This window comes from Catenulispora rubra, assembly GCF_015356825.1.
Classification (GTDB): domain Bacteria; phylum Actinomycetota; class Actinomycetes; order Streptomycetales; family Catenulisporaceae; genus Catenulispora; species Catenulispora rubra.
In genome coordinates this window covers 1-48,895 of sequence record NZ_JAACYW010000059.1, presented here as the reverse complement: position 1 = coordinate 48,895, position 48,895 = coordinate 1, and the positions used below count along the sequence as shown (strand labels likewise).

The window sequence follows — 48,895 nt, the reverse complement described above, 5'->3', positions numbered from 1 at the left end:
GGTGGGTCGTAGGCGAACAGGCGGATGATGTTGGTGTCGGCGGCGGTGAGGACGTGTTGGACGTGTGTCTTGGCGAGTCCTCGGTAGCGGCAGTGCCGCAGGCCGTGGGCGTGGACGGTTTCTGAGACGGTGGCCTCGCAGCCAGCTCGGATCGCGAAGCGGTCCATCCTCCCCGGGGGTTTCCTGCTCGGCGCGGGTGCGGGTCTGGATCTGCTGGAGAGGGTGGGACAGCAGGGTCAGATGACGGCCCTTGCCGTCGGCGTTGCCGTGGCAGGCCAGCCGGTCGGCGCAGGCGCGGCAGTCCGCTCGCGGGAACGGTACGGATATGGCTGGGTGTCCGTCGCTGCTGGTGGACTTCCACGGTGGGCTGACGACACCGTTGGGGCAGGTCACGGTCTGGGTGTCCCAGCCGATGGTGAAGTCGGCTTTGGTGAAGCCTGGGTGCTTGGCCGTCTGTGGATCGACTCGGACTGGCCCGACTAGTGCGATGGCGTAGTGCTCGGCGGCGTCGCGGATCGCAGTCGGGGTTGTGTGGCTGGCGTCGACGAAGTGCTCCGTTGGACGCAGCCCGGACAGAGTCAAGCCGTCGTGGATCCGGTCTAGGGCATCGATGTCCTGGACCGGCGCGGGGGTGGTCACCACTCGCACGATGACGTTCGCGCCGATGCCGTCGCACGTCTCGCCTCTGGTGGTCGCGGTAGTCGATCCACGACTTCTGGCCGGATGCGGTGAGCTTTTGGCAGTAGCGGGCTTCCTGATCGTGCGGCGTGACGATCTCCGCGCTGGCCCAGGGAACCCGCGCGGTTGCCGGATCCGGCCGGCCTTGGGCATCTGCCCGGCCGGCATCCCGGCGCGGCATGGTTCGCCGCGACAGCCTCTCCTTGGTGTCCTTCGGACCCCGCCAGGCCAAGGTCCCCTGATCATCGATCCAGTACTGCTGCATCCATACTCTGCGCAGCACCTGCACGGCTGGGAGGTTACGAAGCTGCGGTGGGGCATCGTCGCCGTGAACCGCATCCAGGACCGCCATACCGTCAGCGCCGACCTGCAGCACGAACGCGGCCAACTCGGTTTTGTCCTTCGGTAGCCGGTCGTAGCGGACCGGGCGCCCATAGCGCCGCCCCCAATCGGCGTCGATCACACCGCGCAGGAACGCCTCCGCGGCCACAGCCAGCTCCTCCAGCGCCGCGCGCGCAGGGTCTCGGCCACCGGCTCAGGGCGGTTCAGCGTCCGTACTGCGGCCAGCACGTGCGTAGAGTCTGTCCGTACCCGACCACGGGTCTTCAACAACCCGGCTTCGACCAGCCGCTCCACCATAAAGGCCAGCAACTGATCGGCACGATCGCCTTCGGCCAACCGATCCCGGAACTCCGACAGGACCGAGTAGTCGAATCCCTGAGCACCTAGCGACATACCCAGGCAGTATTTCCAGTCGATACGGCACGACACGGCAAAGGCCGCCTGCCGGTCGGTGAGGTTCTCCGCGAACTTCAGCACCGACACCAAAGCCAACACCGCAGGTGATAGCCCAGGACGACCATCGACCGGGAACCAGTCCACGAAGTCTTCGTCGGTGAACAGCCCGTCCAGCCGATCCCGGATCCACATCGCCGGCGTGCCCTTCGGGTTACTCGCCCGCGCAGCCCGTACCGTCTCCGCCGGAATCCGCCGCCCCAACCCACGCCCAGCAGATATAGTCATGGCCCTTCGCACCGGCCCCAGCACTACCAGCCAAGCACCAAACCCGGGATCAGACACGTCACCGCCACAAAACGCCAGACCTCGTAGATCACCAACAGCATCCGGAATATGAGCCAGATCCAGCGGGAGCCGTCCGAGCCACGAGGTCGAGGGGCTGCTGTCGGTAGGTGCTGAGCGGCACGTGGGGATCGTCGGGGCTCATTGTTCGGGTACCTTCTTCAGCGCGGCCCGGACCGCGCTGCGCACCTGGTTGTTCGGGTCGTTGGCCAGGGCACGGCGCAGGTTTCCGACCAACGATGGCCCGGGCGCAAACGGCGCGATCCGTCCTGCAACACGCTGATCGCGCCGGTGATCGAGCCCATCAGCGCAAAACGGCGTGCCGCTGTTGAACAGCAGGTCGCCTGTGATCAGCACACGGCGGTCGGGTATCTGGACGCACGAGTCGTTGGTGGTGCGCGGGTAGCTCGGTCAGTTGGCGGGCGTGAGTAGTTGTGCCTGCGGGGGCCAGTCGACGATGGATCCGGCGGCTTCCTTGAACGCGTGCATGTGCGCGGTCTTGTGGTGGGCGGCCATGGCGGCCGGGCTGGCCCACTGCTCGTAGACCACGAGCGTGTTCGGCTCGTCCTTCGCCTGGTGGATCAGGTAGGTGAGGCAGCCGTCCTCTTGGCGGGTGGCTTGTGCCACCGACTGCATCAGGTCTCGTACTTCGTCTGCGTGGCCGGGGAGGGCCTTGAGCGTGGCGACGGCGCAGACGGTGGTGTCCTGCTGGGCGGTCGCCTCCGGTGTGATGGGGCCGGTGCCGAGCCAGGGGGAGTCGAATTCGACGGCTGATTCGCCGAGGCCGTGGGGCTGCTTGGTGTAGAACCGCAGGCGCAGGCCGTCGGGGTCGGGGACCACCAGCAGCCAGCCCACCAACGCCACGATCGGCGGTGAGTGGGTGGTGCCGCGGGCGTCCAGGTGAGCGATCCAGGCGTCCAGTGCGGGTCGGTCTTCGACGGTCAAGGTGAGGAGGTCGTAGCCCCGCAGCGCGGCTGCGGTCGCCGGGTCCAGACGCAGTTCGACGCGTCCGGCGATTCCGGGGATGTCGAGGATCACTGCGAACAGGGTGCCGTCGGGCCGGCGGTGGTCCAGGTCGGTGAGTCGGCGGGCGCCGAGGACGTCGCGGTACCACTGGGTGCTGCGTTCCAGGTCGGTGACCGGCAGCTTGATGTGGTGGATGCCCGCGTGGGCGGGGGTGCCGGAGGCGTTCATGATCAGACCAACTCCTGTGTGGGTATCCGGGCGGACCGGTCGACGGGGACGCCGCCGCGCCAGATCGTGGTGATGCCGCGCAGCGCGGTGATGTCGTTGACGGGATCGCCGTCGACGAGCAGCAGGTCGGCGCGCAGTCCCGGGGCGATGCGGCCCCGGTCGTGCAGGCCGAACGCGTCCGCGGGGGCTGCTGTCGCCGCGGTCAGGGCCTCGGCCGGGGTGAGGCCGGCTTCGACCAGCAGGCCCAGTTCGCCGTGGTAGCTGATGCCGTGCGTGGTCGGGTGGTCCCCGCCGGTGCCGTCCGTTCCGGCCAGGATCGGGACCCCGAGCCGGAACATCCGCACGGACGCGTCGGCGGCGTGGGAGGTGTGGACCGCCAGTGGCCCCATCCGGCGGCCGGGTTCGATCGCGCGGATCCGGTCCAGGCTCGCCAGCCATTCCGGATCGGCGTAGGGCCGAAGCCTGGGGTCCTGGGCCAGCTCGAACTCCGGGGCATGCGGGCTCATCCCGGCCAGGGGGGTCAGCGTGGCCACCACGATGCTGCCCGCGGCGGCCGCGGCCTCGATCAGGTCCTGGTCGCAGGGGACGTCCGACGGCGGGTGGGCCAGGATGTCGACGCCGCAGGCGATGGCCTGCCGCGTCGCGTTCCGGGTCCAGGTGTGAGCCGCGGTGCGCAAGCCGCGGGCGTGTGCCGCGGCCACCAGCGCGACCACCGTTTCCTCGGACATGGTGGGCATGGGCCGGCTGGCCACGGTGCCGTCCTCGATGAAGATCTTGAGGTGGTCGGCGCCGTCGGCGATCCGGTCCGCCACGAAAGCGTCGGCGTGGTCCGGGCCCTCGACAAGACCAGTTAGCGCCGACAGCGCGGCTGCGGGCTGACCTACGCCGCGATCACACAGACAGGGCCTCTAGGCATCCAGGCTTCGGCGGAACTTCCGCAACGTGATCTGATACCCGCGCACCGTGGAGAACGCCTTCGGCGTGACCCCCGACCGCAACGAAGCCGTGAACGCCTCAACTTCCCCAGGCGTCCACTGCAACGGGTACTGCCCGGTGAACTCGAAGAGCCTTCGGATCAGACCCAGCCACGGCCCGATCGTCGTCTCTCGCAGAAACCGCGACAGTTGCTGCCGTTCCCACCCGGACAGCATCGCTTCGAAGACCGCGGAGCCGGATCCAGATGAGCCGCCCCAGCCAAGTCAGCCTGCCGCTTGTCGGTCACCTCCGTTGCATTCGATGCAATAGAGGCCATTAAATCTCACGGCGGATCGAGACGAGATTGTCCTTCCAATAACCCTGCAATGAGCTCAACTGGACTGTCAGCCCGCTGTGCGGTGCCTCCACCAAGATCCCTTGGCCCAGGTACATACCGACGTGTCCTGGCGCCGTGACGGTTCCGTCCGATCCCGGGACGAACAGCAGGTCGCCGGGCCGCAGTTGGTTGGTGTCGTAGACCGGTGAGCCGACGGTGGACTGTGCGATGCTGCCGCGCGGGATCGCGATGCCTGCGGAGCGGTAGGCCATCATCATCAGGCCAGAGCAGTCCCAGCCGTCGGGGCCGGTTCCACCCCAGATGTACGGCTTGCCGACTTGCGCCAGGGCGAAGCTGATGGCTGCGACTATGGGCGCGGGGACGCCAGCCGGGATGTGGTAGCCGGCGGCGTTGGCGGCCGCCGTGGCGACGGCGATGTCGCTCGAATCCTCCGGCGTGCAGTTTCGGCCGCCGGTGAAGGCGGCGGCGAGGGCCTGGGCCTCGTCCTCCCATTTCGCGTAGGCGTCGGGGAAGCTGCTGCGCTGGACGGCTTGGGCGGCGTCGGTGGTGGACATTGAGCGCCAGCCTGGGACTTGGAGCAGTCTGCTGTAGAACTGCTGGGCGGCATATGTCGGGGTGAGGATCTGTGCGGGGCTGCCCCAGCCTTGGGACGGGCGTTGCTGGAACAGCCCCAGGCTGTCTCGGTCTCCGTAGTTGAGGTTCTGGAGGCTAGATTCTTGGAGTGCGGTGGCTATGGCGATCGCCTCGCCGGGGGTCGGGACGCCCATGTTGAGGCCTACCTGGGCGATGATCTGGGCGTTCGCCAGTTGTGCACCGCTCAGGTTTCCGGTGCGGGCCGAGTCCTCGCGGAAGCCGGCTGTGCATATGGAGTTCGTAGTCGAGTCGGGTGTGGTGATGATGGCCCCTGCTACGGCGGCGACTGCGGCGACGGCGAGCAGGGGCGCGGATATCGCGGCGATTATGGAGGGCTTGACGGACATTGTGCTCTCCTCATCAGGCGGGCTGTGCCGTGAAGGTGACGGGCAGCGCGGTGACGGCGTGCTGGCGGTGGTCTGGCTTCCAGGGCAGCTCGCTCTCAGGGATGGCGAGCGCGAGATTCGGCAGTCGGTGGATCGCGGTCCACAAGGCGGTGCGTACTTCCATGCGTGCGAGCGGGGCGCCGAGGCAGTAGTGCGGTCCGTGGCCGAAGCCGAGGTGTCCGTTGGCGGTCCGGTCGAGGTCGATGTCGTCGGGGTTGGTGATGTACTGCGGGTCGCGGTTGGCTGAGCCGATCGCGAGCAGGACGGTCTCGCCGGCGGGGACGATTCGCTCGCCGATCTTCAGGTCTTCGAGGGGGAAACGCCGGATGGCGGTGAGCATGGGTCCGTCGCGGCGCAGCAGTTCCTCGACGAGTGCGGCCATGTGGGGTGTGTGCGGATCGGTTTCCGCACGGACGAGATCCGCTAGCCGTGGTTCGGTGAGCACGGTCGCGATGCTGTTGGAGATCAGGTGCACCGTGGTCTCGAAGCCGGCCCACAGAATGAGGAACGCCAGCGACATCAGCTCGTTCTCGCTCAGCCGGTCGTCGCCGTCGCGTGCGGCGATCATCGCGGTGAGTAGGTCGTCGGCCGGCTCGGCGCGCTTGCGCTCGATCAGATCGACCAGGCACTTGTGCATACCGGTGACGAGTTCGCGGGTGGAGGGCCGATTCGGATCGTTCGGCGTCATCAGCGATCGGGTGTAGGCCTGGAACGCGGCGCCGTCTGACTCCGGGATCCCGAGCAGGTCGCAGATGACGACCACGGGCGTCGGGACGGCGAGCGCGTCGACGAGGTCGGCGCGGCCATTCGGGGCGATCGCGTCGATCAGCCGGGCGACGGCCGCCTGGACGTGCTCGCGCTGCGCCTCGACGCGGCGCGGGGTGAAAGCAGAGGAAACCAGGCGACGAAGCCTCGCGTGTGCCTCGTCATCGACGTTCATCAGGTGCTCGTCGAGCGCCGGCGGCAGGCCGAAGCCCTGGTAGCCGTGGCGGGAGTTGCGCGTCTCGATGGACATGCGCGGGTCGGAGAGCAGCGCCTTGACGTCGGCGTAGCGGCTGATCACCCAGACTGCCCCGCCGCTGGGCTTGACTGCCTGGTGGGCGCCGCCGGCCTCCCGCAGTTGTGCGTACGCGTCGTACGGGCAGCCGGACAGATGCGGCGCCATTTCGATCGGCTCGGTGAAGGGCAGGTCGATGCTCACGCGATACCTCCGGTGGGGGTCAGGTCGGTGTCGACGAGCTCGTCAGGCATCGCCGACCGCTTGGTGAAGTGCTTGGTGACCTTCAGAAGCCACTTCAGCTCGGCGTCGAGGTCGGCGGGGGAGTTTCCGGCAGTGGGTGACGCGGGGCGGTCGCCGTGGGTTGCGGCTTCACGGGCGTCGAGCGCGGCATGGATCTGTTCGGCGGTGACCGCGGCGTCCAAGTTGTCGCCCACGAGACCGCGGCCGGCGAAAAGTGTGTGAACGCGCTCGGCGTATGCGGGGTCCTGGTATGGCCGGAGCGTGAGGATCCCATCGCGGATCTCCACGACGCGTCGCGCAACGTGGTACTCCACATCGCCGAGCACGCGTGTTGCGGTGCGCATTCTGCCCCAGACGCTCCCGGAACCAGGGCCTCGCGGGTCATCGAAGGCGATGGAGGAGTCCAGCGCGTAGAAGCCTGCCCACAGCGGGCGCAACCGGATGTAGGCGGTCAGGCGCCGAGACCGTTGGGCGAGTGCGGAGATGCGCGGTCCCCACCAGTGCAGGGTCAGGCCGATCATGACGAGGAGCGCGCCGAGTCCGGCACCGACTTCGGCGACGTTCTCCCAGAGCGAGATGTCCACGTCGGTGAGAGCCGCAGCGATGTCTGCGAACCGCGTAATGCTGTAGAACAGCCCGATCGCCGCACCGACGCTCGCGGTGATCAAACCGGTGCGGAGCCAGCTGCGGCTCATCACCTTCGAGTACCGGCGGCACAGGCGGATGACCTCGACCTCGGCGGTCGTGTACGTCGTCAGGTAGATGAAGAGGTAGGTGTCGTACTCGATTGACCCGCCGTACCAGTCCTTGAACGACTGCTGGAGATGGTGCGTGGAGTCGCTGTGCACGAACAGCGCGATCATCGCGGTGAGCACCACAGCGACGATCGAGACCGTGACTTTGACGCGGCGCCGCGCCCGATCCGGGGTGTACGACCACAGCTGAAGCAGTGCGAGCTGGCTGGCGCTGTAACACACGACCAGGCACATCGTGATGAGCGTGTTCGACTCGGGCAGGCCGGTCCAGCCATCGGTGCGGTTCCAGATCGTCGACCAACCGGCGGTGAAGATCAGCGCGAAGGACAGATAGAGGAACCAGGCCGCGAGGCGTGCCGGCTCCTTGAGGATGGCAGGGAAGCGTTTGAGACTGGACAGCACGACCGTCCAGGCGAACAGCGCGACCAGCGGGTACAAGGTCGTGTTCATCGTTCACCTCGCGAGAGGGAGGTCGTGATGCGTGCGATGACCTCATCAGCGTTGGGATCCGTGGCGCGTGGTACTTCCCGAAGCGGTTGGCGACCGATTCGGCGCAGGATCAGGGTCGCGATGAGCTCGGCCTCGAACTCGTCGTCCTCGGCGTAGGAGTCGCGGCCGAGTACGCGGAAGACATCGCTGACCTTTGCGCCGGCCGCGATGGTCCGCGCCAGGTCGGTGCCGAGCTCCTTGCCGGGCACGTGGGCACGCAGGATGTGCCCGATCTCGTGGAAGACGATGTGCTGTTGGTGCAGCAGCGAGGTGTCCTCTTCATAGAAGACGTAGTCGGCTTTGGCCGTTCTCATCCAGGCGCCGCAGAGCCCGCCGATCACCATCGAGTGCGACATCAGAACGAGGCTTCGGCCGATGTGTCGGCCAAGGCGCAGACAGAAGTCCTCAAGGTCGAACGGGACGGGCAGGTCTAGGTCGGCGACCAGCGCGGAGCACTCGCGGCGCGACTGGTCCCGGTTCACCGCAGGTCACCCGGGGCCGGCGACAGCGCGAGTTCGCGCAGTGGAGCGGACCTGCAATTGAGCCTTACTCGTCCGTGTTCGAGGGCGATTCGGCCGGAGGCAGTCCTTCGACCTCGCGTACGCGGTCGATCATGCTCAAGACCAGCTTGACGCTCTCCGGCGGCAGGCCGACCGTGCGCATGGCCACGTCCTGGACTCCGGCGTGCTGGAGTGCGGCGACCAGCTTGAGCTGCTCGTTCGTCTCCTCGGTGTCCTCGTGCTCGTCGAAGTACGACAACGGCACCCCGAAGAACTTCGCAAGACCCTGGATCGCGTCCATCATCGGGTTCGTTCTGACCCCGTTGACCAGCTGTGACAGGTAACCGACCGAGATCGAAGCTCCGCCGGTGGCCTCGATCGCCCGGATGGCCTCCCGGTAGGAGTACTTCTTGCCGTCGGGCTTGCGCTTGTTCTCGAACAGGTACTGCAGCCGCTCGGCGATGACGCCCGGGTCGGCCGTGCTGTGCTGCGGCGGCTGCTCGTCGGGTGGAGTCGGTTTGTCGGTCGCAGCAGGCGTCGCCGGCTCCTCGCCCGCTCCCTTGGCCTGCTTGCTCATCGACTGTCCCTTCTCGGCGGGCCGGCTGCCCGAATGCTGTCCGCTCAGGTGAACACTGCTGGGTCATTTCAGCTTACCTCGTTCGCTCCGGTTGACGGGTCCGATATAGCACAGCTTATGGTGGTTTCATGCTGTTCGCAGAGATGAACAGTTGGCCCCGCATCAGAAGGCCCTTCGAGATGCGCCGGCCGGATCGCGAGGCGCTTGGCCTCGCCAACCACCTAAGGAGCAGGTGAAAGTCATGATCGGGATTTCCATTCAGCAAGCCGTCGGTCAGTTGCTCAGTCACGCCGCCGGCGTGATCCCCGACCCGCCGCCGGCGGCGCCGGTGGGATCGGGCGCGATCGGCACCTTGTTCTCGTGGCTCAAATGGGGTGCTCTGACCTGCTGTGCAGGGGCTGCTGTCACCGGCGGTTGCATGATCGCTCTCGGCAACACGTCGCGGAGGGCTGAGATGGCCGAGCGCGGGAAGGTCACGCTGTTCAGCTCCGTCATCGGCGCGGTCGTGGTCGCGCTGGCGGTCACGCTGGTCACCGCTTCGTACGGCTTGGGCTCCTAGGCCCGCACCCGATCACAGGCGTATCGCCACCACCAGGAGTCACAATGCGTAACCCTATCGGCGCAAAGCGCCATTTCCCGGGAGCCTTCGCCGTCGGTGTCCTGCTGGTCATCGGGGTCGTCACGGTTCCGCTCGTCGTCCATCGCGGACACGCCAGACCGACGCACGCGGTCCCCTCGACGAACCAGCCTTCTGTCACAGTCCCATCGGGCGCGGTTTCCGTGGTTCACGGCGCGCGTGTGGTCGACGGCGTCGAGGTCGGCTTTCCGCACACGGTCGTCGGCGCGGTCAGCGCGGCGTCGGAGTACGTCGACTCGGCGGCGTCCACGCTCGATCCGGACTACGCGGCGGCGGTGATGCGCGCCGCCGGCGACCCGGCCAACACGGACCTGCCAAGGAACCTCGCTTCGAGCATCACCAAGCTGCGGTCCGATTTGCAGCTGCCTTCTGCGGGACCGCTGGTTCCGCCGGTGACGTTCCAGACCACAGCACAGATGTACCAGCTGCGGAACGTCGCAGCGGACAACGTCCTGGTGCTCCTGCTCACCGACAGTACGTTCGTCAACCAGCGAGGCGGGACTGGCCAGACTACCGGCGTATTCCCAGTTCAGATGCGGTGGATCGCGGGGGACTGGAAGATCGGGACCATTGGCCGTACCGGCCAGGACTACTCCGCACTGGCTGCCGCTCCGGACACCCAAGCCGCTGTGAGCCACGGCTGGCTCGCCCTCGTCCCCGCCGCCGGCGGTGCGTCGTGATGGCCGCGGGAGCGGTCTTCGAACCGCCTGGGTCGGGCCCCGGATGTCTGGATGGAGACATCGGCCAGTGTCTGACCGATGTTGCTGCGCTGCCGGGCAAGGCGGCCGGCGCCGTCGCCTCCGGAGCTGAATCCGCAGTCGGTGATGTCGCCAGCTCGGCGTGGGACTCGATCTGCCACTCCTTCGCCGACGCTTTCACCTCGATGCTGAAGTGGTTCGGGGGCGTGTTCGCCTCGATGCCCGATCCAGATCTCGGCTCCATCCACGGCGTGTATGCGATCAGCCTGACGCTCGGGATGATCGTCGCGACGTGCCTGGTGATCCTGCAGGCGGGTTCTGTGGTGTGGACCCGCTCGGGCGCGCCGCTCGCCCAGGCACTGATCGGGCTGCCGAAAGCGGTGCTGGCCTCGCTGCTCACCCTCGCCGTCTCCGCTCAGATCATGGCGGCCTCCGACGACCTGGCGAAGTGGATCGTGTCGGCCACCGGCACCGACATGACGGGGGCCACTCAGCGGCTGACCAGTTTGCTTGCGCTCACTGCGCCTACGGGGCCTGCGATTCCGTCGGTGTTGCTGCTGCTGTTCGGCCTGATCGGTATCGGCGTCGTGCTGGTGTTGTGGCTCGAACTCGTGCTGCGCAATGCCGCGTTCTGTGTCCTCGTGGCAACCGCGCCGATCGGTGCGGCAGGCCAGATCGGTTCCTCGACCACGGAGTGGTGGCGCAAGCTCGTCAAGGCCGGCACCCAGCTGGCCATGGTCAAGCCGGTCATCGCACTTGTTTTCGCTATCGGCCTCGACACCTCTGGAAACGCGACCGGCATCACCGGGGTGATCTCTGGGATGGCGGTGCTCTTCATGGCTGTATTCGCCTGGCCCGCCATCGCGCGTCTGTTTACCTTCACCTCGGTCACGATGGGCGGCGCGATGGGTGCGGGCGCGGTGGTCGGGGCGGTCGCCAACCGCACAGCCGGTGGTGGGCCGGGCGTCGATCCGGCTGCGTTCGGTCAGTTCTCCGAGCGGCAGGCCATGTCGGCCAACGCCGCACGGGGCGCTGGGGCTGGCGCGGTCGGTCGCGCGGGAATCGGTGCGGCCTCCGGGCCCGCAGGAGTCGCGGTCGCTGCGGTGCAAGCGCTGCACAAGACGATCAACGCGGTGGCCTCGCGAATGGAGCAGCAGGCCGGCTACGCAGGGCTGGAGGGCGCCAATCCCTCGGCGTACCCCGCTGGATACCCGATGTACGGCTCCGTCCGCATGCCACGCGGCGCCATCTCTTCTCGTTCAAGCGGCTCCACTGGCGAAGCATCGGACTCTGCAACCGGGGCGCCGACCAGCAAGGCCACGAACAACGGAAAGGCGTGATCGATATGGACTCACGTGTTCCTGCCCGAACCTACGTCGGCTGGCAGCACGAGAAGGTGCACTTCCTACTCGGGCTCTCTGGCCGCCGCGCCGCCCTCGTCGGAGCTGCCGTCTTCTTCGGCCTGCAACCACTCGCCTCGGGCAACCTCGCCGGCGCCATCGTGTTCTGGCCGCTCGCCGTCCTGCTCGCCGGATGCGCCTACGTGCACGTGGCGGGCCGCACGCTCGACGAATGGGTGACTACCGTGGCCTCATTCAGCCTTCTGAGGCTCCGCCACAAGACCGAATTCTTGTCCGGTGCCTTCGCCCCAGAGCACGGTCTCGAGCCTGCCCGCTTGGACCTGCCAGGTGTGCTCGCGCCCCTGCGGATCCTCGCGGCTCAAGACGGCGTGGGCAAGGAGATCGCGGTTCTGCATCACCCGCACGCATGTACGTATACGGCGGTGGCCTTGGTCGACCCGGGCGGGTTGGGTCTGCTCGATACGGATCGGGCCGAGGCGATGGTCCAGGCTTGGGGCGAAGTGCTTGCCTCGCTGTGCACCGAGGAACAGCCGATCACCCGGCTCCAGTTCGTCTCGCGCACCGTCCCGGAGACCGGGGGAGCACTGCGTTCCTGGCACACCGCCCACCTCGATCCCGCCGCTCCGCTCGCTTCGGTCATGGCGAACGAGACGCTGCTCGCCGCGACTCCGGCCACGTGCCGACGCCAGATGTGGCTGGCGATCTCCCTTGACGCCAGACGCGCCTTGACTGCGATACGTGCGGCAGGCGGCGGCGACAAGGGTGCCTTCCGGGTCCTCGGGCAGCAAGCACGGGCACTGAATCCTCAGCTCGCTGGCGCGGGCATTACGATCCCGCGTTGGCTGGACACAGCGGAGCTCTCAGAAGCCATTCGCACCGGTTTCGACCCACACGCGGTGGCCCTGCTCGACCAGCGCCGCGCAGAGGCAGACGAGCAGATCGGCCACGGGGGCATGGCCGTTGTCCCGGCTGGCCTCGACCCGGCGGCCGCGGGCCCGGTGGCGGCGGAGAACTCGTGGTCGTCGTACCGACACGACGGCGCGGTCTCGGTGACCTACTCGATCCACGCCTGGCCGATTTCCCCCGTCTACGCGACCGCGCTGGCGTCGCTCCTGGCCGACGCGACCCACAGGCGCTCGTTCTCGTTCGTCATCGAGCCGCTCGGGCCGCGGGCCGCGCAGAAGGCGGTGATGGTCGAGCGCACGAAGCGCGAGGTCGGCATCAGGCTGCGCGCCCGTACCGGTCAGGCCGTCTCCGCCTCCGAGCAGGTGGCACTCGACCGGGCCGCGGCGCAGGACGCCGAGCACGCGCACGGGTCCGGCCTGTGCCGCTTCACCGGCTACCTCACGGTGACGGTCGACGACCCGAGCGAGCTGCCGGACGCTTGCGCGCAGGCAGAAGCTGGCGCCGCTCTCATCGGGATCGAGCTGCGGCGGATGTATGGCGCGCAGGACACCGGCTTCGCCATGACCCTCCCCGTCGGTCTCGGCCTGCCGGCGAAGCGGTGGTGACCGCGATGCGCACCGCAGTGACCAGGCGCCGTCAGCCCGCCGCGGCTACGAGTCTTCCCGCCGTCGCCATCACCGAGCTTCGACCGCTCGTCCCCGCCGCTCCTCCTGCTGCGGCTCCCGTCGGAGACGGGCCGGACACGCGAAGTTCTCCGGGCAGGGCTCCGCGGCGCGGGATCAACCGGCCGTACTCCGGCCGTGCTGTCCTCGCTCCTCAGCCTCGGGTCTATCGAGCCGCGACCGCGCAGCTCGCCGGGCTCTACCCGTTTCTCTACGGCGGAGGCGTTCCTGCGGTCGGACCCTACGTCGGCACGAACCTGCTCACCGGCGCGGCCTTCTCCTGCCATCCGATCGCCTGGCTCAACCACGGACTGATCACCAACCCCAACGTGCTGTTCACCGGCATACCCGGGGCAGGGAAGTCGGCATACATCAAGGCCCTGTCTCTGCGGCTGATGTCCTACGGCGTCAAGACGCTCGTCCTCGGCGACCTGAAGAACGAGTACAAGGAACTCGCGCACGGGCTCGGCGTGGAGCCTGTGCAGCTTGGTCCAGGACTCCCCGCCCGGCTCAACCCCCTCGACGCCGGCCCACTGGGTGAAGACCTGCCCAGCGATCCCGTCGAGTTGGAGGAGCGCCTGGCCGAGATTCACCGTCGACGGCTCACGCTGCTCAACGCACTGCTGTCGACGAAGCTCGGCCGCCCGCTCACCCCGACGGAGGAGGCCGCCATCTCCCTGGCCATCCACGAGGCGACAGGCCAGGCCGACGGAGCCACCACACTGATCGATCCGACCTTGCCGCTGGTCTGGGCAGTGCTCCGAGACCCCACCGACGAGATGGCGCGCGACCTACGGGTACGCGGTGGGGACGCCGAAGAACTCCGCGACATGGTCCGGCCGGTCGCTGATGCGCTCCGCGCGATGGTCCACGGCTCGCTCTCGGGCCTGTTCGACGGACCGACCACCGTCGCCCTCGACTTCACCGCACCGATCCAGACCGTCGATCTCTCCCGCCTCGACGGTCGTGGAGACGAGACGATCGCGATGACCCTCGCGTGCGTCTCGTCCTGGGGCCAGTCCGCGATCGACGATCCGGCGGGCCCGGTGCGCCTGGTCGTGCGCGACGAGCTGTGGCGCGCGATGCGGATTCCCGCGATGGTGCGCAAGCTCGACGGCGACCTGCGTCTGTCCCGCGCCACCGGCACGATCCAGGTCCTCGCCACGCACAGGCTGGCTGACTTCGAGACCGTCGGCGCCGCCGGCAGCCCGGAAGCGGCTATCGCGGCGAACCTCATCGCCAGCTGTGACGTGCGTGTGTGCCTGGCCCAGGACGTTGCTCCGCTCGCCATGACCCGCGACGCCATCGGGCTCACCGGCCCCGAATGCTCGCACATCGCCTCCTGGGGCGCGGCGCACATCGGCCACGCCCTGTGGAAGGTCGGTCGGCATCACTCGGCCGCGGTTCGTCTGGAGCTGACACCGCTTGAGCGCGAGTGGTTCTACACCAACCAGCGGATGTCCGCCTAGACGGAAGGAGGCTGGTTCGTGATGGCTACGCGTTCCGCTGGCCCTTCTCCGGCCCGGTACCTGGTGCATGACGCCAAGGACTTCGTCATCGTGCTCGCCGTCGGACTCTGCATGGTCGCTGGAGCCGGAACCTGGCTGTGGGGCGAGGCGGCCGGGTTGTTGGCGCACGGCGTCGCGCCCCGCGTCCCGCCTGCGCGGAGTCTGTCGATCGTGCTGCACCTGGCCGAGCACCTGCGTGACCCGCGTACGGCTTGGCCGGCTGACGCGGCTGCGATCCTTCCGGGACCTGTGCTCTTCTACTGCGCCGGCCTTCTCCTGTTCGCCGCCGGCGCCGGGCTGACTGTCGTCGGCGCTCGCGTGTGGGTGAGGTTCAGACGACGCGACGACGGATTCGCAACGCGCAGGGACCTCACGGTCCACCTGGCTGCATCGGCGGTCACCAAGCGCGGGCCGGTGGTACGCCCGAGCCTGAGGAAGACACCGTTCGGGCTGGCCGACGTCGGGCTGCCGCTCGGCCACTCCATCCCGGAGAAGGTGAAGCTGGCGGTCTCCACCGAGGACTCCGTCGTTGTGATCGCTGCTCCCCGGCAGGGCAAGTCCTCGCAGGTGGTGATCCCCTGGGTGCACAGCTGGCCCGGCCCCGCGCTGGTGACTTCGATGCGGATGGACGTGCTGCTGGCCACCGCGGCGTTGCGGGGCCGACGAGGACCGGTCGCGGTCATGGCTCCGACCGGGATGACGTTGTGGCCCTCCATAGTCCGGTGGTCGCCTACTTCCGGCTGTAAGAACCTGGACAAAGCTCGTCAGCGCGCCGAGGTGATGGTCACCGTCGGGCGCAGCGAGCAGCAGGACTCGTCGAACGCCGGGTACTTCGGCGCCAACGCCACCAACCTGCTCACCCTGTGGCTGCACGCTGCGGCGCTCGCCAGCCGCTCGATGCTCGACGTGCTCACGTGGTCGCTCAACGACCGGGACGACACCCCGGTCAAGCTCCTACGCGATCACCCGGGTGCGGCACCCGGCAGCGCTCAGCTGCTGGATGGCCTTTACCGGACGCCGCCGGAGACCAAGTCCGGCTTGTGGACCACGGTGCAGACCGCGCTCGCTCCGTTGCTCTCGCCGACCGCGCAGGCCACGTTCTGCCCGGAGACCGAGTCCGAGGGCTTCGACCTGGAGTCCTTCCTGCGCTCGCAGGGGACCGTCTACCTTCTGGTCGAAAGGAAGCAGGCCAGCGCTCTGGCTCCGCTGATCGCAGTGTTCGTCGACGAGCTGATCGAGACCGCGAAGCGCATCGCGGACACGATGCCCGGCGGGCGACTTGACCCGCCGCTCGGTCTGTTCCTCGACGAGATCGCCAACGTTGTCCCGCTCCCGTCGTTGCCCGACTTGATGTCGTTCGCCGGCGGCTCCGGAATCTTCATCGCCGCCATCCTCCAGTCCCGTGCCCAGGCTGAAGCCCGCTGGGGTCCAGAGCAGGCAGCGATGCTCTGGGGAGCCGCCACCGTCAAGCTCATCCTCGGCGGTCTGTCCGGCAACGAATTGCGTGACCTCTCGGAGAATCTGGTCGGCGAGTACGACCGGCACATGACCACCTACCAGCGTTCGGACGACGGCTCGATCACGACCGGGACGTCGATCCAGCAGCACAAGACCATGACGGCCGAGGACATCCGCACGCTCAGTTCCGCCGAGCGGGAGGCGCTCGTCATCCACGCCACCACTCCAGCGGTGAAGATCCGGATGACCCGCCACTACGAGGGCCCCGACGCGGCGCTGTATGCCCAGGCGGAGAAGGACGCATACGCCACACTCGCTGGCCTCTCCGTGACCGCGATGAAGGAGCGGATCCCGTGAGCGGGTTCGACGAGCGCTATGCTGCACCGCCTTCAGTAGCCCCGAGCGCCGGCCGCCGGATCCGTGGCAGGCCTCGGCAGACCGCCAGCCGCCTCAGTCGCAAACCGCGAGGCGGGTCGGACGCCGCGGGACCTGGCGTGGGTCCGCCCGGAGCAAATGGTGCTCACGCGCCCCTGACTGAGTGGCACGCGATGACCGAGCCGGAGTACACGCTGGCCTGGGAGGAGCTGCGCACCTGGACTGCGTGGCTCGTCGGCCGCTACCGCCTGGTGCTCGAAGACCGGCTTCCCGACTGCTGGCCATGGCATCCCGAACTGATCGAAGAGCTCTGGGCGCTGCGTGCATGGCGGGCGGAAGCATACGGTCCCGAGGGCGCCGGTCAGTCTGCCGTCTACTGGCATCAGGCCTTTGTCGCCTTCCTCGGGCACGTCTCCATCTGGTGGGCCGGTGGCTGCCGTGCGGGCCACACGAACCCGGACACAGACCTCAGTCCTGAGCGAATCCGCGGGTGGGCGGACGCGGATCCCTTGGTCGGCGTTCCGCAGCTCCTACGGCCGACCCCAACCGAGCAAGGAGTGATCACCATGCCGGAACTCAACATCATCACCGCGGCGCAGATGCGCGCCTTGACCGACGCCGGCCTGGCCCACCCGCACCACGAGAGCATCGCCGCCTTCACCTTCTACGACGGATCCTGGTGGGCCTTCGCGCCACGCGAGGACGACGACGAAGACGCGCTGTGGTTCCGCGCCGACGACGTGGACCTCGCCTTCGATCACACCTTCAGCTCCCAGCCTGTCGCCACCGACTGACACACGAAACCGAAAGCGAGAACTCCCATGACCACCACCGAACTCCGTACCGGCAGGGCAGACCACGAGGCGTACATCGAGGCGGTGCGGGTCGCACTGCTCCTGGAGGACATCCAAGTGGGCGATGCGACCTTCAACGCCGGCGCCGTGCGCACAGCGACGATGACGCTGCTTCCGCCCGACGACGACTTCGACGAGCCCTGGCACCACACCTTCACCAACGCCGAGCAGGTGGACCTGCGCTGGAACGAGGAAGACGGCTGGTCCCTGCTGGCCCTTCATCGCAGTAACGACAAGCGCCTGCCCACAGTCTGGCGCCCCGGCTTCGGCGCCGTCCTGCCAGCCAATGAGATCCGAACCTGGCTCGCCCTGCTGCTGGCGATGCCGGGCGTCTCGCCGAGCCAGGAAGACGGCCCGTACCGCTCGCACCAGACAGACGATTCCGAGTTCGAAGCCTCCCTGGCCTTCTACGCGATCTGAGCCGCCCGCACAGCACAGCCCCCGGCTCGCCGCCGGCCCGCACCACACGGAGGCCGCACTATGGCCGAATCCACTGCTGCCCAGACCGCGGACATCGGTCCGATCACACGCGCTCGCGCCAGCTTGGTCGCGCTGGAGCGACTTGATCGGATACGCCAGTCTCCGCATACGCCTCCGACGCCAGCAGACCTGGCGACGCTGCGCGGATGGACCGGCTGGGGACCGCTTGCCCCAGCTGTGGAACGCTCCCGTACTGGAACCTGGAAGGAGATCGGCGGACGCCTCGCCTTCCTGCTGTCCGAAGATCACTACAACGACGGAGTCCAGGCGACCTACAACGCGTTCTACACCCCGCCGCCAATCGCCGCAGCATGCTGGCAGGTCCTCACTGGCCTCGGATTCTCCGGCGGAAAGATCCTCGAACCGGGCTGTGGCGCCGGCGCGTTCATCGCCGCCACACCCGACGAGACACCTGCGACGTGGATCGGCGTCGAACGCGACCCCACCTCGGCCGCCATCGCTCGCATCCTGCACCCGAACGCGACGGTCCATGCCTCGCGGCTGGAGGAGACGCCCCTTCCGTCGTACGGCATGGACGCGGTGCTCGGCAACGTGCCGTTCGCCGACACCAAGGTCTACGACCCGACCACGCCGCGCGAGCTGACCGCGAACCTGCACAACTACTTCATCTACCGCTCGGTGAAGGCGTTGCGGCCCGGGGGCGTCGCAGTGCTGATCACTTCCCGGTACACCATGGACGCCGCGGGGAGCACGGGCGAGATGGCCCGGTCGCTGATAGCGAGCGAGGCTGAGTTGCTGGGTGCGGTACGTCTGCCCAATGACGCTCTTACCTCCGGCGGGACAGAGCCCCTTGTCGACGTCCTGGTGCTGCGGCGCCGTCGCACCGACGAAGAGCCGCTTCCCGGCGGGGAGCAGTGGATAAAGACCAGTTCCTCGGTCGGCGGCCAGCAGGTCAACGACTACTTCCTGTCGAACCCGCACATGGTGCTCGGAGAGCTGGCCGAAGACAGCGCGCCGCGCTGGGGCCGGACTCTGCGGGTCGACGCGCGTCCGGACGACGCTCCTCTTGAGCTCGCGATGGCGGCGGCGGGGAGCGAAATCGTGCGCCGGGCCGTTGAAGCAGGCCGGCCGTGGCGGGTTGATGTCGGAGCCTCGCCGATCACTCGCGAAACTGCTCCTTTCGAGCTGCGTTCCGACGGTAAGAAGGAAGGCTCGTTCCACCTGGTCGATGGCGTCGTGCACGAAGTTGTCGAAGGTGCGCTCGTCACGGTGCAGAGGCCGGGCAAGGAGTTGCCGAAGCTGGTTGCGCTCCGTGACGCGGCTCTGACCTTGTTGGATGCGGAGTCCGACCACAGCCGTCCTGACGAAGACCTTGTTCCCTTTCGCGTTGAAGCGGCGCGCCTCTACGACGCGTATGTCAAGGCGTACGGATGCCTCAACCGGTACACGGTGGTGGAGGGGAAGCCCGACGAAGACGGCTCGGTGACCTCCTCGCGCCGCCGGCCGGCGATGGGCGGGTTCCGCCGCGACCCGGACTTTGTCACGGTCCTCGCCCTGGAGAACTTCGACGACGACACGCGCACCGCGACAAAGGCCGCGCTGCTCACTCGTCGTGTCAACCGGCCCCGCGAGCGTGCCACCCGTGCGGGAAGCCCGGCAGAGGCCATCGCGCTGTGCCGCGACGAACTCGGTCGCTTCGACTTCGAACGCGTTGCCGCGCTACTCGGAGTGGACGCCGACGAGGCGGCGCGGCAGATCGCCGAGGTCGCGTTCATCGACTCGGACACCGACGCCTGGTCGCCGGCCGACGAGTACCTGACCGGGAACGTGCGGACCAAGCTGCGGCAGGCGAAGACCGCCGTCGCGCTCGGCGATGACCGCTTCCGGCGCAACGTCTCGGCTCTCGAAGCCGTCATCCCGACGGACCTCGAACCCGAGCAGATCGAAGCCAACCTCGGCGCGCCGTGGATACCCGCCACTGATGTGCGGGACTTCGCCCGAGAACTGCTCGGGTTCCCAGTGACTGTCGCGTGCGAGCCGCGCACGAGCACCTGGAGCGTGACTGCTTTGAGCCGGCGTGGGGAGGAGTCCACAGCGGCCACTACCGACTGGGGCACCTTCCGGCTCAACGCTTACCAGCTGCTTGAATACGGGCTCAACGGCAAGGCTCCTGTCGTTTACGACGTTGTCGACGACAAGCGGGTGCGCAACCAGGACGAGACCATCGCTGCGAACGACAGGCTCGACGCGATCGCCGGGCGCTTCGCGAACTGGTGGCGGGAAGACCCCGACCGCGCCGACCGCCTGACCCGCGTCTATAACCGGACCTTCAATGCCGTCGTACCCAGGAAGTACGACGGAGCCCACCTGACCTTCCCAGGACTGGACGCGGAGTTCGAGCCCTACTCGCACCAGCGCGACATGGTCGCCCGGATGATCTCGGGGGAGGACGCGCTGTGTCCGTACCCGGTGGGCACCGGCAAGACGGCGACCATGTTCATGGCCGCCATCAAGCTCAAGGCCCTGGGGCTGGCGTCGAAGCCGCTGATCATTGTTGTGCCGTCCACGCTCGAGCAGATCGCGCGCGACGGTAAGCGCCTGTTTCCGAACGCCCGCATCCTCATGGCGGGCAAGGAGGATCTTGCGACCGCGCGCGGTCGGAAGCTGTTCGCGGCGCGCTGCGCGATGGAGGACTGGGACGCGGTGGTCATGTCCCATCCGTCGTTCACTTCGATGCCGGTCCACGCGACGGTCAAGGCGGACTACCTCGCAGCCCTCGCCGCTGACTACAGAAGCGCGCTCGTCGCGGCCAAAGCCGAAGGCGCCACGCCACGCAAGATCAAGCAGATCGCCAAGATGGTCGACAACCTGGATGCGCAAGCCAAGACGCTGCTGAACCATGCCGTGGACGACGGAGTCTTCTTCGAGCACCTGGGCACCGACTACCTGCTCGTCGACGAGATGCACTACTTCAAGAACCTCGGCATCCCGGTGCACACCGACGGCTTCGCGATCAACGGGTCCAAGCGTGCTCAAGACCTGGATATGAAGCTGAGCTGGCAGCGCGGCCGGCACCCCGGCCAGGCCGTGGCCACCGGCTTCACCGGCACTCCAGTCACCAACACGCTGCTCGAACTGTACGTCCTCCAGCACTACCTCCAGCCGCAGCGCCTGGAAGAGCTCGGGCTGACCTCGGCAGACTCGTGGGCAGCGCAGTTCGTGCGCCTCGGCACGGGAGTCGAGATCACGCCGGACGGCGGATTCCGGCTCAACCGCCGGCCGGTCGAGATCATCAACATCCCCGAGCTGATGCATACCGTCGCCGAATTCGCCGAGCTGCGCGCACCCGAAGCCTTCCCTGTGGTGCGGCCCGACGCTCAGCGGCACATCGTGGTCATCGAGGCCTCCGACACTGTGCGCGACTATGTACATGACCTGGCCGAACGAGCGGACGACATCCGTGCCGGGGGAGTGCCGACCAACGTCGACAACATGCTCAAGATTTGCTCCGACGGCCGCAGAGTCGCGCTTCACGAATCTCTCGTCAGCCTCGAATCCGAGGGGCCTGGCAAGGTCGGCGCCGTCGCGGCGAATGTCGCTCGCATCTACCACGAGACCAAGGACCTCGAACTCGCCGGCGACGGCTCAGGCGTGCCGGGTCGGCTTCAGCTGATCTTCTGCGACCTCGGCACGCCGAACAAGGACAAGGGAAACCAGGTCTACGGGATCATTCGCCACCAGCTGATCGCTGCAGGCGTGCCGGCGCAGAACATCCGCTTCATCCACGATGCCACGACCGACGTGCAGCGGCTGGTGTTCTTCGACCAGTGCAACAAGGGTGAGATCAACGTCCTGCTCGGGTCCACCGACAAGCTCGGAGTCGGGGTCAACGTCCAGCGTCGCGCCATCGCACTACACCACGTCGACGCGCCGTGGCGGCCCGATCAGGTGGAGCAGCGCGAGGGACGGGTCTGGAGACCGAAGAACCTGAACTCGAACGTCGACATCTACCGCTACGTTACCCAGGACTCCTTCGACGCCTTCATGTGGCAGACCCTCGAGCGCAAGGAGAAGGCCATGCGCCCGATCCTCTCGGGCCAGGTCACCGCGCGGACGATCGAGGACATCGGCGACGTCGCGCTGGACTACGGCCAGATCAAGGCCGTCGCCACCGGCAATCCGATGCTCGCCGAGCTGAACGAGCTGAACGTCAGGGTCAAGAGCCTCTCGAGCCTGGCGTCCAGCCATCAGCGCAACCAGCGTCGACTGCGCGCGGATATCCAGACCTTCACCACGCGGGCTTCCGCAGCGGCGACGAGCTGCCAGGCGCTTGAGAGCGTCGCTCAGTTCGCCGCAGCCTACGGCGCCGAGTCGCTATGGCGTAGTGCTGACGGAAACGCGATCTCTTCGGACGACGTGCCCGCAGTCCTCGGGGCGTTGGCCGAGGCCACCATCACCACCGGCTACTGCGACCGCGAGGTGCTCTGGCGCGGCATGACGATCGGCTTCGCCCAAACGTGGAACCGTTTGGAAGAACCACTCTCCGCACGCATCGTCACGGGCGACAACCGGCGGTTGGACGTTCCGCTGAACGCCGCCTGGACGGGCAAGGGCCAGCAGTGGCGTATCCGAGACGCCATCGCTGCCGCGGTCGACGGAGCGCATGAGACGGCCGCCGAGACGCGGGCGAACATCGAAGTGCTCCAGCAGCGGATCGCCGAGAACGAAGCCGCCATCGGCCTCCCGTTCGCAGACCAAGAAGCCCTGGACGAGGCACGCGCACGTCGTGCGGCACTCGATGTCGCGATTCGCGAGCAGGCTCAGAGGGACGAGGAGGCACGTCGGAACCGAGTTGAGCGCGCGGAGGAGAAGGCCGTAGGGGCTGGCGCGGAGAGTGAGAGAGACGCGCTGCTTCGTCGAATGCTTACGGCCATGTCCACCGTCGCTGCACGAGCGGAGACGGAGCACGAACCGGTGGTCCTGGGTGCGACCGAACAACAGATCCACGCCGACGAGGCAGACCGCGAGTCGGCAGCTCCGGAAGAGCCTGATGTCGCCGCAGGACCTGTTTCCGAGCCGGAGCCGCACGTCGAAGTGCCGGAACGGTCACGCGACCCAGCAGAACAAGCTCCTGCGCAGGAACCGGTGCACCCCGAGCCCAGATTCACATCGACGCCCGAACCGCTCACGGTACCGCCGGAGTCGGCGCCCGAACCGCGAACTGTGCCGTCGGAGCCGGAGCCGGAGCCGGAGCCGGAGCCGGAGCCGCGATCCGTGCTTCCGCCGGCGCCGCGTACCCCTCAACAGCCCCGAGTAGAGGAGCGATCGAAGATGCTTGAACAAGCGCTCGCCTTGGCGGATCAGGGATTCCACGTCTTCCCGCTCAAGCCGGGCACCAAGAAGCCGATGGTCAGCGACTGGGAGAACCAGGCGAGCACTGATCCCGAGATGATCGCTCGTTGGTGGAACGCCGTCCCCAGCGCGAACATCGCCATCGCTTGCGGGCCGTCGAACCTGCTCGTCATCGATCTGGACCAGGCGAAGAAGCCCGATGGACCGCGGCACGGCCAACAAACGCTGACGGAGTTGGCGGCCGGTCGCCAGCTGCCCGACACGTTCACCGTCGCCAGCGCGCGGGGTGGTCGTCATCTCTACTTCCGGCAGCCTGAAGGTGCCGCACTGCGCAACACCGCCGGCAGCGCGACCGCCGGCCTCGGTCCGCTGATCGATACCCGAGGCCACGGCGGCTTCATCGTGGCGCCCGGCTCCGTCTTCGAAGGCAGCGACTACCGGGTCGAGAGCGAGGCGGCCGTCGCGTCGCTGCCGGCCTGGATCGTCGACGAACTCTCGAAGCAGCGGGTAGTTGCGGACCCGGCGCCGACGCCGACTCGCCCCCGCATCCCCACCACCGACCGGCGCCGCAGCGCTTACGGCGACGCGGCCCTCAGCCGGTCCGCCGACGCCGTTGCCACGGCTCCGGAGGGGACGCGCAACGACACCCTCAACAGGGAGGCGTTCCGTCTGGGTCGCCTCATCGGCGGCGGCGTTCTGCACCCGCGCGATGTCGCAGACGAGCTGCGCCGTGCCGCCGAGCGGGCGGGGCTGCCACCTGACGAGGCCGCAGACACCATCGCGTCCGGCCTCGCCGCCGGTGTCAGCCGCCCGCGCTCCGTTCCCGACCGGGATCCGCTTCCCCAGAACCGCCCCGAGCCTAAGGACGACGTCATGACCAGCACGCCGGACGCATCGCCCGAGCCAGTCATCGAACCAGAGCGCGCCACAGCGACTCCTGGCGGCTTCGAAGACATCTGGGGCGATCTGCGCGCCAGCTTCCAGGACGCTCATCAGGTCCTGGCCGACTGGACCGATCACGACGAGGCCGACGGTCTTGAGCCCGCGATGGACGAGGCCGCCAGGCTCGTAGCCCAGTCCGTCGCCACGCACGGCCAGGGCGACACGGCCAGCACCACGGCTGCCGAACCGGCACCCGCCGTGGAGCTCCCGGCCGACACCGGCGACGACGTTCTGGCGCCGGTGGACGCTGCGTATGACGACGCCCGGATAGCAGGCATCCCTGCTGATGCCCCGGAGTGGACGGGCATCAGCACCATCCGCGATGCGATGCGGAACCTCTGGGACACGGTCAAAGCAGTGGCCGGCAGGTATTGGGCTGAGCTGTCCGCCGACATCCGCGTCCGCGGCCCCCTGAACGCGCTCGCCACCCGGGCAGCTCTCGGCATCGCGAACCTGGCCACCCGAGCAGCCGACCGCCTCGAACGACGTGGTCCACGGGAGCCTCGCGTCGAGTCTTTGGCGAGCCTGCGTGAGGCGTACATCAACGCGCGCGGCCAGGTGCGCGCCCACGCCGCCACCTACGAGTGGCAGCGCATCTCAGCTCTCTGGGGCACGGTCAACACGCTTGCCCGTCAGGTCCAGGACCCGGGAATCCGCGCGGTGGTCGCCCGCAGCGCCGACGCCATTTCCGACCACGCGGACGCGCTCAGCCGTCGAGTCGCGCAGGATGTTCACGCCGGCGCCCCGAGCGCGCTCGCTGCCCTTGCCGGAGCAGCTGAGCGTCACGCCTCCGCACTCCGCGCCACCGGCATCGATCAGAACTCCGTTGCTGGGCCCGGCCTCGTTCCGGCGCCGGTGGCTCCTTCCGGCACGCCGTCCTCCGCGCCCTCCGCACAGCAGGGCGCGGAGGGGCGGGCGCTTCAGGCGAGGGCGCATGAGGTCGCCCGACTTGCCCAAACCAGGCAGGGCCAGGCGTCCAGGACTGATGCTGTTCCGCGCAGTCCTCGTGGTGTCAACGTTCCAAACGGCCAGCAGGACAACCCGATGCGATACCGGCCGGCGGCGTCCCCGCAGGAATCGGCGAGAGGACCGCGCTGGTGAACTGGCTGGTGCGGTGACTGGGAACGTTCGCCGGTATGGCCGTTGCCATGGGGCGCAGGCTGGGGCGTTCGCCGAAGCCGAGGCCTTCTCGCTGCGGATTCATGCGCGAACGCGTGGATGTCGAAGGTGTCGTTCTAGGATTCAGTCGTGGAGCTCCGGCAGATGCGGTATTTCGTGGCTGTGGCCGAGGAGCTCCATTTCCGGCGTGCGGCCGAGCGTCTTCTCATCTCCACTCCGACCCTCAGCCAGCAGATCAAGGCTGTCGAGCGTGAGATCGGCGGCCCGCTCCTCATCCGGCGTCCTGGAGGCGTCTGTCTGACTCCTGCCGGTGAAGTCCTGCTCCGCACAGCCCGGACCGTTTTGGCAGCGGCCGATGAGGCCATCGACGTGACCCGTCAGGCTGCTGGCGTCGCCGTGCCGGTTCTGCGCTTCGGGCTGCTCAACGGTGTCCCGCCCAGTTTGACCCAGCGCATCACCGGCGGTTTCGAAGGCCCTGTGGTCATGACGAGCGGCACCACCGCCGAGCTCGCCGGTCTGCTGGAGCGTGGACGCCTCGACCTCGTCATCCTGCGCGCGCCCGTAGACCTGTCGGTGGGCCTGAGGTCGATCCACGTCGCCGAGGAGGAACTCGGCGTCCTGATGTCGGCGCGCCACGCTCTGGCCGGATCCGGACCGGTCACCGTCGCCGAGTTGGCCGGGCAGGAGATGATCCTGTTCGCCCGCGAATCGGCCCCGCGGCTGCACGATGCCGTCCTGGCAGCGCTGGACGGGGTCGTGCTGTCCCCGAGTGCGATGGGGCACGCTCAGATGCTCGCCGTCCTGCCGCTGTGCCCGGATGTCTTCGGGCTGAGTTCGGAGCGCGCAGCCGGTGTCCCGGGGCTCGTCTGGCGTCCGATCGAGGAACGGCCGGTCGTCATCACCTACGTTGCGGCGTGGTCCGCGCACAACCGTCGAGCGGCCGGGTTAGTCGCAAGCTAACGGCTGCTAGGGGACAGGTCGTGGACCTGCGAGCGGGTTGGGCGATCCCATGGGGGCATGAGCTCAAAACACGAAGAACACGTGGTCGTCATCGGCGGAAGCTCCGGGATGGGGTACGCGCTCGCCGCTTCGGTGCTCGCCGCCGGCGATCGCGTGACGATCGTCGGCCGGGACGCGGCGCGTTTGGCCGCCGCGCGCAAGCAACTCCAGGCCGACGGTCCCGGTATCGCCACAGCCGTCGCGGACGTCTCTGAGGAGTCCGCGGTCGAGCGGTTGTTCGCCGGGACCGGCCCGGTCGACCACGTCGTCATCACGGCTGTCGATGCCACCGGTGCCTATCAGCACGTCTCCGTCCTCGACCTGCCCGCCGCCCGTCGCCTCATCGATACCAAAATCCTCGGAGCCGCCCTCGTCGCCAAGCACGCCGCCCCGACGATGCCGTCCACTGGCTCCATCACCTTCACCTCGGGCATCGCGGCCTATCGCCCGGCGCCCGGCGGATCGATAGTCGCGGCCGTCAACGGGGCACTGGAGTCCCTCGCCGCCGCTCTGGCTCTGGAACTCGCGCCGCTGCGGGTGAACGTGGTCTCCCCGGGCTGGGTCGACACGCCGGTCTGGGACGCGATCGCGGGGGACGGTAAGGCCGCACGCCTCGGCGCCATGGCCGACCGGCTTCCCGCCGGGCGCGTCGGGGCGCCGCAGGACATAGCCCAGGCCTTCAGGGCCCTGATGGCGAACGGTTTCATCACCGGAACGGTCCTGCACGTCGACGGCGGCCATCGGTTCATCTGAGGCGGTGCTCCCGGTTCGCGGCGTGAGGCGAGAACGATCGCCGATCCGGCTGTTGCCAGGCTGCGGTTGTGAGAGGGCGGTCGCCCCAGCGGATGCCTTTCTCGCCGCGGATGCGGGCGCGTTTGCGGCGGGCGGCGGCTAGCAGGTCAGGGTGGCGGTTGTTGGCGTTGTGCCAGGTCTGGTCCTCGTCGGGCTAGACGGACGGTTTCGGTCCCATTTTTGACAACTCGCGCGCGAGCTCCAACGTGGCGTCACCGTGCCCTGCGTCGGCCGCCCGGCGCAGATGCGCACAGGCGGCCTTGTACAAATGCTGGACCGGGCGCACCTGGATCTGGGCACGGCGGTATTTGCTGTACTCGTCGACGTAGTGCATGCCAAGTGTGTAAGAGGCCTCCATATCCCCGCGCTCGGCGATGTGCCGCCAGCGACGTTCGCTCCGCTACATAGCCCCCATGGCCAGGCTCTCCCCGGAGGAGCCGGGGATATGCCTCGGACGTCAAGCTCGGACAGCTCTGCCTAGCTCCGTGACGTCCGTATCTCGAAGGTGCAGCTCACCCGGCCAGTTCGGGCTGGCGGCCCAGCTGTCGGAGCCGACGACGAGTGACACCCGTTCCTTCGGAGATATCGACTGGCCGGATGGCGAGGGTGTACTCCAGCTCTTGCGCCCAAACGATCAGCGCTATCGGGCGTGGAGGTACGCGGGCAAGCTCCCATCGCTGGATCGAGTCCCGGCTGACGCCGACGTGATAGCCGAGTCCATCCTGCGACAGCCCCAGCGCCAAACGGCGATTCCGCAACGGGAGCGCCAGCCGCTTTCGCTCGAAAACCTGCCAGGACGCACCGGCATTCCGGCGTACCGGGTGGGTTCGCACGTCGCCGGACGGGCCGAGGAGCACCAGTTGATTGTCGAGCTCACGTGCCAGCTGCATCAGATGTTCCAAGGTGGGCTCGGCGGCTCCAGTCTCCCACTCGGAAATCGCTCTTCCGCGGACCGGCAAGCCCACGGCGAGATCGTTCTGGGAAAGCTTGACGCCGTTTCGTGTAGACCGCAGGTGTTCGATGATTTGCGCGAGAGTGTCCCTCGCCAGATCGTCGACCTGCAGGGTCCGCCGCATCCCCCGCCCCTGGGCGACGATGGCGGTGTTCTTAGAGACTTTCACGGTCGGTTCCCACCGTCGCCCTTCCTGATGTCTTGATCTCTGCCCACACCTCGCGGGCCTTCCGATCGCCGGCCACGCCCCATGCCGACGACACTGCTGCGACCATCGCCAGACCACGTCCGGCCTCGACTTCGTCGCCGAGCTCGGCGAGGTCGTCGGCGCTTTCGAACGAAGCGAATTCGCATATGTGGGGCACTGTCGGCCCGCCTTGGTCGATCACGCAGATCTGCCACCGGTCCCGGAAGTCCAGGACTTGAAGCATGAATCTGCCGCCCGGCCCGCCGCTCTGGCTGTGCTGGATCGCGTTGCCGGCCAATTCCGATGCGACCATTTCCATCAGATCGGCACCGTCACGGCCGCCAGCCACGGAGCGAGTGAACTCTCGTACTGTCGTTAGGTGCTCGGGCCGCCCTTCGAAGGTCCTGAGCCAGTACACGTACGACACGGCTCACTCCGGGCTTCCAGCGTTGCCGCTCGATCCCAGGTCGCTTATCGCGGCCAGAAGGTGCTGGTTGACAGCTTTCGCCGCCTCTTCCGGCGTGATTCCCCGCTCATAAATCGCCAGGCACAGCAGCGAGGCTCGCAAGCCGTCCAGGTGCCCGGACCATGTGTTGAGCTCGACAGAGTTGTCCGGGTCGAGCGCTATGGGGTCGATTCCCATGACGGCAGCCAGGTACAGCAATGTGCCGTAGCTGTCCGTATGGCCTTGCTCCGTGATTCTTCCGAGGATTCTGTCCTTTGCGCTGTCAGCCATGAGCACCCATCCTTGATCGGGAAGACCGAGACTTGATTTGCTGGTGACGCCAGAACGCTGGGTCGTGGCCACGGGCATGCGAATGCGGCCTCGGTGGCACCGTGGAAGCCGTCCGCCGTACTCGGTGCTCCGAGACGCGGTGACGGCCGGGATTGGCGCACTGCCTGCTGGCGCGTCCCCATAGGAGCGAACCCGCCAGCAGTTGCGCGGCGCAGAAGAGCGACGCCTTCGCGGGCGTTCGAGACGCATGGCGTCTGCGATGGACCGACCGTGCGGGGTAGTAGCCGTAGCACCAGACAGTCAGTGCCAGAAGCGTTGTCTGCATCCGCTCCTCCGTCGTTCTTCGAACGTTGGGATTCGCGGCGGGTTGTGTGCCGTATCCCGTTCTTGACGGTAAGAGCTGTCTACCTCGGTCGATCCAACAAAGTGTTGGGTGGTCTGAGAGGCTCGGCTAAGCCGAAGGCCTCCAGACGAGCGTAGCTGGCGTGAATGACAAACTTGGACGGATTGATCGCCGCTCCGGCAGCGGCTCCGTTGGCCTCCCGGCTCCAGTGCTGCGGAGCGCCCGGTGAACGTCGACTGAAACGGGACGACCAGAGCTGAGGGTGGATCGATGACCGCAGACGAGGAACGGGACCGCTGGGAGATGCAGCCCGATGTCGGGGTGGGGCCTTTGCGCTTCGGAATGTCCTCGGCCGAGGTTGCGCAGGCGCTGTTCGTTTCCGGGCCGCAGTCACGCGTTGGGGGCGACTACGACCAGGAGAACTTTCCCGGCGGTGTGAAGGCGTTCTATGACGAGGGCACACTTGCATGCGTCGCACTCGACGCAGTCATCGGCCCGCAGGTTTTCCTCGCCGACTTCCCATTGGCGGGGAGCCATCCAGGACAAGGCCAACAGTTCCTTCTGGACCACGCCGCGGAGTACGGGAACTGGATTCTGTTCACCTCCGACGGATCGCTCGCCCTCACCGATCTCGGGATTCTCCTACGTGACCAGCAGGTCGGGAAAGCGCGACTCTCGCGCCCGCTCTTCGTGAAGAAGGAGTGGCTGGAGTCGCAGTACTGCCGAGACCACCTCCCGCTCGAGGGCGTTACAGACTGACCGCTCGACCTTGCGCAGCTCCAGAACGAACTCGCGATCAAGCTATGCGATGTCGAGCAGTTGAGCGAGCTGGGCCAGCTGCGGTACCTGTTCGGGCTTGGATGCGCGGACCTGAGCGAGAACCAGGTCCCGGGCATCGGAGCTGTAGACGATGGTCTCTCGGGACTCGGCAACGGAAGCGAGCAAGGCAGGGAGCACCTGGGCGGCGTTGCCGGCCCGATGGTGGCTGCGCGCGACGTCGATGAAGTGCTGGGCCCGGCGATTCGTCGACGGGATCTCGCTCGGATCGAGGCGGGCCGCTTCGTCCGCCGCCACGATCGCGTTGCCGGTCTCAACGTGCAGAGCCACGCCGTAGACCGCCACGTTCGCACTGCTGAACTGCGTATGCGGATGCTGGTAGCCGTGGTGGAGCTGCTCGGCGATCGTGGCCGCCTCGTCCCAATACCTCCACGCATCGCCGGGACGACAGACTCGTGCGGCGCCGATGGCGGCGAAGAGCAGGAGGGAACCGCGCAGTGCGGCTTCACGAGGAGTGCTCGTGCCGGGGACGTGCTCTCTTGCGCAAAGGGCGATCGCCGCGGCCTCACCGGGTTCATCGGCGGCGAGCGACGTCATGGCGGCGGCCCAGCCGGCGAGAGCCAGCAGCTCCGGATCGTCGGCCTGGTCGGCGGCCAAGAGCGCGCGATCGGTACAGCGCGTCGCGAGCGACGTCGCGCTTACGCAGAATGCGAAGCGTTGGGCGAGTAGGTAGACATGGGTGAGTAGTTTGTGTGCTGCTCGACGCTCGATTTCCGGCGCCCAATGTGCCAGCGCGATGGCGTCGGTGAGCAGGTCGGGCAGTACAGCTCCCAGCGCGATGTACTGTGCCCGCGACATTCGCCAGCCATTCCACGCGTGCTGAACGCGCTCCTGCAGCGAGCGCATGGTGCATCTGGGACCATCGGCGGCCGGCGCGAGGAGGGCGAGGCTCAGGGCAAGGCGTACCTCGGCAACCGCAGGATGCTCGGGGACCCCGGGCGTGCTGCGGGGGCGGAGGTCGAAACCGACGAGCGTCGAGGCATCGCTCATGCCGAGCGCATGCGCGATGTTGACCAAGTTGGAGAGTCGCTCGGCGCCGCGTCCCTCGACCTCAAGTAGCCGGAGCCATTCCTCCGATCGCCCGACCAATTCGGCCAGCGCTTTGCGTGGCACGCCGCGTCGTTCCCGGTGCCACTTCACACGTTCGCCAGTGGTGAGCGGGTCGGCGCTACGCTTCTCGGACGACGGCATCGGACACCACCCGGGGCATGGTTAACGGTAGGTGGTACCGATGTTACGCTGCGCGACGTCCGCCCCGGAACCCTCGTGCCCTGACTATTTGTGGCCGTGCGGTTGGAAGGACACTGTCTTGCCAAAGAAGCCCGTTCTTTACGCCATCGGTTGCGGCGGCTACCCATCGGAGCTCATGCCGGATCTCGTGAGGCATGCGCAGGGTGAGGGATGGGATGTCTGTGTGATTGGGACCCGCATGGGAATGCGGTTTCTTGACGCCGTTCTGCTGCAGGAGCTGACCGGCTATCCCGTTCGCGACGATTATAAGAAGCCTAACGAGCCCGACGTCTTGCCGGATGCAGATGCGTTCGTCGTCGCGCCGGCGACGTTCAACACCGTCAACAAGGTAGCCGCAGGCATCTCGGACACGTTGGCGCTGGGTTTGATCAACGAAGCCATCGGCATGGGGAAGCCCGTCATCTTGGCGCCCTGGCCGAACCAGGAGCTCGTCAAGCATCCAGCCTTCCCCCGAAGCGTCGAGCTGCTTGCTGAGGCTGGCGTGCGCTTCGTGCTCGATCGGGCCGTCCTCCCACTGCCGGCCTCGGGGAGACCAGGAGCCGCCACGTTCCCGTGGGCCGAGGTGCATTCCGCGCTGGCGGTCGCGAAGGACGAGGTCCTGGCGGGCTTCTGAAAGCTGCTCTCGGCCGGCCGCACGATATCGCATTCGGCATGTGTCGGCTGAGCTGAAGCCTCTTCACGCGATCGGGTGAAATCTCAGCGTGCGCTCTTGCGGGGATGCGAGATTCTGTAACCCAGTGCGCTCTGTGGGTACTATCTTCGGCAGCTGAGAAGCAAGTACCCCGGCCGGTGCTACCAACACCGCCGGGGCGTGGCACTAGGAGTAAGGCCTCCCGAATGCGAATCCATCGTAGCGCGCGCGAACGCTTTTTTACGGCGTTGGGCAACGAAGTCCTTCGAGACAGCCGCTTGAGCTTCTGTGCTCGCGGCATCCTCGCCTACCTGCTCTCCCAGCCGGACGGGAAGCGCGACGACATCCGGACGCTCTCGGAACGAACGCCGGAGGGCCGGGAGCGCGTCGCCTCCGCGATGCGGGAGCTGGAGAAGCTCGGCTACCTCACCCGAACGAAGAAGCGCACGCCCGACGGGCACATCTACACCGAGGTAGAGGTCTTCGACAGGCCAGGGGAAGCGTCGTCGCAGCCCGAGCCGAGCGCCGGGTTTCCGGCCTCCGGTGGGTCGGCTGCCAGCCCAGACGGCGATCACCCCGTGAAGGAACGGGACAAAGAACCCACCCACCCGACGCCGGGAGCCGAAGGCACGGATAACGGGCCCAACATGGACTCCGACGACGAATTGCGAGCAAGCGCCCAGTTGCTCGCCCGTGTCGTGCGGGCCGAACCGCGGTTGGCGTTGGGCTGGACCGACGTGTTGCGGCTCGCGCCCTTGGTGGCCGAATGGCGGCGCCGCGGCGCTTCTGAACTTCACATCGTTGGCTCGCTGACCTCTGGCCTGCCGCGGGCCGGAGTGCATCACCCGGCGCGGTTCGTCGAGACGCGGCTCGTCGCGAAGATGCCCCTTGAACGGCGCGAGGCCCCGCTACGGCCCGAGTGCGAAGGGTGCGGTGTTCCCGTTCCGTCTGCCGGTCTGTGCGTATCGTGCCGAGAAGATCAGCCTGCTGGAGCCCGGACGGTAGCGGAAGGCCAGGTCGTTGCTCGTGGTGTCGCTAGAGCGCGTGCGGCTCTGCGGGGTCTGTCGATCGAGTGCGTGATGCCTGGGCTGGCTGGCGCTCAGAGCTAGAGATCTTTAATGGTGGAGGTTATGCCTCCGCGTTTGGCGGTTGAGGCGGGACGGGTTGGTTCCAGTTGAGCTCGTAGGTGCATTCGGGAGCGGCGGTGTCGTGGACGGCCGGTCCGGTGATGGCGATGTTGCGCGGGCGGCCGTCGCGGTCTGCCTCGATCCAGACGGTGACGCCGCCGATGTTCATCCACCAGCGGTCGGCTTCCATCTGCTCGACGTGGAGCCAGCGGCCGACGGCGAGTTCGTCGAACTCGGTGGCCTCCAGGACATGGGTCTGGCGGCGGTCAGTGTCCGGGAGCGCGGAGCCGCCGTAGGTCGGTCTGTTGGTCACATGGTGCGAGGTGCCGTCGGGTCCTGGTTCGTGGACCAGCAGGCGCCAAGGCGATCCGGCCCGGCGCAGTCGTGGGCTCATGGCTGACCATCGTCGCGGCCGGGGGTGGTGCTGTCGCGTGGATTGTTCGGCCGGCCGCGGAGGCTGGCGCGAGAGTACGGGAGGCACTTTCAGCGTTCATGGTTCTCCTAGTGCGCCGTGGCGGCCGGAGCTCGCCGCGGTCGGCCTCTATGGCATGCGAGTTTCCGTCGGTCGACTTCTCAAGCGTGAACCCTCTTACCGGGTCCGGCCATGGCTTCGCGCTGCGGGCTCGTGCCTGTTGAACGCACCTGCTCTGGTCGAAGTCCCATGCGTTGCCGGTGACCTGGACCGGACGTCTGGAAGGTTTAAGTTTTGTGGCCGTCCATCGGAGGTACCGGATCTTTACTGTTCCGGCCTGGGCCCACGCGGCTGCTCCGGCGGGATGTGGGGCGGGCGCTGAGTCTGGGTGTTCGACGGCCGATTCGACAGCTCGGTTTGGATTTTGGGCGTTTGCTGCTGAGCTGTCTGGGCCGGGCGGCCGTGGCGCTGCTTGGCGCGGCCGCGAGCGCTCGGCGTCCTCGGAACGGGCCGGCTGGCGGCGCTGGGTTCGGGGACATCCAGGTGTCCGTGCTCGATGAGGCTGGCGGCGAGTTGCTGGTGGTAGACGGGCTGATCCGCGTCGGCAGCTGGCTCGCGCTCATCGCCGAGCCAGTTTCGGCCGAGTCGGTTGGCGAGTTCGGTGGCGATGCGGTTCTGCTCCTCGGTGTCCAGGGTCCGGTAGCGGTCGGCGGCAAGTCGGCCCCAGCTCGGGTCCGCTGTCGGGTTGGCTCCCCGTAGGGCCAGGAGGGATTCCGCCGCGACCCAGTAGGCGCGATGGCCGACCCGCCCGCTCTCGGGATAGGGGCCGAGCGGGTGATCCGGATCGTCATTGGTGACCTGGTATTGGTCGCGGTAGGCGGCGATGGCGGCGACGTGGCTCAGCCAGGATTCCCGCTTGGCAGGGTCGGCGGGCTCGACGTCGAGGTGCGCCGTCCAGGCTGGTCGTTCGGCTGCGGCGGTGTGGACCAAATGTTCGACGCGACGACGGATCAGTTCGGCGCGAGCGTCCAGGTACGGCCGCCACTGCGGAGCGGTGACCGGTCGTGCGCTGCGGAGCCAGGCTGGTAGGAGGGGGTCGTCCATACGATGGGCAGCCGACTCCAGGTGCTTGGCCAAGGCGGTTAGGGTGACGCCATTCGTGCCGGCTTCGAGGCTCACGATGGCCCCGGTCAATGCGGCTTCGGGTTCGGTGCCCGCCGCTTCGAGTCGCGTCAATGCGCGCGTGATCCGGCGCCAAGCAGAGCGCGGGTCGTCGGTCGTGCTGGCGGTTCTCGCGTCAAGATAGCGGTGGATGGCCAAGGCAGCCGATTGGCAGACCGGGACTCCGGCACCGAGTGTTCTGCGGTTGACTACCGCTTCCAAGACCTTGGCGGGGTCGATTCCGAGGGTGTCGGCGCGCCGTAACGCGAGCAGGAGTGCCGGCCAGGTGTCTTCGTCGCGGGCCTGTTCGGTGCGGATGGTTCCCAGGGCTCGATAGACGGCGCGCTCGTACAGCCGGTCGGAATCGCCGTCACGTACGCGCGGGACTGGGACCGTCGGCGGGGGAGCCGGATTGATTCCAGATGCCAAGGCCGGGGCGACCTCGGCGAGGATGGAGCGGTAGCGAATCTCGTCGGGGCCGGCGGCGACGGGTGCCGATTCCGTCTCGATGACCTGGCGCAGACGCCACGAGATGACTTGAGCCAGCGAGTCCGCGGTGGCCAACTCGCGCTTGCGTGCGGTCGTGCCGAGGAGAGCTGAGACGTCCCAGCTGGCCGTGTCGGCGTCGCGAAGTGCCCGCAGGACTGCGTGCCACGCCGGATCGCCGATGATCTCCTCGGCTAGGTCCGGCAACGCCTTCTCGACCACCTGCCGGTAGTGGGAGTCGGTGGCGACATCGAGGGCGTGGTCGTATCGGGGTACGAGGATGAACAGCGATTGGGCTTCGGCGAACGAGGCTCGGATCTGCTCGGTCGCCGACAGCTCGGCGGTCTCGCGAGCCATTACGTGTTCGAGGATCTCGCGGGCGGCGTAGACGTCCGGGTCGAACTTCACGGCGTCCACATGCTCGTCCTCGTCCAAGCTCGCGAGCTCGTGGGTGGCGACGTACAACACGGTGCCGTGGCGGGCGCGGGAGGTGATGACGTAGAAGTTCTCCCGTCCCATCTCCTCGGTTATCAGCGCGTGGCAGGCGTCCACTGTCGAGCCTTGGGCGCGGTGCGCGGTGGTGGCGTAGAGCAGCTCGACGTTGGTCGCGACGTACTTCGGCGGGAGCGACACCCGCCCGTGATGTTCCAGGTGCTCGACGGTCAGGGCGCCGTTTGCGTGGCGTTCGACTACTTCCCAGGCATCGCCGTTCTTCACGAAGTCGCGTGTTCCGGAGCGGAGCCGGCGGTCGTTGTCGCGGGTGACGATCAGGTCCCGCGTGCCCGCGAGATTGCCGTCGTGCAGTCGTACACCGTCGGCTTCGACCTGCCCCGCGGCGACCCGGTCGGCGCGAGCCCGAGCGCACAGTTCGGCCACATCGGCGTTGGTTGCGGCGACCATCAGGGCCTTGCGCCCGGCGAGCATGTCCGTCTTCCAGCCCGCGTACGCCTGCTCGGTCATGCCCTGACGCGACCCGTGCTGAATCCGTCCGGCGTCTTGGTAGAAGTCGAGCCCGGCGGTGTCGCCGACACGGATCTTGAGCGTTGCCTCGGCTTCGAAAGGGTCCTCGAACCGGTACAGGGTCGACAACTCCACCGCCCCGGACTCGTTCGCGATGAGCCTCAGGGCGCCACCGGATTCGACCGCGCCGAGCTGCCGGTAGTCGCCCAGCAGGCGCACGGCGGCACCATGCTGGGCGGCGATGGTCACGAGCCGGTCGAGGTTCAAGGTGCCGGCCATGCCGGCCTCGTCCACCAAGACGGTGTCGCCCGGGTTCAGGGCGAAGAACTCCTTCTCCCGCGGTACCTTCCGTCCGGCGGCCAGGGCCTTGGCGTGCGGTCCTTTCTTCCATTCCCACAGGAACTTGTGCAGGTTTTCGGCTCCAGTCCCCAGCTCCGCAGCCAAGACCCCGGCCGCCGATGCGGAGGTCGCCAACGGCACCAGCCGCCCACTTCCGCCAGCGCCGATAACGGTGGTCAGAGCCTTCATAGCGGTGGTTTTGCCGGCCCCGGCCGGGCCGATTCCGGCCAGCAGCAACCGTCCGTCGCACGCGAACGCCTTCACCAACGCCCGCTGACCCGAGTCGAGACCGTCGCCGGTTCGCTGGTCATGAGCGGCCAACACCAGGTCGGTGGTCTCCCCGTCGACTCCGACCGTGGTGCGGTATCCGGCGGCGCCGACCAACCGGGCCTCAGCGTCCAGAACAGCTTGGCTGGTGAATCGCTCGGCTCCGTGTTGGACGAATACCGACGACCCGTCCGAGCGGCGCAGCGCGGTCGGCTCGGTCACCAGCTCCGGCGGCTCGGTGGAGATCGACCACTTGGACAGCGCCACGTCCACAACCGCGGAGACCGCGCGCTCCTGTTCGGCCGGCGACGTAAACCGAGTTCCACGCAGCTCTCGCTGCGCCTGCGCGAATACGCTCCAACGGGTCCACGTCGCGTGGTGCTCCTGGACTTCGGCCACCACTCGGCTGGCGACATCCGCCACATCCAGCTCGGCGCAGGTGATGGGCTGCGGCCTGCGGCGACCGCGTGTGGGGACGACCGCGCTCACTTCGGCGAGGGCATGCGGCCCAAAGGTCGCTGTCAGGTCGTCGCGCCACTCGTTCCGCATCAGGGCCCACGCTCGTGGTGGCTTCTTGCCCTTGCGGGTCGCCAACGTCGCTTGCTGAGCGAGTTCGTGTGCCGCCGGCAGTGTCGGATCGCGCCCATGCGCAGCGCGGAACTCGGCGACCAGGCGCTGGTACTCGACCTCGATGTCGGTTCGCCGGCGGGTGAAGTGCGACAGCACCCGCGCAGGGAAGCCTTTGATCTCGCGTATCGGCTCGCGCTTGCCGAGGGTGTCTGATCGGGCCTCGAATTCGAGTCCGAGGCGCGCGTGCAGCTCGTTCTCCAGCGCGGTGTTGTAGAGCTCGGAGGCCGCGACCGTCATCCGGTACAGGCTGCGGGCGTCGAGTGCCTGCCACTTTCCGTTGGTTCCGAGGACCTTGCTGGAGACTGCGACGTGCGAGTGGAGGTTCGGCTCTCCCAGCCGGTTGTCCGCGTGGTCGAAGACTGCGGCGATCAGCCCGTGCGTCTCGATCTGTGCCTGACCGGACGAGCCGGTACGGGTGTGCGCGGCCTGTTCCTCGAGCAGCTTCAGGGCTGCGTCTCGGGCCGCATAGTGCGCCTGCTCGATCGCCTGGCGGACCCATGGACGGGGATCGAGACCCCACAGCCGGGAGACAGAAGACACCGGAGTGAAGACCAGGTCGAAGCCCGCCACGGCCCGCCGCTGGCGCCGAGCTTCCTCCCGCCGGACCTTCTTCTCCTCGGCCGCCGTCGGTGCCCGACCGATCTCGGTCTGGATCGCCTCCAGCCTGGCCGCTACGCGATCGTCGAAGGCGCCGAGATCCTGGTACTCGGGGAACGGCCGGCCGAGGCCGGCGGCCTTCCGCGCCTGCTCGTTGACCTTCTTGAGCTGCCGTTCCGACATCCCGGCTGTGACGTTCTCGCGCTGGTAGTTCGCGATGATGGCGGCGGCGTTCGGGTGCAGGCCCTGCCCGAACAGCGCCGTCATCTGCTCTTCGGAGACCTGGCCGGACAGTTCGAGATCCCGTAGCCCCGACCCCATCCACGTTCCCGGTGGGTTGCCGGTTTCGGTGTAGTACTCGGCCGCCGACTTGCCCCGCTGCGGGCTGCTGTCGCCAGCGGCTACCTGCCTGGTCAGGTAGGTGTAGCCATCGCCGGCGGTGATCTTGTGGATCGTCATCACGATCGGATCACCGCCCTTCGTGCGTGGGCGCGTCCCGCGCAGCGGACCATGTTCAGATTGTCTGCAAAAGGTGTGTTAGTAGAACTATAGGGCATTCTGTTCATGTGGGCTAACGCTTCCGTTGTCTAGTACAAGTGAGCGCTATCTTGCATTCGATCTTGCGTAGGTCAGGTGGACCTTGCGTCAGCGGCGAGGTAGACGTGCTGGTGGCCGCTGACGGCGACCGTGGTGCTCGGCTTCTGGCCGAAACATGCGCTCCCCATGACGAACTGATCCGACATGCCCACCTCCGCGATCGATCCGACGGCGGCCGTAGACCGGCTCCTCGCCGAGGTCGGAGTGAGCAAGTGGGCCGGCGGCCAGCGCTGCACGCTCGACTCGCGCCTCCGCAGATGGTCATCGCTGGCAGAGGAGGTTGACGAGGGGGATATCTCCACCGCGCTCGAGTCCTCCAACGATGCCTGGTGCCGCGGAGTGCTGGTAGCCGTTTGGTCGCGATTCCCTGCGCAGGTCCGCGATGCCGGACGGGCACAGCTGAAGCGTGCGGACGCACAGTTCATTGCGGCGATCATCCCGTGGCCGAACCACGAGGATGAGACGAAGTGGTGGAAGTAGCGCATCCCTCGCGAGCTCCGAGCTATCCGGATGAGGGTTACGAGTCGGGCTGGCCGCCGGGATGGGCGATGATGCCGTGCCCCAAGCCCGATGAGGTCGTGGTCTCGATCTGGGACTGATCAAGAGCAGCGGGGACGTGGCCACGTTCCCGCAACCGATCAACTAAGGCCGGCCGGATGCGCTCATCTGTGCTTCCAACAATCGGTTTGCTGCGGTGCCGCGTGTCCAGGCGACCGCGCGCCATGGCCGCGGTTGCTGGTGTGTCCACGACTGGAACTCCTGGATCGCAAGGGTCGGCGAGATCCTCCAACGAACGGTTGGTCCTGACGCCTCGGGGACGTCGACGAGCTCCGCGCCAATATCACCGAGTTGGTTGACGTCGACGTTCCAGAAGCACAAGTCCCACTGCGAGAGCTCGTCCATGAGCGCGTGGGACTCGATGAGCGTGGAGAGTGACGGCGCGATCTCCAGGAAGTTGCTGCTTCCGTCCTCGGCCCCAACGCGGCCATCGGTGTGCACGAGATGGCGGACCGGGCTGGACACGCGTTCTCCGATCCAGTCGAAGTACCAGCCGCCGGGTCTATCCGCCCAGGCGTACCCGGCGAGATCGTAGTTCCATTCGCGGGCGAGCTCGTGGCGCTGCCCGTCGAGGACAAGGAAGCGTCGGACGGTGTAACGCAGGCCTCCGTATCGGAGTGCGAATCCCTCGCGCCGGATGGCAAGCATCGGAGGAGCAGTGAGGAACCCTTCGCCGATCAGTCGGACGTGCTTAATCTGAGTCTGAAGATCGGGCTCGGGCGGCACGCGCCATCCTGTGCGCCGAAGCAGGGCCTGTGCTCGGGTGGATAGAACGTCGAGGTCGTCCAACAGGTGCATATGGCTTCTTCTCTGAACCGGTTGTCGTGCTCATCATGCTGGCTAATCGATCGCGGGTGCAACGGAGTGTGGTGCGTGCAGAACATGCTCGACACGCTCGGCTACAACGCGGGCGCCACGGACGGCATCTGGGGACCGAACACCAGGAACGCGGTCCTCGCCTTTCAGCGGGCCCACGAGTTCGACCTCGGTAGGCCGGACGGGATCGTCGGTGCGTACACCGGCGACGAGCTGCTGGACGTCTGGGCACAGACCGGTCGGTCCAACGGGCGGGGCGGCTACTGCGATGGCCTGCGATTACGCAGGCCATCCGAGCTGCTTCTCGGTGCTGGGACTGGCGTCGGCTGCGGTCTGTTGGTGGGGCAGGGCCGGGAACTGGTGCGCACCGTGCTGGAGGAGTGGCTGCGCAGGGGGCGGCGGTTGTCAAGCCTGATCCGCCTTGATCTGGAGGACGGCGGCCCGGCTGTGGCGGTCGTCTTCGCCAAGGCGCTGCACGCCGACTCGGATGTTCCCGTCGCGGCCCGACGACGTGCCGAGACCCTCGACGCCGACCATCCCGATCTGCACGACGGTGCCGGCCGCGATCGCAACACCGCCCTGGCCCGGCGACTCTAGGCCGTGCTGGACAGCGCGTAGACGGCGGGGCGGTCACCAGACAAAGGGGATCAGCCGGTGGGGAGTGGCGGCCGCGTAAGCCTGGTAGGCATCGCCCAGTTCGCGGTGCAGGACCTCTTCTTCCACCTTGATCCCTGCGATGAGCGAGACCACGGTTGTCACGGCTGCGACGCCGAGCGACAACCAATTCGACATCATCGTTACTGCGCCCACCATCGTCAGGATGAGGCCGGCATAACTCGGGTGCCTGACGATTCTGTACGGGCCGGAGGTGATGACGGCCTGGTCGCTACTGGTCATGAGGACGAAGGTGAAGTAGTCGCCCAGTGTCCGGAAGCACCACCAACGCAAGGCGCCGCCGCAGCCCAGGGCTCCGATCCCGATCAGAGCGATCAGCCACGGGGGACGGATTGTGGCGTCCGGCACGGTCCATGACAGGAGGGCCGCGGCGCCGACGCCGGCTAGTGGGGCGTAGGCGAGGACCTTGCTGCAGCGGTCTTGGGCTTTGGTGGCAGTGGGGCGGGTCCGCCGACGCTGCCGGGACTCCACTGCGAGCCAGATGGCTGAGACAGCGAGGAGAGCGGCGATCTCCGGAGACAGTTCGGATGGCACAATGTCACGCTAGGCAGCGCGGAATGTGCAAACTTCATTCTACTGATGCCGACACGACGAGGTTCGTCCCATTGGGTGTTCACCACGCCGCAGTCTGGAGAGCGTCCTTGCGGTCCAGTGCGGCCGTTGCTCCAGGCGGTCTCGCCTCTTCAAGGGGAGCAACAACGACGTGTGGTGGTGGTGCTGCTACGTCCGCTGAGTGCCGTTTTCGCTCGGGCCGTCGTTCGCCTGGAGCCAGGGGTTGTCCGGATCGGCGGTGATCTTCACGTGGCGGGGGGCGTCGCGGGGGAAGGTCCAGATCCGGCCCAAGGTGCTGGTGGCGGTCACCGTAGTGGCGTCCAAGGTGACGTCTGCGAGCGGGTTGGAGTAGCAGGAGACCGCAAGCCACTCCAGGGCGCCTTCGTCGTCGTCCCGGGTCAGGGCGACCCAGCCGATACTGCCGTGGCCTGATGATTCTCCTGCCAGGGCACGGCTTCCGGCGTGAGCGCATGAAGCCAAGGTCGTGTCGATGTCCATCCAGTCACTGGGAGTCCATGCGGTAGCCCTGAGCAGCTCCGACCAGTGCCAGTCCTGAGCGCGGGTGTCACGGCCCTGACCGGACTGGTAGAGCGGCAGGAGGTTCGTCACCGACAGCGAGCCATCGGCATAAACGATGAAGTCCCCAGCGGGCGCCTCTCGGGCGCGCCAATGCTCCTGCACCTGGTCGGGCCTCGGTGCTGCGTCAAAGGAACTCACGCCCACCAGGATGACATCGGCTGCGGACCGCGGTGCGGCCTGCCGGGCTGAACAACTGGCCGGCCGGCTGTCAGTGGACGGCCGACGCGAGCAGGCCGAGGTTGGCCAGCTAGGAGCGATGTTTGGCGGTTGGGCGGTCGCCTCAGTGTTCCTCGCGCGCGAGCCACCGCTGAATGGTTCGCACGCTTACGCCGTACCGCGTGGCCAACTCGGCGGTGTCCGGCCTCGCGGATCCTGCGTCGTCGAGTTCCGCGAGGTACGTGAACAGCGCGGCCGCTTCTTGGTTCGCCTTCTTGGCCGCCGGCGCCGGTGTCCCTCGCTTCTTTCTCGGCGTGAGGTCCTTTGCGCCGGCCGGCTTACCACGCTGGCCGGGCGCTCTCTCATGGCGCTGAGTCAGATCGCCGCGGCGCCAGTAGCGGAGGCTGTGTGCTTCGATGCTGCGCGCCGTAAGGCCGAGCCGGACGGCCTGGTCCGTGAACACGCCGACGGATACGCCCACAACGGCCGCGGCCTCGACGTCGTCGAGCAGGTCGTCGGGGGAGGGCTCCGGTTGTGCGGGAAGAGGCTGCCCGGTCCTGTGTGCCTCGACCGCGGCCGGATCCCACACGTGGTCCCGTCCTCGGTGCGGGTTCAGAGGCTTCGGGAAGTCGGGATCCTTCAGCACTTGCGCGTTGCGTAGTGCTCCCAGCGTGACGCCGCGGATGCGGGCGACGCGGACTGCGTCCACGGGTTCGACGCCGGCTGGAATCACCCTCAGCGGTCCTTCCTCATGAACACAGGCGACGAGCCGCTCAGAGCTTCAGGCGGCTGAACTACTCCGACCTATACTCAACACCACAGCGCTTCTCAAGGGCTGTAACCGGTCGGGGTCGGCGAGCTTCCACCGCGCGAGCGGACATCTCCGTCGGCCCCGATTCCTTCCTTTGCCGTGCAGCGGTAGGTACCCCGGAGGTCGTGAGGAAGCGGGAGCTGGAGACTCGCTCCGGCTCCCGCACTTCGCTTGCTGGACTAGGGCAGCATGACGTATGCGCGTGTTTCGGTGAGTTCGTGGAGCACGCGCGCTGAGCACCGCCTGACGGCTTCCGTGTCGAAGTCACCCTCGACGTTGAGTACGTCGGCGAACCACTGGCTGGCGACCATCTCGCGGACGCGTTCGGCGAGCGTGTTGTGGGCTGCGTCCAGGGATCGCAGCGCCAGGTTGTCGGCCACTGCCCACCGGCCCAGGCTCAATGCGCACCATCCCGCGACGCTCAGCGCCGCGGCGCCGGCCGCGCCTGCGTGGTTGGCCATCCGGGCTAGCCCGAGCGTTAGCATCAGGACTCGGCGTGCTCCCTCCTTAGTGCAGGCGAATGTAGCGAGGTAGTCCCGTACTACAGCGTCTTCGCCGATCCGGCGGAGCACCGTCGCGGACCACGGGTGGCCGTCGATCAGGTGGCCCGGGATCTTGCTGAAGACGACTCGATCGGTTGCTGCGCGGTCCTCGGCCGAAAGCAGGGTCATGAGGACGACCATCTGCTCGCTCCTGGGCATGACCTGCGTTGTGTTCTTGTTCATGAGCGTCCCTTCTCAAGGCTGTGACCTGGTTCGTCGCGTCGGCTTCCATCTCTCGGCGACAACTTAAATATACCTGCAATAGGTCATGCGATGTGGAGTTGGGGCGGAGTGAAGGGTGAAATTCACTCGCGTGGGCCAGCGCACCTCGGGTGGCGGGTTGGGCGTCGCTTGTTAGCTGAAATACTCTCCGAGTCGCCGATGGCTGCCGTTCTGCTTACTGTGGTGAACATGACACGACGAACTGGAGCATCAGCTCGGACTCAGGCTCTGACCAAGGCTCAGGAAGCGGTAGCGCTGCGAGACGCCGAACGGATCAAGCGGGAGAAGCAGCTCGAAGCCGCTCTGGCCGACTACTTCCAGGCGCACAGCGAAGTGGAGCGGATACATGCCGAAGCCGAAGTGGCAGCGTCACCATTCGAAGCTTCGATTCGCGACGCCGTGCGCTCCCTGGACCTCTTGGGCGAGACCCGTGCCGGCATTGCCGGGCTGACTGGCCTTTCGTTGCTGCGTATCCGTGACTACCTCTCGGATCTGGCCCCGAATGCGCCGGTGCCCGATGCGCCGATTCTCGAAGAGCTTGCGCGGCGCAGACGCCAGCCCGACGCCGAAGTGCTCGCGAGCATGCCGGCGGTGCGCTCCGGAGATTGACGAGCATCTGCGCGAGCCGCTAGAGCTGCGCCGCTTCGGGCGCCTTACTCCGACTTCATGGCGCTTGTCGGTACGGGTGAAGTGAAGCGTGCGCCACTTTCCATCAAGCGCGGCAACGCCTGCATCACGTAACGTCGGGCCGTCCCCCGGGAAAGTGGCGCAGGAAGTGACGCGGCGGCCTGGTATGCGGCGGCGTTCCGCTCGCGCTCGTCTTCTGAGAACAGGCGCAGATCGCCGGAGCGCACTTGTTCCGTCAGCGCGGCTTCGAATGCGACGCGCTTGGGACCGGGGCCTCGACCGCGGCGAAACGCCCGCGTGGGTGCTTTGGCGCGTCGGATGCCGTCGGCGACTTCCATCTGCTCCGCTTCTTGTTCCGTGTTCGAAGTAGCGCGCCGTGCGGTTTCGTCGACGCAGGACTCGGACTCCGAAGCATTCGGTGCGCCCTCAGCCTCGTGGCGCAGCGTTTCGCGCAGCTTGCGCCACATCAGTGCCGGGTAGCTGATCCACAACGTCGACGTGCGCCACATGCTGCGCTCTGCTTCGCTTCGCAGCAGGACGTTGCGCAGGTTGGTGAGCAAGTGCTCCAGAAGCACGGCGTACATCACGGGTGGAACTGCTGCGACGAGAATCCCGCCAGGGGAGTGTGAAGGAGCCTGCAGCAGATTCATGACTACGCTCGCTGCGATGCACCCGATGAGGGAGACTCTGGTAGCCGCATTGCTACGACGCTGCAGCGCTTCGTAGAGACGAAGAAGGGACACTCCAGCCGTCCCGGCGTCGAGGAGCAGGGCCCAGACTCTGGCCTCCGTCGCCTGGTTGCCGTTGTGGGCCAGGACGTACGTCACCTGCGCGTGGTACGACAGCCACGCGGAAAGGCAGGCGAGTGCGAACAGCATGCTTCCGGACAGGGCCAGCAACGTGTGCTCAAGCCAGGCCGGCACCGGAGAGGTGTCGGGCGCGTGTGCGGCCGCCGCAGATGTTGGTGCGGGCGAGTGAACAGGCCGAACCGTATTCTGGTGAGACATCAGGGGTGCCTTCCTCTGATCAGGCCCCGATGGGATCCGCCAAGATCTTCACCATCGGGGCCGCTTTGCGTTCGTGTTCAGTGACTGGCCGCTGTCTCGTGTTCATCGAGGAACTGCAGCCACGACGCCAGCAACTCGGCCTCGGTCGTACCGTGTAGCGCACCGCGGTGCCGAGCGAGGCCGGCGACGGCAATCCGGATCACCGTGCTTGCGGTGATCGGATCGTCGACTCCGTTCCGTGCGGCATCGAGATCGTCGGCGACGTCAGCGAGCGTCGCTTCAAGACCTCCCAGCGACGCGGCGAGGCACAGGAACTCGCGCCACGATGCGAGCAGCTGTACTTCGTTGTCGCCGTGCAGCCGGTCTCCGTGTTCGACCAGTCCGTCGATAGCGACCCGCAGCACGGTGTTGGCGGTGATCCTTTCGCCCTTGACGCTGCGGTCGTCGTGCAGCTGTCGAGCCAGGTGGTCGAGTCCCGTTTGCTGGTCGAGACGGATCAGCGCCTGCTTCGGCCGTGTCTTCGGTCGTTCATCCGAACCTTGCGAAGCATCACGGCCCAGGGGCGTCATCTTGTGCCTTCCAGCTGGAGCGAGTCAGGAGCGTGCGGTGGTCCTCCCTTTGTAGCCCGCTATCAGCTCATATCCAAAGAGATTCACTCTTTTGGACCTCTAAGACTTTAAGGGTCCTGAGCTATCGTGAATCTTGGAAACGCGAGAGGGGGCCGGGTTGGCGCCCGACCCCCTCCTGACACGCTCGACTCGGTGTTACCGCACCGGCCGGGCCAGGACCCCTAACACAGGAGGGAATCCAGTGACCCATTTTGCCATTCCCGACGACGAGTTCCTGCCCTTCGAGGACGAACCCGTCCCCGGTCTCGACGACATGTTGCTTGCTGAGGGCATCAAGCCTCTCGGTCTGTCGCTTGTCGGGGTTGACCTCACCTTCGGCATCGTGGTCTTCGCCGTGGCTGCCGGCATCGATGTCGGAAAGTGGTGGAGCCGGTGAGCGAGTTCTTGGTGGTCGTTGAGTTCAGCACACTTCCCGAAGCCTGACGCTTCACCCGTACATCCCTTGGGGTCGAGTTGGCGCTCGATCCTGCCAAGCAACTGCCCGGCCGGCGTTACCGCACCGGCCGAGCCAGGACACCCCTACACAGGAGGATTCCATGTCCCAGTTCGTCATGTGCCGGCGCGTGTTCGCCGGAGTCATGGTCATCGTGGCCATGGCCACAAGCCCTGTCGCAGAGCCGCACGAGCCGCGCCGCGTCGTCGCTCTCGGGCGGATCTCGCGACGTGGTGGTCAGGTCACCATCTCCGACCGGCTCGCAGCTCTGAACGCGGCTTCGGCCCAGGCTGGACGGTGATCGCCGTGCGTGATCTCGACGAGAGCCACCTCGCTCTGGCATGCATCACCGATGCCGTCTTCTGCTCCGACCTGGAAGCCGGCGCCGTTCTCACGCGCAGTCAGGTGGGTCGGGCCGTCAGCGGCGCGCTGAGAGCGCATCGTGACTGGAACGGGCTGACCCGGGTGGTTCGTGCGGCGTTCGCGGAGGCGCCGGAAGAAGCGGCCAGCCGTGAACGGTGGTGCCGCCAGGTCGCTGAAGCAGTCTTGAGCGGAGACATCGCGCTGAACTGCGACGGCTTCTTTGACTGACGCTGGCGGTCGAGTTTGACTGTTCACCCCAGCGAACAGCATGACGCATCTTCAGCTTGCGTGAACGACATGCTCAACCGACGATGGTGATATGTCCCGCTTGAGCGTAGATCGCTCTAGTGAGATGAAGTCACGTCCACTATGAAACGGCCCCGGCGCTCAGTCACGAAACGGTTCGCCGGGGCCGCACCTCTCACAGGAGGCACCTCCATGATGACTCATCCCAGCGGCACAGCCATGCCCGCTGACGGCGAGGCGCGTATCGAATCGGACGCGTTCCGATCGATTGGCGGCCTGTTCCAAGGCGGGGAGGAAGGCATCGCCGATGCTGCCGTGTACTCGAACGCCGCCCCCGACGACCGCTTCCTGAGCGCTGGGGAACTGGCCTCGCTCATTCACGTCGATGCGTCGACGCTGCGGCGCTGGCGTACATCCACCCCGCTGGCGGGGCCCCCGTTCACGCGGCTCTCTCCTCGGGTCGTCGTCTACAACATCGTCGATGTCCGTCGATGGATCGCCCTGAGCCGCATCGACCCGGCGGAGGGTGTCTGATGGCCGAGCAGATCGACGTCCCGATCGGCGTCGAAGTGTCCGGGTATGTGGAGTATCGCGAGTCGCGGCGCAAGCCGTACCGGGCTCGTGTTCGCTGGACCGACCCGATGACACATGAGCGCATGCGCGCCTCCGAGTCGTTCGACGAGGAAGAGCCGGCAAACGATTGGATCAAGGAGATCCAGCGCAAAGCCGAGGGCGGCGTCAGTCCCTCCACCGCGAAAACGAAGCTGGTCGACTACGGCCGGTTGGTGTGGAAACTCGCGATGCGGGGGTTGGAGGACAAGACGATGGATCCGTACTCGGCCGGCTGGAGGAAGTTGGTTGTGCCGTCGATCGGGCACATTGAACTTCGGCAGCTTTCGCACGGGATCGTCGACCGCGCTGTTCATTCGTGGATCGCTGACGGTGTCGGGAAGTCGAGCGTCAAAAATGCTATTGCCGCGTTGGTTCGCGTGAGCGAACAAGCGGTGCGCGATGGGCTGATCGACAGCAATCCGTCACGCGTCGTCGGTTGGCAGCGGCAATACAAGGAAATCGAGGCAGAGCTCCAGAATCCTCGATCTCTCGCGCTGCCGGACTTCGCAACCCTGCAGCGGCTCGCTGACGGACTTGTCGCGGCCTCTGCAGACGATCGCACCAAGGACAAGCGGACATACCCCGGGTGGGGTGAGATCGTCATGTTCGCAGCCTGCACCGCCACGCGCATCGGTGAGGTCTCCGGTGTGCGCATCAAGGACATCGACACCGAACACTGGATTTGGAAGCTGGTTCGGCAGACGACGCCGGGTCCCGGGGGCCTCCAGGACAAGAACCCGAAGAACAAGCGTGCTCGGGATATCCCGATCATGCCCGAGATCCGGCCGATGGTTCTGCGCCGCATCACCGAGGCCGGCCCGAATCCTGACCCGATGACTCGTCTGTTCACCGGTCCGCGCGGTGGGCGCGTCTCTACGGCCGTGCTGCGCGACGCGACGCACTGGGACGAGGTCGTGTCCGCTCTGGGCCTTGAACATCTCCGTCGCCATGATCTACGCCATACCGGGCTGACGTGGATGGCCGACGCCGGGGTTCCCGTCCATGTGCTGCGTGTCATCGCGGGGCACGGGTCGCTGTCCACGACTCAGCGATATCTGCACCCGGATCGGAAGCGGATCCAGGACGCCGGGACCTCGCTGAATGACTTCCTCAAGACTCAGTGGCCCCCAATTGGCCCCCAAGAGCCTGAGGAGGAGCCAGAGGCATAGCAGTACCCGAAGAACGACGAAGGCCGGTTGACCTGGGTTTACTCCCAGGAAAACCGGCCTTCGTTGCGGTCGGGCTGACAGGATTTGAACCTGCGACCCCTTGACCCCCAGTCAAGTGCGCTACCAAGCTGCGCTACAGCCCGCCGCCCGCTTGAGCGGGCAGGAAGACAATACCGCACCCGGGGCCTTGGAATCACATCGGTTAGTGGCGGCGCGCCGGGTGGGGTGTGAGCGGTGGTGCTGACGGCGGTCGGGTGTCCTACTTTTTCCGGTCCTTGTTCTTCTGGCGGACCTTCACCGAGATCTGGATCGGGGAGCCGGTGAAGCCGAACTCTTCGCGGAGGCGGCGCTCGATGAAGCGGCGGTAGCCGCTCTCCAGGAAGCCGCTGGCGAACAGGACGAAGCGGGGCGGGCGGGTTGACGCCTGGGTGCCGAACAGGATTCTTGGCTGCTTGCCGCCGCGGAGGGGGTGGGGG

General features: G+C 67.1%; 48 protein-coding genes, 1 tRNA gene and 2 pseudogenes. 23 read left to right on the top strand and 28 right to left on the bottom strand.

The window, feature by feature from the left end; all coding sequences use genetic code 11:
• Together GWK61_RS60815 and GWK61_RS60810 are read right to left on the bottom strand one after the other, a co-directional pair.
• Positions 1 to 167 (bottom strand): transposase (locus GWK61_RS60815; protein ID WP_369125592.1); only part of this gene is annotated, 167 nt, incomplete at its 3' end.
• A gap of 67 nt (positions 168 to 234) precedes the next feature.
• Positions 235 to 393 (bottom strand): annotated as a pseudogene (locus GWK61_RS60810) (transposase); the annotation flags it as partial.
• Positions 394 to 649: 256 nt separating this feature from the next.
• Here GWK61_RS60810 and GWK61_RS18810 point away from each other — a divergent pair.
• A complete protein-coding gene (locus GWK61_RS18810) occupies positions 650 to 1,087 on the top strand; it encodes a hypothetical protein (RefSeq protein ID WP_194909759.1) in 438 nt (145 codons plus the stop codon).
• Positions 1,088 to 1,137: 50 nt separating this feature from the next.
• On the opposite strand, the gene GWK61_RS18805 is transcribed toward GWK61_RS18810, so the two are convergent.
• From GWK61_RS18805 to GWK61_RS18760, 10 genes are all read right to left on the bottom strand, one after another.
• A complete protein-coding gene (locus GWK61_RS18805) occupies positions 1,138 to 1,608 on the bottom strand; it encodes a transposase (RefSeq protein ID WP_194909757.1) in 471 nt (156 codons plus the stop codon).
• Positions 1,609 to 1,899: 291 nt separating this feature from the next.
• Entirely contained in the window at positions 1,900 to 2,115 is a 216-nt protein-coding gene (locus GWK61_RS18800; protein ID WP_194909755.1) for a hypothetical protein, read from the bottom strand.
• A gap of 54 nt (positions 2,116 to 2,169) precedes the next feature.
• Complete coding sequence (locus tag GWK61_RS18795; RefSeq protein ID WP_194909753.1) at positions 2,170 to 2,952, bottom strand: antibiotic biosynthesis monooxygenase; 783 nt, start codon at positions 2,950 to 2,952, stop codon at positions 2,170 to 2,172.
• Between the two features lie 2 nt (positions 2,953 to 2,954).
• Positions 2,955 to 3,815 carry an amidohydrolase family protein gene (locus GWK61_RS18790; protein ID WP_228562538.1) on the bottom strand — a complete coding sequence of 287 codons (861 nt, stop codon included), beginning with the start codon at positions 3,813 to 3,815 and terminating at the stop codon, positions 2,955 to 2,957.
• Between the two features lie 45 nt (positions 3,816 to 3,860).
• A complete protein-coding gene (locus GWK61_RS18785; RefSeq protein WP_194909750.1) occupies positions 3,861 to 4,103 on the bottom strand; it encodes a hypothetical protein in 243 nt (80 codons plus the stop codon).
• 100 nt (positions 4,104 to 4,203) lie between these two features.
• Positions 4,204 to 5,205 (bottom strand): C40 family peptidase, encoded by a 1,002-nt coding sequence (locus tag GWK61_RS18780; protein WP_194909749.1) that lies wholly within the window; start codon positions 5,203 to 5,205, stop codon positions 4,204 to 4,206.
• 13 nt (positions 5,206 to 5,218) lie between these two features.
• Complete coding sequence (locus GWK61_RS18775; protein ID WP_323747632.1) at positions 5,219 to 6,445, bottom strand: cytochrome P450 family protein; 1,227 nt, start codon at positions 6,443 to 6,445, stop codon at positions 5,219 to 5,221.
• Positions 6,442 to 7,689: an MAB_1171c family putative transporter gene (locus tag GWK61_RS18770; RefSeq protein WP_194909747.1), complete on the bottom strand. Its 1,248-nt coding sequence runs from the start codon at positions 7,687 to 7,689 to the stop codon at positions 6,442 to 6,444. Before GWK61_RS18770 ends, GWK61_RS18775 begins: the two co-directional genes overlap by 4 nt.
• On the bottom strand, positions 7,686 to 8,210 hold the full coding sequence (locus GWK61_RS18765) for a hypothetical protein (protein ID WP_194909745.1): 525 nt from the start codon (positions 8,208 to 8,210) through the stop codon (positions 7,686 to 7,688). The genes GWK61_RS18770 and GWK61_RS18765 overlap by 4 nt, the downstream gene beginning before the upstream one ends.
• Before the next feature lie 64 nt (positions 8,211 to 8,274).
• Positions 8,275 to 8,805 carry a helix-turn-helix domain-containing protein gene (locus GWK61_RS18760; RefSeq protein WP_194909744.1) on the bottom strand — a complete coding sequence of 177 codons (531 nt, stop codon included), beginning with the start codon at positions 8,803 to 8,805 and terminating at the stop codon, positions 8,275 to 8,277.
• Positions 8,806 to 9,046: 241 nt separating this feature from the next.
• On the opposite strand from GWK61_RS18760, the gene GWK61_RS18755 reads away from it, so the two are divergent.
• The 11 genes from GWK61_RS18755 to GWK61_RS18705 all read left to right on the top strand — a co-directional run bounded on the left by GWK61_RS18755 (position 9,047) and on the right by GWK61_RS18705 (position 26,870).
• Positions 9,047 to 9,364, top strand: a complete 318-nt coding sequence (locus GWK61_RS18755; RefSeq protein WP_194909741.1) for a hypothetical protein — start codon at positions 9,047 to 9,049, stop codon at positions 9,362 to 9,364.
• A 44-nt stretch (positions 9,365 to 9,408) separates the two neighbouring features.
• A complete protein-coding gene (locus GWK61_RS18750) occupies positions 9,409 to 10,122 on the top strand; it encodes a DUF8175 domain-containg protein (RefSeq protein ID WP_194909739.1) in 714 nt (237 codons plus the stop codon).
• Positions 10,122 to 11,480, top strand: a complete 1,359-nt coding sequence (locus tag GWK61_RS18745; RefSeq protein WP_194909736.1) for a hypothetical protein — start codon at positions 10,122 to 10,124, stop codon at positions 11,478 to 11,480. Before GWK61_RS18750 ends, GWK61_RS18745 begins: the two co-directional genes overlap by 1 nt.
• Before the next feature lie 5 nt (positions 11,481 to 11,485).
• Entirely contained in the window at positions 11,486 to 13,012 is a 1,527-nt protein-coding gene (locus GWK61_RS18740; RefSeq protein ID WP_194909765.1) for an SCO6880 family protein, read from the top strand.
• 5 nt (positions 13,013 to 13,017) lie between these two features.
• The gene (locus GWK61_RS18735; RefSeq protein ID WP_194909734.1) at positions 13,018 to 14,538 is read left to right on the top strand and encodes a putative type IV secretion/conjugal transfer ATPase; all 1,521 of its coding nucleotides are present in this window, start codon (positions 13,018 to 13,020) and stop codon (positions 14,536 to 14,538) included.
• 21 nt (positions 14,539 to 14,559) lie between these two features.
• On the top strand, positions 14,560 to 16,392 hold the full coding sequence (locus tag GWK61_RS18730) for a type IV secretory system conjugative DNA transfer family protein (protein WP_194909732.1): 1,833 nt from the start codon (positions 14,560 to 14,562) through the stop codon (positions 16,390 to 16,392).
• A 191-nt stretch (positions 16,393 to 16,583) separates the two neighbouring features.
• Positions 16,584 to 17,204: a hypothetical protein gene (locus tag GWK61_RS18725; RefSeq protein WP_194909727.1), complete on the top strand. Its 621-nt coding sequence runs from the start codon at positions 16,584 to 16,586 to the stop codon at positions 17,202 to 17,204.
• Positions 17,205 to 17,231: 27 nt separating this feature from the next.
• Positions 17,232 to 17,684, top strand: a complete 453-nt coding sequence (locus GWK61_RS18720) for a hypothetical protein (protein ID WP_194909726.1) — start codon at positions 17,232 to 17,234, stop codon at positions 17,682 to 17,684.
• A gap of 237 nt (positions 17,685 to 17,921) precedes the next feature.
• Positions 17,922 to 25,100 (top strand): bifunctional DNA primase/polymerase, encoded by a 7,179-nt coding sequence (locus GWK61_RS59610; protein WP_194909725.1) that lies wholly within the window; start codon positions 17,922 to 17,924, stop codon positions 25,098 to 25,100.
• 147 nt (positions 25,101 to 25,247) lie between these two features.
• A complete protein-coding gene (locus GWK61_RS18710) occupies positions 25,248 to 26,078 on the top strand; it encodes a LysR family transcriptional regulator (RefSeq protein WP_194909724.1) in 831 nt (276 codons plus the stop codon).
• 57 nt (positions 26,079 to 26,135) lie between these two features.
• Positions 26,136 to 26,870: an SDR family oxidoreductase gene (locus GWK61_RS18705; RefSeq protein ID WP_194909723.1), complete on the top strand. Its 735-nt coding sequence runs from the start codon at positions 26,136 to 26,138 to the stop codon at positions 26,868 to 26,870.
• 193 nt (positions 26,871 to 27,063) lie between these two features.
• Here GWK61_RS18705 and GWK61_RS18700 read toward each other — a convergent pair whose 3' ends face one another.
• The 4 genes from GWK61_RS18700 to GWK61_RS18685 form a co-directional block, all read right to left on the bottom strand.
• Entirely contained in the window at positions 27,064 to 27,243 is a 180-nt protein-coding gene (locus GWK61_RS18700; protein WP_194909722.1) for a hypothetical protein, read from the bottom strand.
• 178 nt (positions 27,244 to 27,421) lie between these two features.
• Positions 27,422 to 28,030, bottom strand: a complete 609-nt coding sequence (locus GWK61_RS18695; RefSeq protein WP_323747631.1) for a helix-turn-helix domain-containing protein — start codon at positions 28,028 to 28,030, stop codon at positions 27,422 to 27,424.
• Complete coding sequence (locus tag GWK61_RS18690; RefSeq protein WP_323747633.1) at positions 28,017 to 28,466, bottom strand: ATP-binding protein; 450 nt, start codon at positions 28,464 to 28,466, stop codon at positions 28,017 to 28,019. Before GWK61_RS18690 ends, GWK61_RS18695 begins: the two co-directional genes overlap by 14 nt.
• A 12-nt stretch (positions 28,467 to 28,478) precedes the next feature.
• On the bottom strand, positions 28,479 to 28,784 hold the full coding sequence (locus GWK61_RS18685; protein ID WP_194909719.1) for a hypothetical protein: 306 nt from the start codon (positions 28,782 to 28,784) through the stop codon (positions 28,479 to 28,481).
• A 613-nt stretch (positions 28,785 to 29,397) separates the two neighbouring features.
• Here GWK61_RS18685 and GWK61_RS18680 point away from each other — a divergent pair.
• Positions 29,398 to 29,886, top strand: a complete 489-nt coding sequence (locus GWK61_RS18680; RefSeq protein ID WP_194909718.1) for a hypothetical protein — start codon at positions 29,398 to 29,400, stop codon at positions 29,884 to 29,886.
• Between the two features lie 42 nt (positions 29,887 to 29,928).
• Here GWK61_RS18680 and GWK61_RS18675 read toward each other — a convergent pair whose 3' ends face one another.
• Entirely contained in the window at positions 29,929 to 31,155 is a 1,227-nt protein-coding gene (locus tag GWK61_RS18675) for a helix-turn-helix domain-containing protein (RefSeq protein ID WP_194909717.1), read from the bottom strand.
• Positions 31,156 to 31,273: 118 nt separating this feature from the next.
• Here GWK61_RS18675 and GWK61_RS18670 point away from each other — a divergent pair, with 118 nt between their 5' ends.
• Positions 31,274 to 31,828: a flavoprotein gene (locus GWK61_RS18670; RefSeq protein ID WP_228562532.1), complete on the top strand. Its 555-nt coding sequence runs from the start codon at positions 31,274 to 31,276 to the stop codon at positions 31,826 to 31,828.
• A 224-nt stretch (positions 31,829 to 32,052) separates the two neighbouring features.
• Entirely contained in the window at positions 32,053 to 32,955 is a 903-nt protein-coding gene (locus GWK61_RS18665; protein ID WP_194909715.1) for a helix-turn-helix domain-containing protein, read from the top strand.
• A 19-nt stretch (positions 32,956 to 32,974) separates the two neighbouring features.
• Here GWK61_RS18665 and GWK61_RS18660 read toward each other — a convergent pair whose 3' ends face one another.
• On the bottom strand, positions 32,975 to 33,367 hold the full coding sequence (locus tag GWK61_RS18660) for a hypothetical protein (protein ID WP_194909714.1): 393 nt from the start codon (positions 33,365 to 33,367) through the stop codon (positions 32,975 to 32,977).
• Positions 33,368 to 33,709: 342 nt separating this feature from the next.
• The gene (gene mobF / locus GWK61_RS18655; protein WP_194909713.1) at positions 33,710 to 38,284 is read right to left on the bottom strand and encodes a MobF family relaxase; all 4,575 of its coding nucleotides are present in this window, start codon (positions 38,282 to 38,284) and stop codon (positions 33,710 to 33,712) included.
• A gap of 282 nt (positions 38,285 to 38,566) precedes the next feature.
• On the opposite strand from mobF, the gene GWK61_RS18650 reads away from it, so the two are divergent.
• Positions 38,567 to 38,902 (top strand): hypothetical protein, encoded by a 336-nt coding sequence (locus GWK61_RS18650; RefSeq protein WP_194909706.1) that lies wholly within the window; start codon positions 38,567 to 38,569, stop codon positions 38,900 to 38,902.
• Positions 38,903 to 39,064: 162 nt separating this feature from the next.
• Here GWK61_RS18650 and GWK61_RS18645 read toward each other — a convergent pair whose 3' ends face one another.
• Entirely contained in the window at positions 39,065 to 39,778 is a 714-nt protein-coding gene (locus GWK61_RS18645; protein ID WP_194909704.1) for a hypothetical protein, read from the bottom strand.
• Positions 39,779 to 39,862: 84 nt separating this feature from the next.
• Between GWK61_RS18645 and GWK61_RS56565 the strand changes: the two genes are divergently transcribed.
• Positions 39,863 to 40,393 (top strand): peptidoglycan-binding domain-containing protein, encoded by a 531-nt coding sequence (locus GWK61_RS56565; RefSeq protein WP_228562535.1) that lies wholly within the window; start codon positions 39,863 to 39,865, stop codon positions 40,391 to 40,393.
• Between the two features lie 33 nt (positions 40,394 to 40,426).
• Here the strand turns inward: GWK61_RS56565 and GWK61_RS59605 are convergent, their stop codons facing one another.
• The 4 genes from GWK61_RS59605 to GWK61_RS18620 form a co-directional block, all read right to left on the bottom strand.
• Positions 40,427 to 41,005 carry a methyltransferase family protein gene (locus GWK61_RS59605; protein ID WP_194909702.1) on the bottom strand — a complete coding sequence of 193 codons (579 nt, stop codon included), beginning with the start codon at positions 41,003 to 41,005 and terminating at the stop codon, positions 40,427 to 40,429.
• Positions 41,006 to 41,191: 186 nt separating this feature from the next.
• Complete coding sequence (locus tag GWK61_RS18630; RefSeq protein ID WP_194909699.1) at positions 41,192 to 41,740, bottom strand: hypothetical protein; 549 nt, start codon at positions 41,738 to 41,740, stop codon at positions 41,192 to 41,194.
• 142 nt (positions 41,741 to 41,882) lie between these two features.
• Entirely contained in the window at positions 41,883 to 42,491 is a 609-nt protein-coding gene (locus GWK61_RS59600; protein WP_194909697.1) for a helix-turn-helix domain-containing protein, read from the bottom strand.
• Between the two features lie 257 nt (positions 42,492 to 42,748).
• A complete protein-coding gene (locus GWK61_RS18620) occupies positions 42,749 to 43,294 on the bottom strand; it encodes a hypothetical protein (RefSeq protein WP_194909695.1) in 546 nt (181 codons plus the stop codon).
• A 198-nt stretch (positions 43,295 to 43,492) separates the two neighbouring features.
• On the opposite strand from GWK61_RS18620, the gene GWK61_RS18615 reads away from it, so the two are divergent.
• The gene (locus GWK61_RS18615) at positions 43,493 to 43,942 is read left to right on the top strand and encodes a hypothetical protein (RefSeq protein WP_194909693.1); all 450 of its coding nucleotides are present in this window, start codon (positions 43,493 to 43,495) and stop codon (positions 43,940 to 43,942) included.
• Between the two features lie 44 nt (positions 43,943 to 43,986).
• On the opposite strand, the gene GWK61_RS18610 is transcribed toward GWK61_RS18615, so the two are convergent.
• Together GWK61_RS18610 and GWK61_RS18605 are read right to left on the bottom strand one after the other, a co-directional pair.
• Positions 43,987 to 44,967, bottom strand: coding sequence for a DUF2637 domain-containing protein (locus GWK61_RS18610; protein WP_194909691.1), 981 nt, complete (start codon positions 44,965 to 44,967; stop codon positions 43,987 to 43,989).
• A 77-nt stretch (positions 44,968 to 45,044) separates the two neighbouring features.
• On the bottom strand, positions 45,045 to 45,536 hold the full coding sequence (locus tag GWK61_RS18605) for a hypothetical protein (protein WP_194909689.1): 492 nt from the start codon (positions 45,534 to 45,536) through the stop codon (positions 45,045 to 45,047).
• Positions 45,537 to 45,777: 241 nt separating this feature from the next.
• Between GWK61_RS18605 and GWK61_RS18600 the strand changes: the two genes are divergently transcribed.
• The 5 genes from GWK61_RS18600 (at position 45,778) to GWK61_RS18580 (ending at position 48,419) form a co-directional block, all read left to right on the top strand.
• Entirely contained in the window at positions 45,778 to 45,972 is a 195-nt protein-coding gene (locus GWK61_RS18600) for a hypothetical protein (RefSeq protein WP_194909686.1), read from the top strand.
• A 160-nt stretch (positions 45,973 to 46,132) separates the two neighbouring features.
• Positions 46,133 to 46,330 (top strand): hypothetical protein, encoded by a 198-nt coding sequence (locus tag GWK61_RS18595; RefSeq protein WP_194909684.1) that lies wholly within the window; start codon positions 46,133 to 46,135, stop codon positions 46,328 to 46,330.
• Between the two features lie 5 nt (positions 46,331 to 46,335).
• Positions 46,336 to 46,620, top strand: coding sequence for a hypothetical protein (locus GWK61_RS18590; protein WP_194909682.1), 285 nt, complete (start codon positions 46,336 to 46,338; stop codon positions 46,618 to 46,620).
• A 210-nt stretch (positions 46,621 to 46,830) separates the two neighbouring features.
• On the top strand, positions 46,831 to 47,172 hold the full coding sequence (locus GWK61_RS56550) for a helix-turn-helix transcriptional regulator (RefSeq protein WP_228562531.1): 342 nt from the start codon (positions 46,831 to 46,833) through the stop codon (positions 47,170 to 47,172).
• Positions 47,172 to 48,419, top strand: a complete 1,248-nt coding sequence (locus GWK61_RS18580) for a tyrosine-type recombinase/integrase (RefSeq protein ID WP_194909679.1) — start codon at positions 47,172 to 47,174, stop codon at positions 48,417 to 48,419. The genes GWK61_RS56550 and GWK61_RS18580 overlap by 1 nt, the downstream gene beginning before the upstream one ends.
• 69 nt (positions 48,420 to 48,488) lie before the next feature.
• Here GWK61_RS18580 and GWK61_RS18575 read toward each other — a convergent pair.
• A tRNA-Pro gene (locus tag GWK61_RS18575) sits at positions 48,489 to 48,562 on the bottom strand.
• Positions 48,563 to 48,678: 116 nt separating this feature from the next.
• Positions 48,679 to 48,895, bottom strand: a pseudogene (locus GWK61_RS18570) (ribosome biogenesis GTPase Der); the annotation flags it as partial.

Coding starts and splice junctions, on each gene's coding strand:
- GWK61_RS18810 (WP_194909759.1), top strand. CDS start 650: ATGACGTTCGCGCCGATGCCGTCGCACGTCTCGCCTCTGGTGGTCGCG.
- GWK61_RS18805 (WP_194909757.1), bottom strand. CDS start 1,608: ATGTGGATCCGGGATCGGCTGGACGGGCTGTTCACCGACGAAGACTTC.
- GWK61_RS18795 (WP_194909753.1), bottom strand. CDS start 2,952: ATGAACGCCTCCGGCACCCCCGCCCACGCGGGCATCCACCACATCAAG.
- GWK61_RS18785 (WP_194909750.1), bottom strand. CDS start 4,103: ATGCTGTCCGGGTGGGAACGGCAGCAACTGTCGCGGTTTCTGCGAGAG.
- GWK61_RS18780 (WP_194909749.1), bottom strand. CDS start 5,205: ATGTCCGTCAAGCCCTCCATAATCGCCGCGATATCCGCGCCCCTGCTC.
- GWK61_RS18770 (WP_194909747.1), bottom strand. CDS start 7,689: ATGAACACGACCTTGTACCCGCTGGTCGCGCTGTTCGCCTGGACGGTC.
- GWK61_RS18760 (WP_194909744.1), bottom strand. CDS start 8,805: ATGAGCAAGCAGGCCAAGGGAGCGGGCGAGGAGCCGGCGACGCCTGCT.
- GWK61_RS18755 (WP_194909741.1), top strand. CDS start 9,047: ATGATCGGGATTTCCATTCAGCAAGCCGTCGGTCAGTTGCTCAGTCAC.
- GWK61_RS18750 (WP_194909739.1), top strand. CDS start 9,409: ATGCGTAACCCTATCGGCGCAAAGCGCCATTTCCCGGGAGCCTTCGCC.
- GWK61_RS18745 (WP_194909736.1), top strand. CDS start 10,122: ATGGCCGCGGGAGCGGTCTTCGAACCGCCTGGGTCGGGCCCCGGATGT.
- GWK61_RS18740 (WP_194909765.1), top strand. CDS start 11,486: ATGGACTCACGTGTTCCTGCCCGAACCTACGTCGGCTGGCAGCACGAG.
- GWK61_RS18735 (WP_194909734.1), top strand. CDS start 13,018: ATGCGCACCGCAGTGACCAGGCGCCGTCAGCCCGCCGCGGCTACGAGT.
- GWK61_RS18730 (WP_194909732.1), top strand. CDS start 14,560: ATGGCTACGCGTTCCGCTGGCCCTTCTCCGGCCCGGTACCTGGTGCAT.
- GWK61_RS18725 (WP_194909727.1), top strand. CDS start 16,584: ATGACCGAGCCGGAGTACACGCTGGCCTGGGAGGAGCTGCGCACCTGG.
- GWK61_RS18720 (WP_194909726.1), top strand. CDS start 17,232: ATGACCACCACCGAACTCCGTACCGGCAGGGCAGACCACGAGGCGTAC.
- GWK61_RS18705 (WP_194909723.1), top strand. CDS start 26,136: ATGAGCTCAAAACACGAAGAACACGTGGTCGTCATCGGCGGAAGCTCC.
- GWK61_RS18700 (WP_194909722.1), bottom strand. CDS start 27,243: ATGCACTACGTCGACGAGTACAGCAAATACCGCCGTGCCCAGATCCAG.
- GWK61_RS18685 (WP_194909719.1), bottom strand. CDS start 28,784: ATGGCTGACAGCGCAAAGGACAGAATCCTCGGAAGAATCACGGAGCAA.
- GWK61_RS18680 (WP_194909718.1), top strand. CDS start 29,398: ATGACCGCAGACGAGGAACGGGACCGCTGGGAGATGCAGCCCGATGTC.
- GWK61_RS18675 (WP_194909717.1), bottom strand. CDS start 31,155: ATGCCGTCGTCCGAGAAGCGTAGCGCCGACCCGCTCACCACTGGCGAA.
- GWK61_RS18665 (WP_194909715.1), top strand. CDS start 32,053: ATGCGAATCCATCGTAGCGCGCGCGAACGCTTTTTTACGGCGTTGGGC.
- GWK61_RS18660 (WP_194909714.1), bottom strand. CDS start 33,367: ATGAGCCCACGACTGCGCCGGGCCGGATCGCCTTGGCGCCTGCTGGTC.
- mobF (WP_194909713.1), bottom strand. CDS start 38,284: ATGACGATCCACAAGATCACCGCCGGCGATGGCTACACCTACCTGACC.
- GWK61_RS18650 (WP_194909706.1), top strand. CDS start 38,567: ATGCCCACCTCCGCGATCGATCCGACGGCGGCCGTAGACCGGCTCCTC.
- GWK61_RS18645 (WP_194909704.1), bottom strand. CDS start 39,778: ATGCACCTGTTGGACGACCTCGACGTTCTATCCACCCGAGCACAGGCC.
- GWK61_RS56565 (WP_228562535.1), top strand. CDS start 39,863: ATGCTCGACACGCTCGGCTACAACGCGGGCGCCACGGACGGCATCTGG.
- GWK61_RS18620 (WP_194909695.1), bottom strand. CDS start 43,294: ATGAACAAGAACACAACGCAGGTCATGCCCAGGAGCGAGCAGATGGTC.
- GWK61_RS18615 (WP_194909693.1), top strand. CDS start 43,493: ATGGCTGCCGTTCTGCTTACTGTGGTGAACATGACACGACGAACTGGA.
- GWK61_RS18610 (WP_194909691.1), bottom strand. CDS start 44,967: ATGTCTCACCAGAATACGGTTCGGCCTGTTCACTCGCCCGCACCAACA.
- GWK61_RS18605 (WP_194909689.1), bottom strand. CDS start 45,536: ATGACGCCCCTGGGCCGTGATGCTTCGCAAGGTTCGGATGAACGACCG.
- GWK61_RS18595 (WP_194909684.1), top strand. CDS start 46,133: ATGTCCCAGTTCGTCATGTGCCGGCGCGTGTTCGCCGGAGTCATGGTC.
- GWK61_RS56550 (WP_228562531.1), top strand. CDS start 46,831: ATGATGACTCATCCCAGCGGCACAGCCATGCCCGCTGACGGCGAGGCG.
- GWK61_RS18580 (WP_194909679.1), top strand. CDS start 47,172: ATGGCCGAGCAGATCGACGTCCCGATCGGCGTCGAAGTGTCCGGGTAT.